Origin of the sequence: Acidovorax sp. SUPP2539, from assembly GCF_030158975.1 — a bacterium.
In the GTDB taxonomy this organism is placed as follows: Bacteria; Pseudomonadota; Gammaproteobacteria; order Burkholderiales; family Burkholderiaceae_C; genus Paracidovorax.
The window spans coordinates 171,114-227,292 of the sequence record NZ_BQXJ01000007.1; the positions used below are offsets into that span (position 1 = coordinate 171,114).

At 69.0% G+C, this 56,179-nt stretch carries 50 protein-coding genes and 1 other RNA gene (2 of these 51 only partly in view); 32 read left to right on the top strand and 19 right to left on the bottom strand.

Annotated elements, in window-relative coordinates; genetic code table 11:
* From rbsD to AVTE2539_RS22045, 7 genes are all read left to right on the top strand, one after another.
* A protein-coding gene (rbsD, locus tag AVTE2539_RS22015) for a D-ribose pyranase (protein ID WP_284404829.1) crosses the window boundary here: on the top strand, positions 1–294 show its 3' portion. The gene continues 96 nt to the left of window position 1, outside the view; 294 of the gene's 390 nt are visible here — the last part of the coding sequence; its start codon lies off the left edge, out of view; it ends in the stop codon at positions 292–294.
* A 35-nt stretch (positions 295–329) separates the two neighbouring features.
* Positions 330–1,271, top strand: a complete 942-nt coding sequence (locus AVTE2539_RS22020; RefSeq protein WP_284413897.1) for an MBL fold metallo-hydrolase — start codon at positions 330–332, stop codon at positions 1,269–1,271.
* A 212-nt stretch (positions 1,272–1,483) separates the two neighbouring features.
* Entirely contained in the window at positions 1,484–3,805 is a 2,322-nt protein-coding gene (locus tag AVTE2539_RS22025) for a TonB-dependent receptor (RefSeq protein WP_284413899.1), read from the top strand.
* 71 nt (positions 3,806–3,876) lie between these two features.
* Positions 3,877–5,037: an alpha-hydroxy acid oxidase gene (locus AVTE2539_RS22030; protein ID WP_284413901.1), complete on the top strand. Its 1,161-nt coding sequence runs from the start codon at positions 3,877–3,879 to the stop codon at positions 5,035–5,037.
* Positions 5,031–5,714, top strand: a complete 684-nt coding sequence (locus tag AVTE2539_RS22035) for a Fe2+-dependent dioxygenase (RefSeq protein WP_284413902.1) — start codon at positions 5,031–5,033, stop codon at positions 5,712–5,714. The genes AVTE2539_RS22030 and AVTE2539_RS22035 overlap by 7 nt, the downstream gene beginning before the upstream one ends.
* A 60-nt stretch (positions 5,715–5,774) precedes the next feature.
* Complete coding sequence (locus AVTE2539_RS22040; RefSeq protein WP_272565219.1) at positions 5,775–6,053, top strand: PepSY domain-containing protein; 279 nt, start codon at positions 5,775–5,777, stop codon at positions 6,051–6,053.
* Positions 6,040–6,597: a cytochrome b/b6 domain-containing protein gene (locus tag AVTE2539_RS22045; RefSeq protein WP_284413903.1), complete on the top strand. Its 558-nt coding sequence runs from the start codon at positions 6,040–6,042 to the stop codon at positions 6,595–6,597. The genes AVTE2539_RS22040 and AVTE2539_RS22045 overlap by 14 nt, the downstream gene beginning before the upstream one ends.
* A 34-nt stretch (positions 6,598–6,631) precedes the next feature.
* Here the strand turns inward: AVTE2539_RS22045 and AVTE2539_RS22050 are convergent, their stop codons facing one another.
* Positions 6,632–7,189, bottom strand: coding sequence for a DUF4124 domain-containing protein (locus AVTE2539_RS22050; protein WP_284413905.1), 558 nt, complete (start codon positions 7,187–7,189; stop codon positions 6,632–6,634).
* 82 nt (positions 7,190–7,271) lie between these two features.
* Positions 7,272–9,254: a lytic transglycosylase domain-containing protein gene (locus AVTE2539_RS22055; protein WP_284413907.1), complete on the bottom strand. Its 1,983-nt coding sequence runs from the start codon at positions 9,252–9,254 to the stop codon at positions 7,272–7,274.
* A gap of 15 nt (positions 9,255–9,269) precedes the next feature.
* Between AVTE2539_RS22055 and AVTE2539_RS22060 the strand changes: the two genes are divergently transcribed.
* The 4 genes from AVTE2539_RS22060 (at position 9,270) to AVTE2539_RS22075 (ending at position 12,636) form a co-directional block, all read left to right on the top strand.
* Entirely contained in the window at positions 9,270–9,842 is a 573-nt protein-coding gene (locus AVTE2539_RS22060) for a 5-formyltetrahydrofolate cyclo-ligase (RefSeq protein ID WP_272565224.1), read from the top strand.
* 120 nt (positions 9,843–9,962) lie between these two features.
* Positions 9,963–10,655, top strand: a complete 693-nt coding sequence (locus tag AVTE2539_RS22065; RefSeq protein WP_284413909.1) for a glutathione S-transferase family protein — start codon at positions 9,963–9,965, stop codon at positions 10,653–10,655.
* Between the two features lie 119 nt (positions 10,656–10,774).
* Entirely contained in the window at positions 10,775–11,134 is a 360-nt protein-coding gene (locus AVTE2539_RS22070; protein WP_284397961.1) for a hypothetical protein, read from the top strand.
* Between the two features lie 191 nt (positions 11,135–11,325).
* The gene (locus AVTE2539_RS22075) at positions 11,326–12,636 is read left to right on the top strand and encodes a multifunctional CCA addition/repair protein (protein WP_284413911.1); all 1,311 of its coding nucleotides are present in this window, start codon (positions 11,326–11,328) and stop codon (positions 12,634–12,636) included.
* Positions 12,637–12,657: 21 nt separating this feature from the next.
* Here the strand turns inward: AVTE2539_RS22075 and trxC are convergent, their stop codons facing one another.
* Entirely contained in the window at positions 12,658–13,101 is a 444-nt protein-coding gene (trxC, locus tag AVTE2539_RS22080) for a thioredoxin TrxC (protein WP_284404809.1), read from the bottom strand.
* A 160-nt stretch (positions 13,102–13,261) separates the two neighbouring features.
* Between trxC and otsB the strand changes: the two genes are divergently transcribed.
* Genes otsB through otsA form a run of 3 tightly spaced genes read left to right on the top strand, consistent with a single transcriptional unit; the run spans position 13,262 to position 17,235 of the window.
* Positions 13,262–13,999: a trehalose-phosphatase gene (gene otsB / locus AVTE2539_RS22085; RefSeq protein ID WP_284397952.1), complete on the top strand. Its 738-nt coding sequence runs from the start codon at positions 13,262–13,264 to the stop codon at positions 13,997–13,999.
* On the top strand, positions 13,996–15,807 hold the full coding sequence (locus AVTE2539_RS22090; RefSeq protein WP_272565230.1) for a glycoside hydrolase family 15 protein: 1,812 nt from the start codon (positions 13,996–13,998) through the stop codon (positions 15,805–15,807). Before otsB ends, AVTE2539_RS22090 begins: the two co-directional genes overlap by 4 nt.
* Positions 15,808–15,867: 60 nt before the next feature.
* On the top strand, positions 15,868–17,235 hold the full coding sequence (gene otsA / locus AVTE2539_RS22095) for an alpha,alpha-trehalose-phosphate synthase (UDP-forming) (RefSeq protein ID WP_272565231.1): 1,368 nt from the start codon (positions 15,868–15,870) through the stop codon (positions 17,233–17,235).
* A 68-nt stretch (positions 17,236–17,303) separates the two neighbouring features.
* Here otsA and AVTE2539_RS22100 read toward each other — a convergent pair whose 3' ends face one another.
* Entirely contained in the window at positions 17,304–18,194 is an 891-nt protein-coding gene (locus tag AVTE2539_RS22100) for a LysR substrate-binding domain-containing protein (RefSeq protein ID WP_284413913.1), read from the bottom strand.
* Between the two features lie 115 nt (positions 18,195–18,309).
* Between AVTE2539_RS22100 and AVTE2539_RS22105 the strand changes: the two genes are divergently transcribed.
* The gene (locus tag AVTE2539_RS22105; protein ID WP_284404802.1) at positions 18,310–19,512 is read left to right on the top strand and encodes an MFS transporter; all 1,203 of its coding nucleotides are present in this window, start codon (positions 18,310–18,312) and stop codon (positions 19,510–19,512) included.
* Between the two features lie 62 nt (positions 19,513–19,574).
* Positions 19,575–20,399, top strand: a complete 825-nt coding sequence (gene dkgB / locus AVTE2539_RS22110; protein WP_284413915.1) for a 2,5-didehydrogluconate reductase DkgB — start codon at positions 19,575–19,577, stop codon at positions 20,397–20,399.
* A gap of 24 nt (positions 20,400–20,423) precedes the next feature.
* On the opposite strand, the gene AVTE2539_RS22115 is transcribed toward dkgB, so the two are convergent.
* Both AVTE2539_RS22115 and AVTE2539_RS22120 read right to left on the bottom strand, forming a co-directional pair.
* A complete protein-coding gene (locus tag AVTE2539_RS22115) occupies positions 20,424–21,407 on the bottom strand; it encodes a Bug family tripartite tricarboxylate transporter substrate binding protein (protein ID WP_284404798.1) in 984 nt (327 codons plus the stop codon).
* Positions 21,408–21,504: 97 nt separating this feature from the next.
* Positions 21,505–22,068 carry a MarR family winged helix-turn-helix transcriptional regulator gene (locus tag AVTE2539_RS22120; protein WP_284413917.1) on the bottom strand — a complete coding sequence of 188 codons (564 nt, stop codon included), beginning with the start codon at positions 22,066–22,068 and terminating at the stop codon, positions 21,505–21,507.
* 59 nt (positions 22,069–22,127) lie between these two features.
* Here AVTE2539_RS22120 and AVTE2539_RS22125 point away from each other — a divergent pair, with 59 nt between their 5' ends.
* The 5 genes from AVTE2539_RS22125 (at position 22,128) to AVTE2539_RS22145 (ending at position 28,644) form a co-directional block, all read left to right on the top strand.
* Positions 22,128–23,402 carry a flavin-dependent oxidoreductase gene (locus tag AVTE2539_RS22125; protein ID WP_284413919.1) on the top strand — a complete coding sequence of 425 codons (1,275 nt, stop codon included), beginning with the start codon at positions 22,128–22,130 and terminating at the stop codon, positions 23,400–23,402.
* A gap of 104 nt (positions 23,403–23,506) precedes the next feature.
* Positions 23,507–25,201 (top strand): MBL fold metallo-hydrolase, encoded by a 1,695-nt coding sequence (locus AVTE2539_RS22130; RefSeq protein WP_284413921.1) that lies wholly within the window; start codon positions 23,507–23,509, stop codon positions 25,199–25,201.
* Complete coding sequence (locus AVTE2539_RS22135) at positions 25,194–26,015, top strand: RNA pseudouridine synthase (protein WP_284413923.1); 822 nt, start codon at positions 25,194–25,196, stop codon at positions 26,013–26,015. The genes AVTE2539_RS22130 and AVTE2539_RS22135 overlap by 8 nt, the downstream gene beginning before the upstream one ends.
* Positions 26,016–26,174: 159 nt before the next feature.
* The gene (locus tag AVTE2539_RS22140) at positions 26,175–27,407 is read left to right on the top strand and encodes a YjgN family protein (protein ID WP_502868966.1); all 1,233 of its coding nucleotides are present in this window, start codon (positions 26,175–26,177) and stop codon (positions 27,405–27,407) included.
* 28 nt (positions 27,408–27,435) lie between these two features.
* Complete coding sequence (locus tag AVTE2539_RS22145; protein WP_284413927.1) at positions 27,436–28,644, top strand: M48 family metallopeptidase; 1,209 nt, start codon at positions 27,436–27,438, stop codon at positions 28,642–28,644.
* A 9-nt stretch (positions 28,645–28,653) separates the two neighbouring features.
* Here AVTE2539_RS22145 and AVTE2539_RS22150 read toward each other — a convergent pair whose 3' ends face one another.
* The 10 genes from AVTE2539_RS22150 to rtcR form a co-directional block, all read right to left on the bottom strand.
* Positions 28,654–31,215 (bottom strand): hypothetical protein, encoded by a 2,562-nt coding sequence (locus AVTE2539_RS22150; RefSeq protein ID WP_284413929.1) that lies wholly within the window; start codon positions 31,213–31,215, stop codon positions 28,654–28,656.
* 4 nt (positions 31,216–31,219) lie between these two features.
* On the bottom strand, positions 31,220–33,097 hold the full coding sequence (locus tag AVTE2539_RS22155) for a hypothetical protein (RefSeq protein WP_284413931.1): 1,878 nt from the start codon (positions 33,095–33,097) through the stop codon (positions 31,220–31,222).
* 31 nt (positions 33,098–33,128) lie between these two features.
* Positions 33,129–34,151, bottom strand: a complete 1,023-nt coding sequence (locus AVTE2539_RS22160) for a polyprenyl synthetase family protein (protein WP_284413933.1) — start codon at positions 34,149–34,151, stop codon at positions 33,129–33,131.
* Complete coding sequence (locus AVTE2539_RS22165; RefSeq protein WP_284413935.1) at positions 34,148–35,509, bottom strand: hypothetical protein; 1,362 nt, start codon at positions 35,507–35,509, stop codon at positions 34,148–34,150. The genes AVTE2539_RS22160 and AVTE2539_RS22165 overlap by 4 nt, the downstream gene beginning before the upstream one ends.
* A 63-nt stretch (positions 35,510–35,572) precedes the next feature.
* Positions 35,573–35,971, bottom strand: coding sequence for a hypothetical protein (locus AVTE2539_RS22170; protein ID WP_284413937.1), 399 nt, complete (start codon positions 35,969–35,971; stop codon positions 35,573–35,575).
* 13 nt (positions 35,972–35,984) lie between these two features.
* Positions 35,985–36,908 (bottom strand): hypothetical protein, encoded by a 924-nt coding sequence (locus AVTE2539_RS22175; RefSeq protein ID WP_284413939.1) that lies wholly within the window; start codon positions 36,906–36,908, stop codon positions 35,985–35,987.
* Positions 36,901–37,530 carry a C39 family peptidase gene (locus AVTE2539_RS22180; RefSeq protein ID WP_284413941.1) on the bottom strand — a complete coding sequence of 210 codons (630 nt, stop codon included), beginning with the start codon at positions 37,528–37,530 and terminating at the stop codon, positions 36,901–36,903. Before AVTE2539_RS22180 ends, AVTE2539_RS22175 begins: the two co-directional genes overlap by 8 nt.
* Positions 37,527–38,165, bottom strand: a complete 639-nt coding sequence (locus AVTE2539_RS22185; protein ID WP_284413943.1) for a hypothetical protein — start codon at positions 38,163–38,165, stop codon at positions 37,527–37,529. Before AVTE2539_RS22185 ends, AVTE2539_RS22180 begins: the two co-directional genes overlap by 4 nt.
* Before the next feature lie 565 nt (positions 38,166–38,730).
* Positions 38,731–39,172: RNase P RNA component class A (rnpB, locus tag AVTE2539_RS22190), an RNA gene on the bottom strand.
* Positions 39,173–39,181: 9 nt separating this feature from the next.
* Positions 39,182–40,801, bottom strand: coding sequence for an RNA repair transcriptional activator RtcR (rtcR, locus tag AVTE2539_RS22195; protein ID WP_284413945.1), 1,620 nt, complete (start codon positions 40,799–40,801; stop codon positions 39,182–39,184).
* Positions 40,802–41,018: 217 nt separating this feature from the next.
* Between rtcR and AVTE2539_RS22200 the strand changes: the two genes are divergently transcribed.
* The 11 genes from AVTE2539_RS22200 to AVTE2539_RS22250 all read left to right on the top strand — a co-directional run bounded on the left by AVTE2539_RS22200 (position 41,019) and on the right by AVTE2539_RS22250 (position 53,473).
* Entirely contained in the window at positions 41,019–42,572 is a 1,554-nt protein-coding gene (locus AVTE2539_RS22200; RefSeq protein WP_284413947.1) for a vWA domain-containing protein, read from the top strand.
* Between the two features lie 567 nt (positions 42,573–43,139).
* Positions 43,140–43,421 (top strand): hypothetical protein, encoded by a 282-nt coding sequence (locus AVTE2539_RS22205; protein WP_284413949.1) that lies wholly within the window; start codon positions 43,140–43,142, stop codon positions 43,419–43,421.
* Positions 43,422–43,518: 97 nt separating this feature from the next.
* Positions 43,519–43,947: a hypothetical protein gene (locus AVTE2539_RS22210; protein WP_284413951.1), complete on the top strand. Its 429-nt coding sequence runs from the start codon at positions 43,519–43,521 to the stop codon at positions 43,945–43,947.
* 48 nt (positions 43,948–43,995) lie between these two features.
* Positions 43,996–45,213 (top strand): RtcB family protein, encoded by a 1,218-nt coding sequence (locus tag AVTE2539_RS22215; RefSeq protein ID WP_284397889.1) that lies wholly within the window; start codon positions 43,996–43,998, stop codon positions 45,211–45,213.
* A 67-nt stretch (positions 45,214–45,280) separates the two neighbouring features.
* The gene (locus AVTE2539_RS22220) at positions 45,281–46,144 is read left to right on the top strand and encodes a nucleotidyltransferase domain-containing protein (protein WP_284413953.1); all 864 of its coding nucleotides are present in this window, start codon (positions 45,281–45,283) and stop codon (positions 46,142–46,144) included.
* Positions 46,138–47,193, top strand: coding sequence for an RNA 3'-terminal phosphate cyclase (rtcA, locus tag AVTE2539_RS22225; RefSeq protein ID WP_284413955.1), 1,056 nt, complete (start codon positions 46,138–46,140; stop codon positions 47,191–47,193). Before AVTE2539_RS22220 ends, rtcA begins: the two co-directional genes overlap by 7 nt.
* Before the next feature lie 77 nt (positions 47,194–47,270).
* Entirely contained in the window at positions 47,271–48,188 is a 918-nt protein-coding gene (gene cysK / locus AVTE2539_RS22230; RefSeq protein ID WP_284413957.1) for a cysteine synthase A, read from the top strand.
* A gap of 291 nt (positions 48,189–48,479) precedes the next feature.
* The gene (locus AVTE2539_RS22235) at positions 48,480–49,244 is read left to right on the top strand and encodes an endonuclease/exonuclease/phosphatase family protein (RefSeq protein ID WP_272565266.1); all 765 of its coding nucleotides are present in this window, start codon (positions 48,480–48,482) and stop codon (positions 49,242–49,244) included.
* Positions 49,244–50,476, top strand: a complete 1,233-nt coding sequence (gene clsB, locus AVTE2539_RS22240) for a cardiolipin synthase ClsB (RefSeq protein ID WP_284413959.1) — start codon at positions 49,244–49,246, stop codon at positions 50,474–50,476. The genes AVTE2539_RS22235 and clsB overlap by 1 nt, the downstream gene beginning before the upstream one ends.
* Positions 50,477–50,479: 3 nt before the next feature.
* On the top strand, positions 50,480–51,613 hold the full coding sequence (locus tag AVTE2539_RS22245) for a lysylphosphatidylglycerol synthase transmembrane domain-containing protein (RefSeq protein ID WP_284413961.1): 1,134 nt from the start codon (positions 50,480–50,482) through the stop codon (positions 51,611–51,613).
* Positions 51,614–51,757: 144 nt separating this feature from the next.
* Positions 51,758–53,473, top strand: a complete 1,716-nt coding sequence (locus AVTE2539_RS22250) for an NAD(P)/FAD-dependent oxidoreductase (RefSeq protein ID WP_284413963.1) — start codon at positions 51,758–51,760, stop codon at positions 53,471–53,473.
* 54 nt (positions 53,474–53,527) lie between these two features.
* On the opposite strand, the gene AVTE2539_RS22255 is transcribed toward AVTE2539_RS22250, so the two are convergent.
* The 3 genes from AVTE2539_RS22255 to htpX form a co-directional block, all read right to left on the bottom strand.
* Positions 53,528–53,968 (bottom strand): hypothetical protein, encoded by a 441-nt coding sequence (locus AVTE2539_RS22255; protein WP_502868963.1) that lies wholly within the window; start codon positions 53,966–53,968, stop codon positions 53,528–53,530.
* A gap of 134 nt (positions 53,969–54,102) precedes the next feature.
* On the bottom strand, positions 54,103–55,677 hold the full coding sequence (locus AVTE2539_RS22260; protein ID WP_284413967.1) for a methyl-accepting chemotaxis protein: 1,575 nt from the start codon (positions 55,675–55,677) through the stop codon (positions 54,103–54,105).
* Between the two features lie 201 nt (positions 55,678–55,878).
* Positions 55,879–56,179 carry the end of a protease HtpX gene (gene htpX / locus AVTE2539_RS22265; protein ID WP_272565273.1) on the bottom strand. The gene runs 572 nt beyond the window's last position, so the window shows 301 of its 873 coding nt (coding positions 573–873); its start codon lies beyond the right edge, outside the window; it ends in the stop codon at positions 55,879–55,881.

Below are 56,179 nucleotides of genomic sequence, written 5' to 3' on the forward strand. Positions count from 1 at the left end.
ATTCCCCCCGGGCCGCGCCGTATCGACCTGGCCGTCACGGCCGGCATCCCCGCCGTGGACGAGGTGCTGTGCGCCGTCCTCTCCGAACTGCAGGTGGAACGCGCCATCGTCGCCACCGAAGCCGTGGAACGCGCCGAAGGCCAGTTGCCGGACTGGTGCCTGCTGCCCGTGGCGCCCGAGACCGTGCCGCACGAGGAATTCAAACGGCTGTGCCAGCAGGCGCGGGTGATGGTGCGCACCGGCGAATGCACGCCCTATGCGAATGTCATACTCATCGCCGGCGTGACGTTCTAGACGGCCCGGGGCGGCGCGCCATGAAAGCCACCGCCATGCCCCCCCTTTCGACGCCCTCCGGGCCCGCGCCCCTGCCCCCTGGCATGACCGTGCTGGAGCGCGGCTGGCTGTCGGCCAACAACATCGTGTTCATCGGCGCCGGGCACACGGCGGTGGTGGACACCGGCTACTGCACCCATGCCGCGCAGACCGTCGCGCTGCTGCAGGGCGCACTGCACGGCCGCGCGCTGGACCGCGTGCTCAACACCCACCTGCACAGCGACCACTGCGGCGGCAACGCCGCGCTGCAGGCGGCCTGGCCCGCCCTCGGCACCTTCATTCCCCCGGGCCAGGCGGCCCACGTGCGCCAGTGGGACGCCAACGCCCTGAGCTACACGCCCACGGGCCAGGACTGTCCGCCGTTTCGCATGGACGGCGTGCTGCAGCCGGGCACTGAAGTGATGCTCGGCGACCGGGCCTGGCAGGTGCATGCGGCCCCCGGGCACGACCCGCATTCGATCGTGCTGTTCGAGCCGGTGGACGCCGTGCTGATCTCGGCCGATGCGCTGTGGGAGAACGGCTTCGGCGTGGTCTTTCCCGAACTGGAGGGCGACAGCGCCTTCGCCGACGTGGCGGCCACGCTCGACCTGATCGAGTCGCTGGCGCCGCGCACCCTCGTTCCCGGGCACGGCCGCGTCTTCACTGGCCTCGCCCCGGCGCTGGACACCGCCCGCCGGCGGCTGGACGGCTTCGTGCAGGCGCCCGAAAAGCACGCGCGCTACGCCGCCAAGGTGCTCGTCAAGTACAAGCTGCTGGAGTGGCAGCAGGCCGAGGCGGAGCGGCTCTGGGCCTGGGCCGCCGCGACGCCGTACTTCGCGCTGCTGCACGCGCGCTACTTCGCCGACCAGCCGCTGCAGGCCTGGATGGAAGGCACGGTGCAGGACCTCGTGCGCTCGGGCGCGGCCGCCCTCCAGGGCACGCAGATCCACAACCGGTAGGGCAGAAGGCGCGCCCCCCGGCCTTGCTGGCGCGACACGCCCGTGCCGGGGCCGCTTGCACCTCCCACCCCTCGCCCGGTGCACCTCCCGTGCGCAATTTGTGGCGGAAATCTTACAAATTGTCAGATTCCACGCCGCGCCTCTGTCAGACAACACCTTAACGAGAGTGATTCGTATCAATAATCGCGGCTGTTTTTGGTTCTGACAACAAAATGAAACACTCCAACCCCGTCAAGAAACCCCGCAGCCTCCGTCTGGCCGAGGGCGTTGCCGCCAGCCTCTCCACCGCCGTGCTGCTGCCTTGGGCCGCCATGGCCCAGACCGCACCGCCGCAGGACGCCACCGTCCTGCCGACCGTGACGGTGCAGGACCAGGCCATCGATCCCAACCCCAACGCCGAAGTGGGCGCGCCCTACAAGGCCAAGACCTCGGCCGACGTGCGCCACACGCGGCCCCTGGCGGAAACGCCCCAGACCATCTCGGTGGTGACCAAGGCCGCGATCGACGACTCCGGCTTCACCGACCTCAAGCAGATCCTCGCGGCCCAGCCCGGCATCACCCTGGGCACGGGCGAGAACGGCAACGCCTTCGGCGACCGCTACATCATCCGCGGCCAGGAAGCCCGCAGCGACGTTTTCGTGGACGGCCTGCGCGACCCCGGCATGACGACCCGCGAGAGCTTCGCCATCGAGCAACTCGAAATCACCAAGGGCCCAAACTCGACCTTTGCCGGCCGCGGCTCGGCCGGTGGCGCGATCAACGCCATCACCAAGCAGGCCACGCTGGACTACGACTTCTCGCGCGTCTCCGTGGGCGCGGGCAGCGACGGCTACCGCCGCGCCACGCTTGATGCCAACAAGGGCTTCTCGGACCAGTTCGCGCTGCGCGCCAACGCGCTCTACAGCACCGAAGGCGTGCCGGACCGCGACCCGTCCAAGCGCCGCCGCGAGGGCCTGGCGCTGTCGGGCCTGTGGGAAGCCAATGCCAACCTGTCGGTCACGCTGGACTACTACGGCCTGCGCGCCAGGGACAAGTACCCCGACCTGGGCAGCTACCTGCTCGGCACGGTGCCCAACCGCGTGCCCGCCACCGGCGTGCCCTTGTACGCGCAGAACCAGGACTTCCTGAACTCCGACGTGGACGCCCTGACGGCACGCGTCAAGTGGCGCATCGCGCCGGACAAGACCCTCACCAGCCTGACGCGCTACGGCACGTCCGACAACGGCTACGTGGTCACCGGCGCCTCGGGCGGCACGCGCTACAGCAACGGCACGCCGTTCACCAGCGCCTCGCTGAGCACGCACAACGGCTGGCAGGAAGTGAAGTACTTCGCCCACCAGACCAACCTGCGCTGGGACACCGAGATCGCCGGCAAGAAGAACGAACTCATCTTCGGCCTCGAATACACGGACCACCAGGTGACACGCGGCAACTACGCCGTCACCAACACCGGCGCATTCAACTGCCGCACGCAGGCGGGCACGGGCGCCAACACGGCCTATTGCCTCTCGGGCCCCACGGGCGCCGTCACGCCGGGCCTGAACTCCATCATGGGCCGGCAGATCGCCCAGACGCCCTGGGCCAACGACTGGCAGGTCAAGAGCTTCGCGCTCAGCGCCATGGACACGGTGGACCTGACCGACAAGTGGACGGTGTTCGGCGGCGTGCGCGCCGACTACACCGACTTCAGCCTTGTCACGCGCAACGCCGCCACGGCCGCGCAGACGGGCAACTACGCCTATACCGATACCCTGCTCAACGGCCACCTGGGCGTGTCGTACAAGATCAACCCCATGGGCATTGTGTACGCCAGCTACGGCTCGGCCCAGGACATCAACGGCGGCGAATCCGACACCGGCACCAGCAGCGGCTACGGCGGCCTGGTGGTCTACAACGGCAGCGCCGCCGGCGCCAAGCCCGAGACCTCGCGCAACCTGGAAATCGGCACCAAGTGGAACCTGCTGGACAACAAGCTGCTGTTCACGGCCGCGGCGTTCCAGACCACCAAGTCCGACGTGATGGAGGGCGCCAACTACGACTCGCTGGGCACCTTCAACACCGGCAAGAACCGCGTGCGCGGCGTCGAATTCGGCCTGGTGGGCAACGTGACCTCCCAGTTCACGGTGCAGGCCGGCGTGGCGTTCATGAAGTCCAAGGTGCTCAAGTCGGCCACGGCGGCCAACGTGGGCCTGCCGCTGTCGAACTTCGCCGACCGCTCGTTCTCGGTGCAGGGCAAGTACCAGCTGACCCCCGCGCTGTCCGTGGGCGCCACGGCACGGCACGAAAGCGACCGCTGCGGCGGCCAGCCCGACACCGGCGCGAGCTACACCAACGGCACCTGCGCGCAGCCCGTGCCCTCGTTCACCGTGTACGACCTGTTCGCTTCGTACCGCCTGAACAAGCACGCCGACATCCGCATCAACGTGCTCAATGCCGGCGACAAGGACTACTACACGGCGGTGTACCGCTCGGGTTCGTTCCTGTACAAGGGCGACGGGCGGGCGGTGCGCGTCACGCTCGACTACGAGTTCTGATCCACGCGCTGGCAACGGCGCCCCGGGTCTGATCCAATGCCGGGCTCTGCCCGGCATTGCCGCTTTCAACGATGACTCCAGCCCTTCCCTCCACCGCACCGCCTCCGCCGCCGGACCGCATTCCGCCCGGCGTGCACGGCGCGCTCGACTACGCACTGCTCGCACCGAAGCACATGGACGCCGCGCACCATGCCTACATCGCGGGCGGCAGCGGCCTGGGCACGTCGGCACAGGCCAACCGGCGCGCCTTCGACGGCTGGGCCGTGCTGCCGCGGCTGCTGCGCGACGTGCGCCACGGCCATGTGCGGGCGGTGGTGGGCGGCGAGGCCTGGGAGCACCCGCTGGCCCTGGCGCCGGTGGCGTTCCAGGCCCTGGCGCACCCGCACGGCGAGATCGCCACCGCGCGCGCCGCCGAGGCCACCGGCACCTGCCTGGTCGCCAGCACCCTGTCGTCCCGCACGCTCGAATCGATCGCGCAGGCCAGCGGCCCGGCGCGCTGGTTCCAGCTGTACTTCCAGCCGCGGCGGGAGGACACGCTGCAGCTGGTTCGCCGCGCCGAGGCGGCCGGCTACCGCGCGATCGTCGTCACGCTGGACGCGGCCCTGCAGACCGCCGGCCGCCAGGCACTGGCGGCGGGCTTTCGTATGCCGCTGACCTGCGTGGCCGAGAACCTGCGCGACCAGCCCCCGATGGAGCCGCCCGCCCCGCAGCCGGGCCAGGGCCGGGTCTTCCATGCCATGCACTTCGCGCCCACCTGGGCCGACCTGGATTGGCTGATGGCGCAGACGCACCTGCCCGTCTGGGTCAAGGGCGTGCTGCACCCCGACGACGCCACCGCCTTGCAGGCCCGGGGCGTGGCGGGCATCGTCGTCTCCAACCACGGTGGGCGCGGCCTGGACGGTGCCCCCGCCAGCCTGCAGATGCTGCCCGCCGTGCGGGCGGCGGTGGGCACCGGCTGGCCCGTGCTGTTCGATGGCGGCATCCGGAGCGGCACCGACGTGTTCAAGGCGCTGGCGCTCGGCGCCGATGCCGTGCTGATCGGCCGGCTGCAGGTCTATGCGCTGGCCGTGGCCGGCGCGCTGGGCGTGGCCCACCTGCTGCGCCTGCTGATCGAAGAACTGCAGGCCTGCATGGCGCTGGCCGGCTGCGCCACGCTGGCCGACATCGGCCCGGGCGCGCTCGTGGCCCAGCCGCCGGCCTTTCCCTCCTTGTCCGAAGAAACGCCATGCTGATCACCCTCGAACACGTTCTGGACCCGGACGAAGTCCGTCACTTCCGACAGCGCCTGGATGGCGCCGACTGGCGCAGCGGCAGCGCCACCGCGGGCACGCTGGCGCGGTCGGTCAAGCGCAACGAACAGCTCGACGACGCCAGCGAGGTGGCGGTGGAACTGGGCCAGCACCTGCTGCGGGTGCTGGGCCGCCACCCGACCTTCATCGCGGCCGCCCTGCCGCGCAGGATCCACCCGCCGAAGTTCAACCGCTACGCCGACGGCGGCACCTATGGCGCGCACGTGGACAGCGCCGTCATGCAGTGGCCCGGCACGCAGCAGTCGATGCGCACCGACGTGTCGGCCACGCTATTCCTCTCCGATCCGCACGAATACGACGGCGGGGAGCTGGAGATCGAAGGCCCGTTCGGTGTGCAGGGCGTCAAGCTCGAAGCCGGCGACCTGGTGCTCTACCCTTCCAGCAGCCTGCACCGCGTGACGCCGGTCACGCGCGGTGCGCGCATCGCCTCGTTCTTCTGGATCGAAAGCCTGGTGCAGGACGAGGGCGATCGCACGCTGCTCTTCGACCTGGACCAGACCATCCAGCGCCTGACCCCCTCGCTGGACGCCGCCGACCCGCGGCTGCTGCAGCTCACGGGCGTGTACCACAATCTACTGCGCCGCTGGGCGCAGACCTGACACGCTGCGCCGGCCGAAACCGTTCCGTCCTCCCATTCCCTTTCTTTGCAGGAGCCCCCCATGAATTCCACCCCCTTTCGCCGCGCCGCCATCGCCCTGGCCCTGACCGTGGCCGCCGGCGGCGCCTGGGCGCACGGCGACGTGCAATGCCCCGCCCATCCCGCTTCGGAATGGCGCCCCCACACCGAGCTGCAGGAAAAGCTGGTCAAGGAAGGCTGGACCGTGCGCCGCATGGAAAAGACCCCCACCTGCTACGAGGTGTACGGCAAGGACCCGCAGGGCAAGCGCGTGGAGGCGTTCTTCGACCCCAAGACGCTGGAACGCGTTGAAGAAAAGTAATCCGCCCCACCCGCCCGTCCCCGTGTGGGACGCGGCGGTGCGGCTCCTGCACTGGTCGCTGGTGGCCTCGGTCGCCGCGGCCTGGATCACCCGCTACCGGCTGGGGCCCCTGCACGAGAACCTGGGCTACGCCGCCCTGGCCATCGCCTGCGCACGCGTGGCCTGGGGCTTCGCGGGCCGGCACCACGCGCGCTTCGCGCAGTTCGTGCGCGGGCCGGCCGCCACCTGGGCCTACGCACGGGCCGTGGGCGCGGGGCGCGCGCCGCGCCACCTGGGCCACAACCCGCTGGGCGGCTGGATGGTGGTGGCGCTGCTGGGATGCATCGGGCTGCTGGGGTTCACCGGCTGGCTCTACACCACCGACTTGTTCTGGGGCTACGGCTGGCTCGCCAACCTGCACGAGGGCCTGGGCTGGGCCCTGCTGGGCCTGGTCGCCCTGCACGTGGGCGGCGTGCTGTTCACCGGGTACAAGCACCGCGAGAACCTCCTGCGAGCCATGGTCACCGGGCGCAAGGCCCCGCCCACAGGCGACGACGTGCCCTGAGCGCCGGCAGGCCGGTGGATCGGCCGGCGGGGCTTCAGAAGCGGTGCTGCTGCGCGCACCCCATCACGTGGTTGCGGTCGTTGGAAATGCACTGGTAGAAGTCGCGCTTGACGCCCGTGGCCGATTCGCAGTCGCCGACCGTGATGTGGCTGCGCGTGGCGCGGATCTTGCCCGCGGTGGCTTCGTATTGCTCGCGCGACAGGTAGCCGTCGCGCGCGTTCTTGTCGCCGGTCTCCAGCATGGTGTCCAGGCCCGAGGTCGCGTTGCTCACCGCCCTGCCGCAGGACAGCGGCACCTTGCCCGGCTGCGTCTTGGTCAAGCCCTGCGCCAGGCCGTTCACTTGGTCCTGCACGTCCCGGGGCAGCTTGCGCGGCGCGGTGCCGGAACCGGTCCCGCCGCTGCTGCCGAACGGCACCGTGTTGTGCAACTGCGGCTGCTCGGCCGTGGACAGGTCCGGCGGCTGCTGGCCATACTGCGTGCGGCCCTGCGCATCCACCCACTTGTAGACCGGCTGCGCCGAAACGGCCCCGCACAGCAACCCGGCTGCCACGGCGATGGCCGCAGCGGCCCCGATTCTCTTCTTCTTGGACATGGCTTTTTTATGAAACGGCCGCCCTCCGTGGCCGGGTGAAACCGCGGTGCCGGGCGCCCTCGCACCCGGCACCGCGCAGGAATCAGGGCAGGTCCTTGTTCGGCTCCGGCACCGCGGCATCGCGCGGCCCCACGCTGCCCAGCCGCCCCTTGAGCGACTGCGGCTGACCGCTCAGGATCGCGGCGTACAGCGTCGTGTTGGCCAGCACCTTCTTCACGTAGTCGCGCGTTTCGCTGAAAGGCACGTTCTCCGCCCAGATGGCCGCCTCCAGCAGCGGGCCGTTGCGCCAGTTGCGCGGGCGGCCCGGGCCGGCGTTGTAGGCCGCCGCGGCCAGGGGCATGGAGCCGTCGAAATCGTCCAGCGCGAGCTTGAGGTAGGCGGTGCCGATGGTGATGTTGGTCTCGCGGTCGTTGATCTGGTCGGGCGTGAAATTCGCCATCCCGATCTTGCGGGCCGTCCAGCGGGCCGTGGCCGGCATCACCTGCATGAGGCCGGAGGCCCCCACCCCCGAGCGCGCGTCCATGACGAAGCGGCTTTCCTGGCGGATGAGCCCGTACACGTAGGCCGGATCGAGCCCGATGGCCTGCGACCGCGCCACCACCGTGCTGCGAAACGGCATGGGAAAGCGCTGCGATGCGTCGAACGCCGCCTTGGTGCGCTCGCTGGTGTTGATGCAGCGGTCCCACACCTCGCGCTGGCATGCGAATTCGGCGGCGGCCAGCAGCTCGCGGTCGGCCATGCCGCCCGGGCTGTGCAGGTTGGTGGCGTAGTTCCATTCGCGCACGCCTTCGCCGCGAAGCCCCAGCAAGATGGCGTACAGCCCGCGGTTGAGCGACGGGTTGGCGCGCACGGCGGCCTTTTCCTCGGGCGTCGGCGGCAGGGGCGCGGCCGGCAGCACCACGCGCTGTCCCAGCTCTTCCAGGGCCAGCATTTCATAGAAGCCGTTGGTGCCCGCGATGCGTTCGAGCAGCTCGCGGGCGCGGGCCTTGTCTTCGTCGCCCGGGCGGTTGGACAGCCAGGCGCGGGCACGCCAGTAGGTCCACGTGCTGTCCTGGCGGGCGGTGGGCGACATGGCGTCGATGGCGCGCGCCACCTGCTTCCACTGCCCGGCCCGCAGGGCGGCGCGCACCTTCCAGCCCAGGGTGTCGTCGGAGAGGTCGGCGTCCTTGGACACGTTGCCGAAGTAGCCCATGGCGTCCGGCGACAGCGCGATCGCCGTCTGCTTGCCGATCACGCCCCAGACCCAGTTGCGCTCCTCGGACGACAGCTGCACGCCCCACTTGGCATCCAGCAGCCGCGCCGCGGCGCCAGGGTCGGCCATGGCCATCTTGATGAGCCCGAGCACGACCAGTTCCTGGCGCACGCGCCCGGCGGCCGTGGCGCGGCCGGCCAGGAACTTCACGGGCGAATCGAACACCTCGCGCAGCTGCGGCAGCGCCTCGGGCGCCACGATCTCGACTGCGTTGCGCGTGGCGCGGGCGCGGTTGGCCTCGGCCGACAGGCGCGCCTTGCGCCAGATGTCCATGGCCGTGACCTTCTTGTCGGCATAGAACTCGGCCACCGCGTGCGTGCAGCCGTCGTCGGCCTCGCGCTGGCCGTACCAGTTGCGCAGCACCTCGTCGATGGCGCCGGCCGGCGCCGTGCCCTTGATCTGCTCGATCAGCAGCGCGTAGCAGCGCACCTCGCGGTCGTCTCCCATGCGGAACTGCGGGTGCAGCTCGGAAAACTGCACCCAGTCGCGGCGCTGGCCCACCAGCAGCAGCCAGTCGTTGCGCAGGCGGTCCTCCTGGTAGGTGCCGGCGTAGCGCAGCAGGAAGGCGCCCACCTCCTGCGGCAGGGCCTCGCCGAGGCGGGCCCGCAACTCCCAGTAGGCGGCCCAGGGCTCGAGCACGTGGCCACGGGCACTCGGCAGCAGCTGGGTGAGCCGTTGCCGGTCGCCCTTGCGGAAGGCCTGCTGCATCTCGAGCAGGGTATCGTCACCCCGGTTTTGCGCGACCGCAAGGGTCGCGCCACCGGCGAGCAAGGCGCCCGCGACGAGCGGTGTCAGAATCTTGAGCAATTGCATTGGGGGAATTATGTGATGGACAAAGCAGCCCTGCGCCGCGCACTGGTAGAAGAACGCCTGAACCTCCCCGACCGCCTACAGCGGGCGGACCTGCTTCAGCGCGTCATGCGAATCTGGCTGGTGGACCGGCCCGACACCGTCATCGGGGCCTACTGGCCCATTAAGGGCGAGTTCGACCCGCTCCCGGCGCTGCACCGCTGGAAGGAAGACGGCGAACTGCTCGACGAGCCCCAGCGGCGACGCATCGGGCTGCCGGTGGTGGACAAGGTGCATAAAACCCTCACCTTCCATGCCTGGTACCCCGGTTGCCCGATGGAGGAGGACGCCTACGGCATCCCCAAGCCCAAGGACACGGAGGTGATCGTGCCCTCCCTGCTGTTCGTGCCGTGCGTGGGCTACGGCCCCGGCGGCTACCGGCTGGGCTACGGCGGCGGGTTCTACGACCGCACGCTGGCCACGCTGCAGCCGGTGCCCACCACGGTGGGCCTGGGCTTCACGCACGGCTACATCGACGACTTCGAGCCCGAGGCCCACGACCTGCCGCTGAATGCCATCCTGAACGACAACGGCGTGGTCTGGCCGATCTGACCGGCCAGGGTCGCCAGGCACCGCTGATGCGCGGCGCGCATCAGTCGCCGGGCGAAAAGGCATCGAAGGGCCGTGCGGCGGCGTCGTAGGATGCACCTCCCGTTTTCCGAGGTGAATCCCATGTTCCAGCTCTACATCGGCAACAAGAACTACTCCTCCTGGTCCATGCGCCCCTGGGTGCTGCTGCGCCAGGCCGGCATCGCGTTCGAGGAAGTGCCGCTGCGTTTCGACAGCTTCGACGAAGGCTCGCAGTTCAAGCAGAAGATCCAGGCGGTCACCCCCACTGGCAAGGTGCCCGTACTGGTCGACGGCGACCTGGCGGTGTGGGACACCCTCGCCATCGCCGAATACGTGGCGGAAAAGCACCCGGACAAGGCGCTGTGGCCTGCCGACCCGGCCGCCCGCGCGCGGGCCCGCAGCGTCTGCGCCGAGATGCACAGCGGCTTCTCCGCGCTGCGCGGCGCCTGCCCCATGAACATCGAGGCCCGCCTGCCCGACACCGGCGCCCTGCTGTGGCGCGACCGCCCCGCCGTGCGCGCCGACGTGGCGCGGCTGATCGAGATGTGGACGGCGCTGCTGCAGGCGCACGGCGGCCCGCTGCTGTTCGGCGGGTTCACCATCGCCGATGCCTTCTTCGCCCCCGTGTGTTCGCGCCTGACCACCTACGCCCTGCCGCTGCCCGCGCACATCGCGGCCTATGTGGAGCGCGTGCTGGCGCTGCCCGGCGTGCAGGACTGGGTGCGCGGGGCCGAGGCCGAAGCGGACTTCCTCGACTTCGAAGAGCCCTACCGGCTCGGCCGCACGGCGCGCTGATCGGCGAAGCGCCCGCGAAGGGGCGCTTCGCAAAATGGAACATCGCTTCCGGCCTGCGGCAGGAGCATGGCGGGAGCGGCGGCACGCTGTGAACGCAGCCACTCCAGGACCAGAGTTCCATGCGTTCCACCTACTTCAGCACTCCGCCCGATCCGTCCCTGATGGGCGTGGACCGGCCCGGCCGGCCGCCCACGCGGTTCGCCATTCCGCCCCCGCCGTTCACGCCGGGCCACGGCACCCTGCCGGACAGCGATTTCGGTCCGAGGGCAGACGGCAGCCTCTCGTTCGACCGGGCCGTGGCCGCGCGCCACCACCCCGAACTGCTGGCCTGCCTCGACCGGCTGCAGGGCGATTTCGAGGCGCGCGCCATCTCGGGACCGCACGGCATCAAGACCCTGCGCTACAGCCATTCCTACGAGGCCCAGCGCATCGAGGTGATCCGCGGCGCGCTCGCGCGGCTGACGGCCGACAAGCGCTGAGCGGCGCGAGGTCGGCGACGCCCTGCAGCCCCCCGAGCGCCAGCCAGCGTCCACTGTCCTTTGCTATATTTTTAATAGCAAAACAGGCATGAAATCCGCCGGCATGGCACCGGTTTGGCCTTGAACCGATCGGTCTGGCCGCTGGGCGGATGCCTGCCGGGCCCGCAACGCCGCGCCGTACACTGCCGCCCATGCAAATCTACATGGTGGGCGGTGCGGTGCGCGACAGGCTGCTGGGCCGCCCGGTCAACGACAGGGACTGGGTCGTCGTCGGCGCCACGCCCGACGAAATGGCGGCGCAGGGCTACCTGCCCGTGGGGCGCGACTTCCCGGTGTTCCTGCATCCCCAGACGCACGAGGAATACGCCTTGGCGCGCACCGAGCGCAAGAGCGGGCGCGGCTACCGCGGCTTTGCGGTACAGGCCTCGCCCGAAGTCACGCTGGAGGAAGACCTCTCGCGCCGCGACCTCACGATCAACGCCATCGCGCAGCCGGCCGATGCGGCCGGTGCCTCCGCCTCCGCCCCCTCGGCAACGCACGGCCTGTGCGACCCCTACGGCGGCGTTCGCGACCTGCAGGCACGCGTGCTACGCCACGTGACCGACGCCTTCCGCGAAGACCCCGTTCGCATCCTGCGCGTGGCCCGCTTCGCCGCGCGCTTCACCGAATTCACCGTGGCCCCCGAGACCCTGGCGCTCATGCGGGAGATGGTCGAGGCCGGCGAGGTGGACCACCTGGTGGCCGAGCGCGTCTGGCAGGAACTGGCCCGCGGCCTGATGGAGCCCGCGCCCTCGCGCATGTTCGAGGTGCTGCGCGCTTGCGGGGCGCTGGCCGTGCTGCTGCCAGAGCTCGACCGCCTGTGGGGCGTGCCCCAGCGCGCGGAGTACCACCCCGAGGTCGACACCGGCGTGCACGTGATGATGGTGCTGGACATGGCCGCGCGGCTGCAGGCGCCCCTGGCCGTGCGCTTCGCCTGCCTGGTGCACGACCTGGGCAAGGGCACCACCGCGGCCGACGTGCTGCCGCGCCACATCGGCCACGAAACCCGCAGCGCCGAACTGCTGCGCGACGTGTGCGAGCGCCTGCGCGTGCCGGTGGACTGCCGCGAAACCGCCGACGTGGTGGCACGCGAGCACGGCCACATCCACCGCAGCGCGGACCTCAACGCCGCTGCCCTGGTGCGGCTCCTGGAGCGTTGCGACGCCCTGCGCAAGCCGGCGCGCTTTGCCGAGGTGCTGCTGGCCTGCGAATGCGACGCGCGGGGCCGGCTCGGCTTCGAAGAGACGCCCTACCCCCAGCGCCCCCGGCTGGCAGCCATCCTCGCGGCAGCGCAATCGGTGGTGACGGCGGAGATCGCCGCCCGCGCCGCAGCGGCCGGCGCCGCGGGCCCGCAGGTGGGCGAATGGATCCGCAAGGCGCGGGTGAGCGCGGTGGCCGACTGGCTGGCCGCACAGGGCGGATGCCCTTCCTCTGCCCCGGGGCGCCCGCAAGCGGACCGTTGAAAGCGATCGCCCGCTGAACAGTCAGCGGGTTGCGGTGCGCACCCAGCGCACGATGTCCGCCGCGCCCAGCGCGCCGGAAATGCGGGCGGACTCGCGGCCGTTCTGGAACAGGATCATCGTCGGGATGCTGCGGATCTGATGGCGCGTCGCCAGCGTCGGGTGGGCCTCGGTGTCCAGCTTGGCCAGGCGCACCTGCGGCTCCAGCTCGCGCGCGGCCTGCGCGAACGCCGGGGCCATCGCACGGCAGGGGCCGCACCAGGGCGCCCAGAAATCCACCAGCACCGGAATGTGGCTGCGCTGCACGTGGCGCTCGAAACCATCGGCATCCAGCGCCAGAGGGGCGCCGGTGAAGAGCGGCTGATGGCACTGCCCGCAGTCGGGCGCGCTCGCCAGTTGGTCTGCCCGCACGCGATTGGTGGTGTGGCAATGGGGGCAGACGATGTGCAGGTGCGAGGTGTCGTTCATGGAAGGCCGCAATGAGGAAGGGTGGTGGCCCAGGCAGACACGTGGCAACGGGGCGGGCCCATCGCACATGGGCGCTGCGGCGGGGGTTTTCAACCCGCCTACAGCCGCCCTGCCTTGGCGCCTACAGCCCGCGCGAAGGCTTCTGGTAAGGTGGCTGGCAATGCAAAATCTACCGCTACTGACTGCGAGATACGCACTTTTCCTCGATTTTGACGGCACGCTCGCCGATATTGCGTCCCACCCCGATGCGGTGCAGGTGCCCCCGGGCATCGTGCCGGCGCTGCAGGCGTTGCACGAACGGCTGGGCGGTGCACTGGCCATCGCGACGGGCCGCACGCAAGCCGACATCGACCGCTTCCTGTCCCCCCTTCAGCTGCCGCTGGCCTGCGAGCATGGCGCCCAGTACCGCCTGAACAGCGGGCTCGTGGGGGCCGTGCCGGCCATGGATTTGACGGCGGTCATCCGCACCATCGAGGCACTGCGCGACCGCTATCCCGCCCTGGTCCTGGAACGCAAGAGCGCCGGCGTCGCGCTGCACTACCGCCAGGCGCAGGAACTCGAAGCACTGTGCCGATCGACGCTGGAGCATGCGCTCAAGCACGCGCCCGGGCTCGAACTGATGCAGGGCAAGTGCGTGCTGGAGATCAAGCCCTCGGGCCCCAGCAAGGGACGGGCGATCACCGACTTCATGCAGCACCCGCCGTTCCAGGGCCGCATCCCCGTTTTCGCGGGCGACGACGTGACGGACGAGAACGGCTTCGTCGCCACCCAGGCCCTGGGCGGCATCGGCATCAAGGTGGGCACGGGCGAGACGCAGGCGACGGTGCGCTGCGACGACACCACCGTCCTGCGCGAATGGCTCTACCAGATGGCGGCGCCGGAAAGGCCCGCCGCATGAAGACCGGTTCCCATTTCGGCCCGCCCGCCGAGCCTTCACTGGCGCTGGGCCTGATCGGCAACTGCGCCATCAGCGCCCTGGTGGATGCGCAGGCGCACATCGTGTGGTGCTGCCTGCCCCGCTTCGACGGCGATCCGGTGTTCAACGCCCTGCTGCAGCCGGGCGACGAAGGCAGCCGCTTCGCCATCGAAATCGAAGACCTCGCCACCACCGAGCAGTGGTACGAGCCCAATACCGCGGTGCTGCGCACGCGGCTCACCGACCGTTCGGGCAACAGCATCGAGATCACGGATTTCGCCCCGCGCTTCTACGCCCGCTCGCGCTACTTCCGGCCCATGATGCTGGTGCGCCGCGTGCGCCGGCTGGAGGGTGCCCCGCGCATCCGCGTGACGGTGGACGTGCGCTACGGCTGGGGCAAGGACGCGCCCGAGATCACGCAGGGCAGCAACCACATCCGCTACGTGGGTGAAGACCTGACGCTGCGGCTGAACACCGATGTGCCCATCTCCCACGTGCTGTCGGGCCAGCCCTTCGTGATGGCGCGCGAGCACAACTTCCTTCTGGGTGCCGACGAATCGCTGCCCACCGGCATCGCCGACACGGCGCGCCACTACGAGCAGGAAACCGTGTGGTACTGGCGCCATTGGACGCAGCGCCTGGCCGTGCCGCTCGAATGGCAGGACGCGGTGATCCGCGCGGCCATCACGCTCAAGCTGTCGCTGTTCGAGGACACCGGCGCCATCGTGGCGGCGATGACCACGAGCATCCCCGAATCGGCCGACAGCGGCCGCAACTGGGACTACCGCTACTGCTGGCTGCGCGATGCGTTCTTCGTCGTGCGGGCGCTCAACAGCCTGTCCGAGACGGCGACGATGGAGGACTACCTGCGCTGGCTCAGCAACGTGGTGGCCGAGGCCAGCGACGGCCACATCCAGCCGCTGTACGGCATCGGCCTGGAGCACGACCTCCCCGAGGCCTTCGTGCCGCACCTGGCCGGATACCGGGGCATGGGCCCCGTGCGGGTGGGCAACCAGGCGGCCGAGCATTTCCAGCACGACGTGTACGGCAACATCATCCTGGGCGCGGCCCAGGCCTTCCACGACCAGCGGCTGCTGCACCCGGCGGGCGCGACCGAGTTCTCGCGCATGGAGCAGATCGGCGAGCTGGCCGTGCGCGTGTACGGCCAGCCCGACGCCGGCATGTGGGAGCTGCGCACCCGCGCCCGCGTGCACACCTCGTCGGCGCTGATGAGCTGGGCCGCCTGCGACCGCCTGGCCAAGATCGCCCACTCGCTGCAGCTGCCGGAACGCGCCGACTACTGGAGCGCGCACGCCCGGTCGATGCGCGACGAGATCCTGGAAAAGTCCTGGAGCGAGGAGCGCCAGGCCTTTGCCGAGAGTTTCGGCGGCAACGAGCTGGACGCCAGCGTGCTGCTGATGGCCGAGGTGGGCCTGATCGACCCGATGGACCCGCGCTTCGTCTCGACGGTGGACGCCATGGAGGCGTCGCTCTGCGACGGCCCCTATATGCGCCGCTACGAGGCCGCCGACGACTTCGGCAAGCCCGACACCGCCTTCAACATCTGCGCGTTCTGGCGCATCGACGCGCTGGCCCGCATCGGCCGCAAGGCGCAGGCGCGCGAGATCTTCGAGGCCCTGCTGGCCACGCGCAACCCGCTCGGGCTGCTGTCCGAGGACACGCACGCGCAGACCGGGGAGATGTGGGGCAACTTCCCGCAGACCTATTCCATGGTCGGCATCATCAATGCCGCCGTCCGGCTGTCCGACCCCTGGGACAGCGTGATCTGAAAGGCGCCGCATCCGCTACGCCCACCCCGACTGCCCGTTCGCACCGCAAGGAAATTTCCCATGAGCCGCCTCGTCGTCATCTCCAACCGCATCGCCGATCCCCGCAAGCCCGCCGCCGGAGGCCTGGCGGTCGCGCTGGGCGAGACGCTGAGCCGCACCGGAGGCCTGTGGTTCGGCTGGAGCGGCAATATCTCCGAAGACGGCCTGCCCGGTGAAGGCAAGCTGCAGACGCGCCAGGCGGGCACCGTCACCCTGGCCACCGTAGACCTGTGCCAGGAAGACCACGACAGCTACTACAGCGGCTACAGCAACAGCGTGCTGTGGCCCGTGTTCCATTACCGGCTGGACCTGGCGGATTTCAACGCCAGCTACATCGCCGGCTACCGCCGCGTGAACCAGATGTTCGCCCGCAAGCTGCTGCCGCTGCTCAAGGAAGACGACACCATCTGGGTGCACGACTATCACCTGATCCCGCTCGCCGCCGAGCTGCGGGCGCTGGGCTGCCGCCAGCGCATCGGGTTCTTCCTGCACATCCCGGTGCCCCCGCCGCTCATCATGGCCGCCATCCCGCAGCACGAATGGCTCATGCGCTCCCTGTTCGCCTACGACCTCGTGGGCCTGCAGAGCGAGGCCGACGTGTCGCACTTCACGCGCTACCTGAGCAACGAAGCCAATGCGGAAACCGTGGGCCCGCAGCACCTGCGCGCGTTCGGCGCCACGGTGCAGGTGGGGGCCTTCCCCATCGGCATCGACGTGGACGAATTCACCCGCCTGGCCGCCGCGCCCGAGGCCGTGCAGACCTTCACCGCCATGCGCGACGAGTATTCGCGCCGGCGCCTGCTGCTGGGCATCGACCGGCTGGACTACTCCAAGGGCATCCCGCAGCGCGTGCGCGCCTTCCGCGAGCTGCTGGCGCGCTACCCCGAGAACCACCACAGCGCCACGCTGGTGATGATCGCCTCGCCCACCCGCGACAGCGTGGACGCCTATGCCGACCTGCGCCAGGAGCTGGAAGGCCTGTGCGGCGCCATCAACGGCGACTACGGCGAACTCGACTGGATGCCGCTGCGCTACATCCACCGCACCGTGGCCCGCAAGCGCGTGCCGGGCCTGTGCCGCGCCGCCGCCGTGGGCCTGGTGACGCCGCTGCGCGACGGCATGAACCTCGTCGCCAAGGAATACATCGCCGCCCAGGACCCGGACGACCCCGGCGTGCTGGTGCTGTCGCGCTTCGCCGGCGCGGCCGAGCAGATGAAGGAAGCGCTGCTGGTCAACCCCTACGACACGCAGGGCATGGCCGACACCATCCAGACCGCGCTGCAGATGCCGCTCAAGGAACGCCAGCGGCGCCACCAGGCGCTGATGGAGCGCATCCGGGAGCACGACATCCACTGGTGGCGCAAGACGTTCCTGGAGACGCTGGGCTGAGGGGCTGCAACCGGAAGGGCCGGCTCGGAAATGCCGGTAAGCCCGCCTGGGCCGCCCGCTACCACCCCTCAGAACGTCTTCAGCCGCTCCTGCAGAAAATCCAGAAAGCACGCGATGCGTGCGGCCAGCTGCGTGTTGCGGTAGTACACCGCGCTGATCGGCTGGCGCACGTCGGCCGTGTCCTTCGCCAGGATCTGCACCAGATCGCCCCGCTCGCGGTCGGCGGCGGTCATGAAGTCGGACAGGCACACGATGCCCGCACCCCGCAATGCCAGCTGGCGCAGCGTTTCGCCGCTGGAGGCGGTGATGTGCGGCGTGATGAGCCATTCGTCGCCATGCACGCCGCGCAGCGGCCAGCGGTTGAGCGACTCGACCTGTGAAAAACCCAGCAGCGTGTGGCGCCCGAGGGCCGCCGCGGTCCTGGGCCGGCCGTGTTCGGCCAGATAGGCCGGACTCGCCAGCACCCGGATGCGGCTCGTGGCCAGCGGCCGGGCGTGCAGCGTGGAGTCGCGCAGCGGGCCGATGCGGATCGCCACGTCGATGCGGCGCGCCAGCAGGTCGATGTTCAGCTCGTCGGTGTCCAGCTCCAGCGTGATCTGCGGGTAGGCGCGGCGGAACTCGGGCACCAGCGGAACGACGGCGTGCAGCATGAACGGCGTGGCGGCGTTCACGCGCAGTCGGCCGGCGGGCTGGAGCCGGCGCGCAGCCATGTGCTCCTCGGCATCGTCCAGGGCGGCGAGGATCGCGCGGGTGCGGGCCAGGAAGGCCTGGCCTTCTTCGGTGAGTTCGATGCGGCGCGTGGTGCGGCGCAGCAGGGTGGTCTCGAGCTTCTTCTCCAGCCGCGCCAGCGCCCGGCTGATGCCGGAGACGGTCTGGCCCAGGTGCTCGGCGGCGGCCGTGATGGAGCCGCCGTCCACCACGGCGGCAAAGGCCTGGAGTTCTTCAAGCGTGGTCTTCATGGTGCGCGGTCCAGCCGTTTCATTGTTGATTCCAGGGCAAGTATCTATGGATTGAAACCGGGTTTTTCTGCAAAGGATAAACCCGCAGACTCGGCGCATCTTCAGGAGTGCTTCCATGCCCATTGCCTTGTTCGCGCTGACGCTCAGCGCTTTCGCCATCGGAACGACCGAGTTCGTGATCGTCGGCCTGCTGCCCACCGTGGCGGCGGATCTTTCCATCGGCCTGCCCTCGGCCGGCCTGCTGGTGAGCCTGTACGCGCTGGGCGTGGCCGTCGGCGCGCCGGTGCTCACCGCCCTCACCGGCAAGGTGCCGCGCAAGGCGCTGCTGCTCTCGCTGATGGCCTTGTTCACGGCCGGCAACCTGCTGGCGTGGCAGGCGCCGGGCTATGGACCGCTGGTGGCGGCGCGCATTCTCACCGGACTGGCGCACGGGGTGTTCTTCTCGATCGGCTCCACCATCGCCACGGGCCTCGTACCGCGCGAGAAAGCCGCGAGCGCCATCGCGGTGATGTTCACGGGCCTCACGGTGGCACTGGTGACCGGCGTGCCGCTGGGCACGTTCATCGGCCAGCACTTCGGCTGGCGCGAGACCTTCCTGGCCGTGTCGGCGCTGGGCGTGGTGGCCTTCATCGGCAGCGCGCTGTTCGTGCCGCGCGACATCGCCCACACCCCGCCCGCCTCTCTGGCGCAGCAGGCGCGCGTGCTGGCCGAGCCGCGGCTGTTGCTGGTATATGCCAAGACGGCCATCGGCTACGGCGGCTCGTTCATTCCGTTCACGTTCCTCGCGCCGATCCTCACCGAGGTGTCGGGGTTCAGCGCCGGGGCGGTGGGCTGGGTGATGCTGGTCTATGGCGTGTCGGTGGCTGCAGGCAACCTCTGGGGCGGCCGGCTGGCCGACCGCAAGGGGCCGATTGCCGCGCTGCGCATCGTGTTCGCGCTGCTGGCCGCCGTGTTGCTGCTGCTGCAGTTCACGGCGCCCCACCCCTGGCTGGCGCTGGGCACCGTGCTGCTGTGGGGCGCGGTGGCGTTCGGCAATGTGCCGGGGCTGCAGGTGTATGTGGTGCAGCAGGCCGAGCGCTTCACGCCGCAGGCGGTGGACGTGGCCTCGGGCCTCAACATCGCCGCGTTCAACCTGGGCATCGCCGGCGCGGCCTGGGCCGGCGGCCTGATCGTGACGCACCTGGGCCTCATGCACACGCCGTGGATCGGCGCACTGGTGGTGCTGGTGTCGCTGGCCCTCACGCACTACAGCGGCGTGCTGGACCGCCGCAGCGGCTTCGCGGTGCGCACGGGCAGCCCGGCTGCCGCGGCCCATTGATCCGGCCGCTTTCCATGGCCAACCTTTTTCCGTTCACCCCTTCATTGCCGCCGGAGATTTTCATGACCACCCCCGTTGCCTCCCCCACCGTGCCCGCCTTCGGCCTGGGCACCTTCCGCCTGAAGGACCAGGTCGTCATCGACTCGGTGAAAACTGCGCTGGCGCTGGGCTACCGCCACATCGACACCGCGCAGATCTACGGCAACGAGTCCGAGGTCGGCCAGGCCATCGCCGAGAGCGGCGTGCCGCGCGACGAACTGTTCATCACCACCAAGGTCTGGACCGACCACCTGGCAGCCGACCGTCTCGTTCCCAGCCTGCAGGAAAGCCTCGCCAAACTGCGCACCGACCGGGTGGACCTCGCGCTGATCCACTGGCCGTCGCCCGGTGGCGCGGTGCCGGTGGGAGAGTCGCTGGGCGCACTGGCCGACGCCCAGGCGCAGGGCATGACGCGGGCCTTCGGCGTATCGAACTTCAACAGCGCCCTGCTGCGCGAAGCCATCGCCGCCGTGGGTGCGGACCGCATCGCCACGCACCAGATCGAGCTGCACCCCTACCTGCAGAACCGCGCGGTGGTGGACTTCGCGCGCAGCCAGGGCATCCACACCACGTCGTACATGACGCTGGCCTACGGCCAGGTGCTGCAGGACTCGGTGATCCAGGCCATCGCCGCGGAGCTGGCGGCCACGCCGGCGCAGGTGGCCCTGGCCTGGGCCATGCAACTGGGCCATGCGGTGATTCCCTCGTCCACGCAGCATGCCCACCTGCAAAGCAATCTGAAAGCACCGCAGTTGCGCCTGACGGACGGGCAGATGCAGCGCATCGCCGCGCTGGAGCGCGGCGGCCGGCTGGTCGATCCGCAAGGCCTGGCACCGGCCTGGGACTGACCCGGCCCGCCCCGTGCCCGGCGGCTATTCCTCGGACGAAAAGCCCGATGCGGCCACCACGGGCGCCCAGCGCTCGCGCTCCTGCGCCAGTTGCCGTGCGAACTCTTCGGGCGTGCTGCTGACGGGCTCGAAGCCCAGCTTGGCCAGCGACTCCACCACGGCCGGATCGCGGATCGCCTGCTGCGCCAGCGCCAGCAGCCGGTCGACCTGCGCGGCGGGCGTCTTGGCGGGCAGGTACAGCCCATAGCTTTCCACGCCGTGGATGCCTGCGAAGCCCTGCTCTTCGAAGGTGGCGACATCGGGCAGGAAGCGCGAGCGCCGCGTATCGGTCACGCCCAAGACGCGCACCCGGCCGGTGGGCAGGTGCGGCAGGCAGTCGCCCACGCTGAAGCAGCCGGAGGCGACCTGCCCGCCCATCAGGTCCTGCAGGCCCGGGGCCGCGCCGCGGTAAGGCACGTGCGTGAGCTGGATGCCGGCCGCGCGGGCGAACTGGTTGCCCAGAAAGTGCGGCATGGCGCCGGCCGCGGGCGAGGCGTAGCCCTCGGGCTCGGTCCGCGCCTTCGTCCAGTCGGCGAACTGGCGCAGGGTCTTGACCGACTCGGGCACCTTCGGCCCGACCATGAAGCCGCAGGTGGACAGGGCCACCGGCGTCACGGCGATGAAGTCCGTGGCCGGCCGGTACTGCAGGCGCTTGTACACGTGCGGGTAGATGGTCAGCATGGACGAGGGGCTGAGCACCAGGGTGAGCCCATCGGGCGGCGCATCCTTGAGCGTGGCCAGGGCAATGCGCCCGCCCGCGCCCACCTTCTGCTCGACCACAGTGGTGGTGCCGGTGCGGCCGCGCCACTGCTCGGCCAGGCGGCGGGCCACCACGTCGATCGATCCCCCGGCGGGAAACCCCACCAGGATTCGGGGCACGCCCTGCTGCGCCCGTGCGGGCGCTCCCAGGCCAGCGGCGGCCAGCCCTGCCAGCGCCAGGCCGGCCTGGCGTCGGTTCATCTTCGTCATGCGTTGTCTCCTTGTTTGGGTTCTGTTGGGGCAAGGCCGGAAAGCATGCCAGACGACCGTGCCGGCCGGAACCACGGGGCCATCAGGGGGGCGGGGATCAAGGGAGGGGCGCGGACGACGCCGCTGCCGCCGTTGCCAGGCGCTCCAGCAGCGGATGCAGTTGCCCGCCGCCCTCGCCCACCGCCTGCACCAGCGCCGCATCGTGCGCCAGCACCGCCTCGCTCAGCCGCTGCAGCGCGGCGCGGCCCGCGGGCGTGGGGTGCAGGGTCCAGCCCCGGCCATCCATCGGATCGGGGGCGCGCCGCACCCAGCCCTGGGCGTGCAGCCAGTCCACCAGGCGCATGCCGCCGCTGCGGTGCAGCCCCATCGCATCGGCCAGCACGCCCTGGCGCAGGCCCGGGTTGCCAGCCACCAGCACGAGCGCGGCGAAGCGCTGCGGGCTCACGTCGGCCTGCGCGGCGACGGCCCGCTGAAAGTGCAGGTACAGCGCGTTCTGCGCGCGCCGCAGCGCATAGCCCATGAGTTGGTCGAGCACGCCGTAGTCCAGGCCCGGCAAGGGGCGAAGTTCGCCCTCGGGCGCATCCGGGGCGCGCGCCGGCGCCGCAGGCTTGGCCGGCGCATGGGAGGGCAGGGTTTTCGCGCGTTCCGATTTTTGTTGCATGGCGCAACAATAGGCGGCGCCATCGCACGGCGTCAAGCAGGACAACCCGGAGACACACCATGCCCTCTGCACCGCTCCACATCGTCGTCGCCGGCGGCGGCATCGGCGGCCTCACGGCCGCGCTGGCCCTGGCGGCGCAAGGCCACCGCATCACCGTGTGCGAGGCCTCCGCGCACCTGAAGCCGCTCGGCGTCGGCATCAACCTGCTGCCGCACGCCGTGGCGGTGCTCGATGGCCTGGGGCTGCTGCCCGCGCTGCGCACGATGGGGGTGGAGACCGCGGCGCTGGTCTTCGCCAACCGCCACGGCCAGCCGATCTACGAAGACCGGCGCGGCGTGGCCGCGGGCTACAGCCATCCGCAACTGAGCGTGCACCGCGGGCAGTTGCAGATGTTCCTGTGGGACGAGGCGACGCGGCGCCTCGGCGCGGCACAGCTGCGCAGCGGCGCGCGCATCACCGGCAGCACGCAGGACGACGCCGGCGCCACCGCCCACATCGCCCATGCCGATGGCCGCACCGAGGCGCTGCCCTGCGACCTGCTGATCGGCGCGGACGGCATCCATTCGGCGCTGCGGCGCCAGTTTTATCCCGATGAAGGCGCGCCGTGCTGGAACGGCATGATGATGTGGCGCGGCACCACCGTGGCGCGGCCGTTCCTGGACGGGCGCACCATGGTGCAGGCCGGCCACCGCCGGGCGAAGTTCGTGGTCTACCCGATCGCACCGCCCGCGGCGGACGGCACGCAGCTCATCAACTGGGTGGCCGACCGCCGCCTGCGCGAGGACGGCTTCGGCGGTGGGCTCCGGGCGCCCGACCGCGCCGACTGGAGCCGGCCCGGCGCGGTGGACGACCTGCTGCCCACCTTCGGCGCGTGGCGCTTCGACTGGCTGGACGTGCCCGGCGTGATCCGTGCGGCCACGCAGATCCTGGAGTGGCCCATGGTGGACCGCGACCCCCTGCCCCGCTGGCGCCACGGCCGCGTCACCTTGCTGGGCGATGCCGCGCACCCCATGTACCCCATCGGCTCCAACGGCGCCACGCAGGCCATCCTGGACGCCCGCGCGCTGGCCGATGCGCTGCACGCGCAGCCCGACCCCGTCGCCGCGCTGGAACACTACGAGGCCGCGCGCCGCCCCGCCACCGCCCGCATCGTGGCCCTGAACCGGCAGGAGGGCCTGGACGCCATCCTCGACATGGTGGAAGAACGCGCCACCGAGGGCTTCGCGCGCATCGAGGACGTGATGGACCCGGCCGTGCTGGCGCGCTGGGTGCAGGAATACAAGGCCGCGGCCGGCCACCGGCAGGTCGAAGCAAAATCGGCCTCCAGCACATGATTGACTAGGGCATAATGCTATTATTTTTATAGCAATCGGCCGTCTAGCTCCCCGACGGGGCGCGGGCGGGCGGCGCCCCGGCGCCCACTGCCGATAATCGCCCGATGCCCCGCACCTCCCAACAACTCCATCCCCACCGCGAACCGGTGGCCACGCGCGCCGCGGCCACCGTGCTGCTGCTGCGCGACGCGCCGGCAGCCGGCGGCGGCACCGGGCTCGAAGTGCTGATGACGCGCCGCTCGCCCAACGCCAGCTTCGCGCCCGACGCCTACGTGTTCCCGGGCGGCGGCATCGACGCGCTGGACGCCGCGCCCGCCTCGCACGCCGCCGCGGACCGGCGCGCCACGCAGAACGACCTGCGCGTGACCCAGGCCATCGCCGCCATCCGCGAGAGCTTCGAGGAACTGGGTGTGCTGCTGGCGCGCCGTGCCGACGGCCGCTTCGCCGGTGCCGCTGACATCGCCGCGCTCGACCGCCACGCGCCGTTCGTGGCGCAGTGCCAGGCGCGCAGGCTGCGGCTGGCGGCCGATGCCGTGTTCCTGCTCGCCCACTGGACGGCCGACCGCGACCTTCCGCGCCGCTTCGACGTGCCCTTTCTCGTGGCGCGCATGCCCGAGGGCCAGGAACCCGTGGCCGACGAGGCCGAGCAGTTCGAGCCGGTGTGGGTGCGCCCGGCCGACGCGCTGGAGCGCCATGCCGCAGGGCGCTTCTTCATGATCTACCCCACCATCCGCACGCTGGAGCGCTTGGCGCGGTTCGACGGTGTGGACGCCGTGCTGGCCGCCGTGGCGCACGAGGCGCCGCTGTGGACCAGCTGCCCGCGCGCCGGCCTGCTGGCGGGCCGCGAGTCGCGCCACATGGAGCACGAGCCGCCCTTCGGCGAACTGGCGCTGGTGTGCCCCGACGGCCAGATCGTGCACCCGCTCGACTGGCAGAGCGACCACCCGGTGCCGCTGCTGCGCAACGTGCAGCGCCTGACCGCGCCCAATCCCGGCGTGATGACCGGCCCGGGCACCAACAGCTACCTGGTGGGCGATCCGGCCACGGGGTTCATCGCCATCGATCCCGGCCCGCAGGATGCCGAGCACCTGGAACGCCTGTGGCGCGCGGCCGGCGGCGACATCCGCATGATCGTGTGCACGCATTCGCACCCCGACCATTCCCCCGGCGCGCTGCCGCTGCAGGCCCGGGTGGCCGCCCATGGCCGCGCGGCGCCGCCCATCCTGGGCCTGCCGTCGGCGCCCACCGCGCGCGCGGCCAGCCACTTCGTGCCCGAGCGCGCACTGGCGCAGGGCGAGCGGCTCGTGCTGGCCGGCCCGTCGCCCGAGGGCGAAGTCACGCACACGCTGGAGGTGGTGCACACCCCCGGCCACGCGGCCAACCACCTGTGCCTGCTGCTGGTCGAAGACGGCCTGCTTTTCAGCGGCGACCACATCCTGAACGGCAGCACCACGGTGGTGGACCCGCCGGACGGCAACATGGCCGACTACCTCGACTCGCTCGACCGGCTCGATGCGCTGTGCGAGCGGCACGGCGTGCAGTTCATCCTGCCCGCGCACGGCTACGTGCTGGGCGATGCGCGCGGCGCCATCGCCGGCCTCAAGGCCCACCGCCTGGCGCGCGAGGCCAAGGTGCTGGCCGCGATGCGGGCCTTTCCCGATGGCAGCCCGGACGACTGGGTGCGCCACGCCTACGGCGATGTGCCCGAGCGCATGTGGCCGGTGGCCCGGCGCTCGCTGCTGGCCCATGTCGAGCGCATCCGCGCACTGAACCTTTCCCTGGAGCCCGGCCATGTCTGATCCCAACCGCGAACACATCCGCCTCGCCAAGCGCGTGGCCGAACAACTGGGCTGCTCGCGCAGCACGGCCGAGCAATACATCGAGGGCGGCTGGGTCCGCGTGGACGGCCGCGTGGTCGAGGCGCCCGGCGCACGCGTCTCGCCGCACCAGGCGGTGGCCATGGACCAGGACGCCAACCTGATGGAGCTGACCCCGGTGACCCTGCTGCTGCACAAGCCCGTGGGCTACGAAGCGGGACTGGGCGGCCCGGGCACACCGCAGGGCCCGGTCGGCGCGGCGCCGGCAGGCCCAGGCCGCCATGGAAGCCACGGCAGCCGCAGCCAGGGCGAGCCCTCGGCGCTCACCCTGCTCGGCGCGGCCTCGCACGCGGCCGACGACGCCAGCGGCACGCGCGTGCTGCAGCGGCACTTCCGGGCGCTCGAATGCTTCACCCCGCTGCCCACGCCCGCAAGCGGCCTGGTCGTCTACACGCAGGATGCGCGCATCGCCCGCAAGCTGGCCGAGGACATCGAATCGCTGGAGCAGGAATGCATCGTCGAGGTGCAGGGCACGCTGTCCGACAGCGGCCTGAAAAAGCTCTGCCACGGCCTGAGCTTCAACGGCCGACCGCTGCCGCCCATCAAGGTGAGCTGGCAGAACGAGACGCGCCTGCGCTTTGCGCTCAAGGGCATCCGCCCCGGGCAGATCCCGGCCATGTGCGAGGCCGTGGGCCTGTCGGTCGTGGCCATCAAGCGCATCCGCCTGGGCCGCGTGCCGCTGGCCAAGGTGCCCGAGGGCCAGTGGCGCTACCTGCAGCCGTGGGAAAAGTTCTGACGCCGGCGGGCGCCCCGCCGCGCGCAGCGCCACCGCAAACGCTACAAAATCAGTAGCTGCCACCGCAAGTTGGTATTGCGCTACAGGCCGATGGACAGGCCACCGATGCCCCAGGGGCTGCGCTACACTCCGCGGCACCGAGGAGAGCAGCCCATGGACATGACCCCACCACCCGCAGACAGGGTGTCTTCCACCTTCACATCGCACGGCATCGAACCGCATGCCCTGGTCTTCACCGGCAGCGGCGGCGAATACTTCCGGGTGTGGATCGTGAACGTGCTGCTGGGCATCCTCACGCTCGGCCTGTACACGCCCTGGGCCCGCCGGCGCACCGCGCAGTACTTCTACGGCCACACCCTGGTGGCCGGCAGCCCCCTCGAATTCACCGCGCAGCAGCGCCGCATGGTCTTCGGATTCGTCGTGCTGCTGGGCCTCACCGTCGCCTACCAGATCGCCGTGCGCACGGGGCAGGACGCCACCGTGGGCCTGTTCCTGATCGGCGGCGCCCTCCTCGCCCCGCTGATCTGGGGCAGCGCCATGCGCTTTCGCCTGGCCAACACGCGCTGGAAGGGGCTGCGCCTGCAGTTCAACGCCAACTGGCGCGAGGTCTACCAGGCCAGCTGGCCGGTGTTCGCCATCGCCCTGGTGGGCATGGCGGTGTTCTTCGGCCTGCAGGCCCTGGCGCCCGAGGCGCAGTTGCCGGCCGGCGGGCGCAAGCTGCCGAAGGTGACGGGGCCCATGTGGGGGCTGCTGGCCGTGGGCCTGGTGCTCATCGTGCTGTGCTTCATCCGCCTCGAATACAACTACCGCAGCCTGCTCGTGCTGCGCTCGCAGATCGGAGCCGAGCCCGGCCGCTGGAAGCCGGAGTACGTGGATTTCGTCAAGGTCTGGGTCGCCACCGTGCTGGTGTTCCTCCTGTCGTCGGCCGTGCTGGGTGCCGTCATCGCCGCGGCGCTGAAGGGCTCGTGGGCGCTGCTGGCCAACTCCACGCAGCGCATGGGGCTGTGGCTGTTCGTGTTCATCGTGCTGGGCTTCATCCTGTTCTTCGTGGTGTTCCTGCTCGCATCGGCCCCCGCGCGCGCCTTCCGCGAGGCCCGCATGTTCCAGCTCATGTGGAACAACATCGGGGTGAGCCACATGGCCCGCTTCAAGTGCGACCTGCGCGCGGGCCGCTACGTGGGGCTGCGGCTCAAGAACATACTGCTCACCGTGGTCACGCTCGGGTTCTACCGCCCGTTCGCCCGCGTGAGCGAATACCGCATGAAGCTCGAATCGGTCACCCTGCACATCAAGGGCGGCGTGGACCAGGTGGCCGGGCAGCTTGTGCGCCAGCAGCAGGGCGGCGTGGGCGATGCGCTGGCCGACGCGGCCGGCCTCGACCTGATCGGCTGACGCTTCGCCGTTGCCGCACCGCGACCGCATGGCCGACCCTTCCACGCCCCCGGCCGATTCGTCCCCCCACCCGGGAGCGCCGGCCCTGGTGCCCGCGCGCTGGTACGACGGGCGGAGCAGCAAGGCGCAGCCGGCGCTCGTGGGCCTGTCGGCCGGCGCGCGCGGGCCCACGCTTACGCTGCACCCCCTCGCCCCCGGCGCCCCGCCCCGCGTGTTCGGCTTTCGCGAGGTCGATTGGCCCGAGGCCTGGAGCGCGAACCGCCCCCCACCGCGCATCGTGGTGGACCTGCGCGACCACGGCAGCCTGGAGATCGAGGCGGTCAGTGCCTGGCAGGCCGCCATGCACGCGGCCGGCCACCGCCCCGGCATCGCGCAGCGCATGCAGACCCGATGGACCGTTCTGGCCGCCACCGTGCTGGCCTCGGTGCTCGCGCTGGTGCTGTTCTACCGCTACGGCACGCCCTGGGCCGCCACGCAGCTCACGCGCCACGTGCCGATCGCCTGGGAGGCCGCATTGGCGGACCGCGCCATGCAGCAGATGGACCACGGCACGCTCAAAGCCAGCACCCTGCCCGCAGCGCGCCAGACCCAGTTGCGCGAGCGCTTCGATGCGCTGGCGGCGCAGGCGCGCACCCTGCCGCCGCGCTACGGCGGCTACACGCCGCGCCTGCAGCTGGAGTTCCGCCAGGGCATGGGCGCCAACGCCTTCGCTTTGCCCGGCGGGCGTGTGGTGATGACCGACGGGCTGGCCCAGGCGGCTGCGAAGAACGGCCTGAGCGACGACGCGCTGGTCGGCGTGCTCGCGCACGAAATCGGCCATGTCGTGCACCGCCACACCACGCGCACCGTGGTCGAGCAAGGCGTGCTCAACATCGGCCTGGGGCTGGCGCTGGGGGATGTGTCGGGCCTGCTGTCCACCGGCGGCGCGCTGCTCACGGGCCTGGCCTACAGCCGCGACCACGAACGCGAAGCCGACTGCTACGCCATCGCGCTCATGGGCCAGGCCCGCCTGCCCACCGCGCCCATGGCCGACCTGCTGCTGGCCATTGCGCACGACGAGGACAAGAAACACCCCGGCAAGCCATCAGAGGACAAGGGCCAGAGTGATCCGCCGAAACGCTCGCCAAGCATTGAGCCCGGCGGCGAGGGCCTGCTGTCGCTGCTGAACAGCCACCCGGGCACCGTGCAGCGGGCGACCGAACTTCGCGAAGGCCGGGCGCCGCACTGTGCGCGTTGAGCTGTTCAGTTAGCTGGGCAACGCACTCGACGCTTTGTTGATCGGGCAGCCGAACAGATCGCCGAGCCAGTCCACGACCTTCTCCAGTTCATAGCCCAGGGCGACCATGGCCTGCTGCACTTCGGCCGCGAGCGCGCCCAGGCTCTGCAGCAGCGTGGCGAGGTCCTTGCCCAGTTGCTTGAACTGGTCCTGCAGGATCTGGCCGACCAGTTGCAGGCCGTTGACGAAATTGCGCCACTGGTCCTTGACCCAGCCCACGAAGCGGTCCAGGCCGGACAGCACCGCCTGGATCAGGGCCGAAGCCTCCTGCTTCAGCGCGGTGAGCAGATGGCCCGCCACATCCTTGAGCTGGGCGATGACGCCGGCCACGTTCACATTCAGCAGCGTGTAGGGGCTGGCCTGATCGCCCAGGTGGAGGTCGAGCCCGAACAGGCTGAAATCGAAATAGCCAGTCACCACCAGGGCCTCCATCGAGGCGGAAAAGCCCAGGCCCGCCGCCACGCTGAAATTCGGTAACTGGATTTTTGGCACCAGCGTCACGCCCCACAGGGTGATGCCGTCCCACTCGATGTCATGCCAGCCGAAGTTGAAGCCGAACGAAGCGCTGAGTTGCTTGTCCTGCGGATTGAGCATGAACGTGATGCGGTCGCCCGCCCACGCGCCGCAGCCGCCCGTCGGCTGGCCGTTCTGCACCGCATAGTCCAGCTGGAATTGGTTGTCGGTGGTGGCGAGCGCATAGAGGTGGTCTTCCACCACGTCCAGGAACTTCAGGTACAGCGACGAATAAAAGCGCACCGGGTTGCCGCCGTTGATCTGCGGCACCACGATGCCATCCGGCGTGGCGGCGATCGCCAGCATCGGACCCTGGCCGTTCGGCTTGCTGGTCGTGGGGTCCCAGCCGGACAGCGCGAAGACACTGCCCCAGGCAATCGCCTTTTGCACCAGGATGTAGCCGGAAAAGCCGGCCTTGGCATCGGCCGATTCGGCCAGCGTGGCGGTCACCTGCACATCGTCCTGGTCCAGCAGACTGAACTCGGCCTGCAGCCCGAAGCCGGCCGGGAACGGACCGCGGTCGCCGATCTTCTGCAACTGAGCGCCTTCCACGAACCAGAAGGTGAACTGCTTGATGCTGATGATCTCGTCGAGAAAGCGCACCACGTCGGCGATCTCGGGCTGGTGGTCGTTGTCCAGCGTCTGCGGGGAGAAGTCGAGCGCGAAGGCGGCGTTGAACACATTGGACAGCTGCATCGGCTGCTGGTCGGCCTGCGTCCAGACCGCGATGCCGTTGGGCACCTCGAAGTCCACCACCTCCACTTCGAAACCCACGTCGAACTCGTACTGCGGCGCGTTGGGGTTCTGCAGCTTGAGGTCGCCGCCCGCGCTCAGCGTCACGCCAGCGGCCTCGGCACCCACCGTCACCGTGCCCTGCAGCTCGACGATGTTCACGGTCTGCAAACCGAAAGGCTGGTTCCAGTTCTGCAAAGACAGGGTGACGCTCAGGTCGCCTTGCGAGGGAACGATGCTGCCCGTGAGATCGAGCGTGATCTCGGTGCCGGCGTCGGGCCGAAAGAGGCCGGAGGCCGTGGCGTTCACGCTGCTGCTGCCCTGGCCCGGGTCTTCCCAGTCGAGCGTGAAGCCGTCGAACTCGAACACGCCGTTGCCCTTGGCGCTGAACGTGTTCTTGAGGACCGCCTTGAGCGTCTTGTCCCCACTGTCCTTGGCATAGGTGGCGAACAAGGCCAACTGCGAAACGTCGCCCATGAAGTTGGCGATCGCCTGCAGGGAGTCGGTGAGTTGCAGCGACGAAAACAGAACGAAGCCGGGCGCGATGTCGAAATCGGACGCGATCGCAGGCACCGCGTCCGCACTCAGCAGGCCCAGCGACGCTAGGCTGCCGGACTGGCCCGCGATGGTGGAGACGACCACCCCGCTGTCGTTGAAGGTCAGCGCCGACAGGGGCTGCCACAGCGACCCCGGCGACCACTGCTGGACCACCGCGCCGAACATGACGCCTGCGCCCTGGTCCGTGCGCTGCACGCTGAGCGCGGCGTTCAAGAAGGGTTGGTTGGAGTAAAGCAGCCCGCCTTGCCCGTTGAACTGGATGGACGGGCCCGACGCGTAGCTCAGCTTCAACTGGCCCTCGGAGAACGCGATCTGGTTGGCCGGAGTCCAGGCGAGTTCCGCAGGCCACAGGTTCTGCAGCGGCCACTGCAGGCTGGCGCCCATGGTGGCGTCCAGCGTCATCTGCACGCCGCTGTCGAGTCGGCTGAACGTCAGCACCACCTGCGCATCGGTGTATTGCTGGCTGGTGAGCGTCAGCGTCGCGCCGCTCGGGGTGGCCTGCAGATCGAGGTCGGCGCCGTCAAGCTGCGCCTGTAGCTGCAGTTGCTTCGTGGACGGATCGACCGACAGGCTGGCGGATGGGCCGAGCTGCAGCGTGATGCCGTTCAGGTAGTAGCCCAGCGCCGTCTGGATGGGCCCGGGAAACTGGCTTTGGGCCAGTTGCAGCACCTTCTTGCCCGCATCGGTCTGCAGTGCCCCCTGGAGGGTGGTGTAGATGTCGTTGCTCATGGCTTCACTGCCCCAGGTTCTTCAAGGCGGAGCGGGCGAATTGGGTCGCCGCATCGCTGATCTGCTGCAGGTTGTCCGCGATGTACCCGTTCAGGGCGGACACCACCTGCTCGATCAATTGGGACTGGCTCAGGAACGCATTGATGAACATCGCGTAGGCCGCTTCGTCGTCCGGCAGCGTGACGGTCAGCACCACGTCCTTGTCGCCGGCCACCAGCAGGATCTGGCTGTAGGTCAGCTCCAGGTCGTCCGGCGTGTCGCCCGATGCGTTCAGCGTGGTCTGGATGCCCAGCGTGTTGCTGTTGTTCTGCAGGCTGAGGTTCAATGTGCCGCCCAGCGGGATCGGCGCGTTCTGGTTCACCTGCACGTTCAGGGTGAAGGGGGTGCTGGCGGTGGCCGGTGGCGAGGGCACCTTGCGGGGGCTGCCCTTCACGTTCACGGTCGGCCCGGGGTTCATGGTGCCCAGCAGCAGCGTGGCGCTGGCTTGCTGGTTGGTGCCGAAGACGATGTTGTCGGGCGGCGCGACCAGATTCGACAGGCCCGTGATGGCCAGGCTCTGGAGCACGATGCCCGACAGCGCGATGTTCACCCCCATCACCTGCGTCTTGAACGGACCGGGAATGCTCAGGTTGATGGCGGTGTAGGGCTCCAGCACCGGCGATGTCGAACCCAGCACCAGGGTCGGCAGATAGACGTAGCTGCCAGAGTCGTTCAGCGCACCGCGTGCCCGGTCGAACAGGTATTTGTCCACCGCGTTCGCATCGGTGTCCACGGTGCTGCCCGCCACCTGGGTACTGCCGAAAATTTCGTCGAAGGCATTCTTCAATTGATGGTTGAGCAGCTGCGCGACCTGGCCGCGGTTGCCCTGGTCCATCAGCGCGCCATTGACCTGGCCGCTCAGCAACTGGGCCGCGTCGCCCGTGGACAGCACCTGCTTGAAGAACTGGCTCCAGGGCGCATAGAAGACGCTAGTGTTGATATAGGCGGGAAAGGGCACGGGCGAGATGCTCTGGTACTGCAGGTTCTGCAGCGTGAATGTGGGCGTGGCGCCCTGCATCGCGACGAGCTGGATCTTGTCCAGTGCGATCTGCAGCGCCGCAATGGGGCTTGCAACGCTCACGGTCGTGCTCGCCACCACCTTGGCGTTGGACAACTTCAGCAGCGCGATGCCCGTGGCCAGGCAGTCGAAGCCGTTCGCGTGTCCGGGCGATGGCGTGAGCCCCAGCGTCGGCGGCGGGGGGACGATGTTGCCTTTCTGGTCCACGAAGCACAGGCATTGCTTGAGCGTGAACGCCAGCCCTTTGAAAGGCGTCGGTGGACTGGTGGTGGCGTCCGTTCCCTGTGCAGGCCCTGCCAGCGCCAGCGGCTGGTTCCAAGCCAGCCCCGTGGAGGCATAGGCATTGAGATTCAGCGTGATGTCCGCGGTATAGCCGGCGTTGCTGGTGGTGACCACCGGCGGCTCGCCGCTGACCTGGATGTTCGCCAGGCCCTGGATCTCGATGCGGCTCACCTCCAGGTCCGGCCCGAGGCCGGAATAAGGCACCACGTTCAAGCGCTGCGAGGTGATGTAGGTCACGGCGGCCTTGGCGTCATCGACCATCTGCTGGGTGACGGGTGGCGTGGGATTCGCCTGCTGGCTCAGCTTGATGAGCAGCGGAAACAGGGCCTGGAACCAGGACGTGGCCATGTCGGCCGAGATGTCCTGCGCGCCGCCGATGTTGTCCAGGTTCCAGTCGGTGCCCTCCAGCGGCAGATACAACTGGCCGTCCGAACCCTTCATGCCGGACAGCGCGACCGGCAGGAACAGACTGTTGCCAGGCGTGTTGTCGTTGGCCTTCTGCATCAGCGTGTCGTACACGAAATGGAATAGCTGCAAGCCCATGGCGTCATCCTCTCGAAAAATTGGCGGTCAATCAGTAAGGTCGGTTCACGACATGCAGGGTGATGTCGTGCAATGCCCGCAGATGCGGGCCGGCGGGCAGGTTCTGCAGGTACTGCACCGCCTGCAGTGCGGTGTCCCGCGCCTGGGCATAGGCCAGCGCGAAGGCGTCGGATCGGCGAATCTCATCGACCCAGGCGTTGATCTGCTCCGGCGGCGGGGTCTGCGTGTCGCGCAGATAGAGCACCATAGGGTGCGCGTCGCCGAACAGCTTCATCGCATGGATGATGGGCAGGGTGATGCGCCGCTGATGCAGGTCGATGCCCCGGCACTTGCCGGCTTGCGCATCGGAATGCGCGAGGTCGAAGATGTCGTCCATCATCTGGAACGCGCGGCCCATGTAGCGCCCGAAGGAGCCGAGGCGACGCAGCTCCGAGGTGCGTGCCCGCATGAGCGCGGCGCCGGATTCGCAGGCCAGGCCGAACAGCACGGCGGTCTTGCGGTCGACCGTGGTGAGGTAGCGGCTCATCAGCGAGTCCGGATGCCAGTAAGGCTGCGTGGTCATCTCGTCGATCTCGCCGCGGCAGATGTCGAACGCCGAGTCCAGCACCCATTTCACGAGCTGCATGTCGTTCTCGTCCTCGATCGCATCGACGAAACAGCGCACGGCCTGCAGGAACTGCATGTCGCCGATCATGATCGCCATCTCGGTGCCGCGGGCGGCATTGACGCTGGCATGGCCCCGCCGCAGCGAGGCGTGATCGATGATGTCGTCGTGGATCAGGCTCGCCACATGCAGCATCTCCAGCGATGCGGAGGCGCGCAGCACCTTGTTCGGCAACTCGCCCTCGGGCCGGAATAGGCGCGCGGTCAGTAGCAGCATCAGCGGGCGCAGTTTCTTGCCCCCGCGGTAGAGCGACATTTCCGCGTCGGTCAGATAGCCCTGCTGCGGTTGCAGCGCATTGGCCAGCTCCCGCTCGAAACCCTGCATCTCCGCCGCCATCAGCCCCTGCAGGATGTCTTCGACCGGGTCCGGCGATGCGGCGGCAATCCTCACGGCTGCGAATCCAGCAGCGCCTGGGCCAGCGGCTGGACCAGCGCGCGCTCCAGCGCATCGGCGATGCGGTCGTGCAGCAGGCTCTTGATGAAACGCGCCTCGGACAGGGCATCGCGCGCGATCTGCGCCGGGCCGTCGCCCAGCGCGGCATTCCATGCGGCGTCTTCGAAGTGCAGGTCGAACCCGTCCAGCTCGACACGTCCGTCGATCAGCGCGGGCGCACCTTCAGCGCCTTGCGCGCCGAACTGCAGGTACACATGGCAGGCCAAGCTTGCATGCAGCGCCCCCTTCACCAGGGCCACCGGCTTTCTTGCGGCCAGCCGTGCGGCGTGCTCCGCGATGTCCGCCTGCAGCTTGCGCACGAAGACGCGCTCGTCCTCGCTCAGCGACCGGGTCCAGGTGTTGCCCTGCGCGTCGCGGCCGCCGATCGGGCTGCCGTTGAGGAAGTTGTGCACGTCGTCCACCGAATGCGGCGCTGCCGGCGAGCCGCCCTGCACCAGGTCATAGACGCAGTCCTTGGTCTGCGGAGGCACATCGGTGATCTGGGTCACGGCTGTGTTCTGCGTGATGCTCGTACCGAAGGTCAGCGTGGCGGCGGCGGCCTGGTTGTAGGGGTTGGTGGCATCGGTCGGATGGTTGGAATCGGCGTTCGTGGCCATGGCCGTCAGCGTGGTCAGCAAGGCCAGCTGCTGGGTCTGGGCATTGCCGTTGTAGGTTGTTCCACCGTATTGCTTGGTGGGATCGTTGACCAGGCCGCCCTGGGTCAGCGCCTTGTTGGTGTCGTCGGCCATGCCCGAGATGGCCGGCGTGCCCCAACCCATCTGGAAGGCATACGCCAGCGGGTCGGTGAACACGTCGTTGAAGGCCGCGCGGTGATTGGAATAGGTGGTCAGCAGGGTTGGCCCGTTGCTGCCAGGCAGGCTCTGCAGCTGCCCGCGCTGGTCGTTGGCAGTCTTGACCCAGGTGGGGTGCACGTTGTCGTCTCCGCTCCCCCCGCGCCGGCGGGCGCCCATCGGCAATGCCGTGCCGGCGCCGTCTAGGTCGGTCTCCCAGATCTGCGTGCCGTTCAGGGTGTGCAGGCCTTGCAGTGCGACGTCCTGCAGCCGCACCGCCAGCACGCAGCGGCCTTGGGCATCGCTGCTGTACTCGACCGAGAACGGCCCCTCGCCGGCCAGCGCCAGCTGCATGCCCGACAGGTCGATGCCCAGCGAGCCGCGCGCAAAGCCGGCCTGCGCGGGCATGTCGAGCGAGCGTGCCAGCGGCAACGTCGGGATGTCGCCGAGCCCGATCCTGCGGGGCAAGGCAGCGTTCAGGGTGGCGGCGGGCTGATTCTTCCAGCCGTCTTGAAAAGCTTGCATTCCAGCGCTCATGAAAATTCTCCTCGTACGATGTGACCGGGTCCGATGGGCAGGGACGGCGGGTCAGGAAACATTGACGGTGGCCGTGACCAGCACGTGGTCCGCATCCGCGGCGGAAATATTCAGGTTCGAAGCGGTCAGGCTCAGGCTGATGCCGTCGAACGTGATGGGGATGGGCGGCACCGGAAACGAGGCTTTTTCGTTCAGATAGGCCTGCCCCTTGCTCTGGATGGTGCTGGTGATGAAGGGTGTGGCGACGCCGATGATGGTGGTCGCCACATGCTTGAGCAGTCCCGCATTGAACTTCTCCCACCCGCTGCCATCCGCGGTGTAGGTGATCGTGAATTGGGGCAGCGGCTGCAGTTGCAGCTGAACGGTGTTCGAGCCGGACACCACGGGGGCGACGGTGAACGTCAGGGGCGTGGGGTCGGTGGCGAAATCGGCTTTGGCAAAGTCAACCATGGTGTGGCTCCAGTCAGGGCAGCAGGTTCGAGGCGGCTTCCAGGGCGCAGGCGGCTGGCACCAGCCACCATGAAACGCCCACCGAGGCGGTGGCGGCGAAGGTGGCGGTGATGTTGATGTTGGGCAGCGTGGATGCCACCGCGATGGAGGCGTTTCTGATCCCGCCGTCGAGCGAGTAGCTCCCCGTCCAGTTGCTGTCGCTGGCGTTGACCTGCGCGGCGTCCATCTTCTGCACGATGGCGCTGCTGTACTCGGCCACCATCGCGGACAGCAGGTTGCGGCCGACGAGCACGCCCAGCGCCTGCTGCGGCCACTGCACGCCGCTGATGTCCGGCGTGCCGTTGGCCACCAGGTTGCTCGCCAGCACCAGGTGCGAGCCCGTGACGGTCATGACCGGCGGGGTGAAGCTCTGCCCTTCCACCGGGATGCTGGGCGGAATCTTGTAGCCCTGCAGCAGGGCCTGCACCTTGGTGTAGATGATTCCGCAGATCACCTGGAGCATGAACTCCGTGGCGCCGCTCGGATTGATCGGCAGCACCGCCACCGATCCCAGCTGGATCTGGTTGTCGGACACGGTCACCTGCGCAAACAGGGTGAACGAGAACTTCAGCGGAGAAGGCGGCCCGCTCTGCATGTTGAACGTGGTGGACACGGACGCCAGCTGCACCTGGAACATCTGGTCGGTCGGTGCCGGCGGCTTCGTCTCGCCCGACGGCACGAAGGTGTTCGGATCGTTCCACTGCGTGGTGGTGGGGGGCGCCAGCACGAACTGGGGTGCGGCATCAATGCTCCAGCTGACGGTGGTGATGCCCATCTGTCCCACATCCTGAACGCCCTGAAACAGCTTCTGCTTGGCCTGGGCATTGGCATACAACTGGGTCATGCCCTGGTTGAGGGTGCCGGCATCCAGCACCAGCGCGACGTCGTAGCTACTCATATTCCACCTCTCCTTTGCGTGTCGGGTTGGCCGAGCGGGGGTTGTGTGTCCAGTAGGTTTCCATCCACTCGCCGCCATGGCGGTAGTGCAACGGAAAATCATCGAAATCGACCGTGGCGCGGCCGCACTGGGGATCGGCGACCGAGATCGTGCGCTGCGTGCGGCAGTAGCCGTCCACCAGCACGTAGTGCTGTGGCCCCGCATGCCAGCGGATCGCCACCGCGACCGGCCGGCCATCGTCCAATTCGCGCATCAGGCGGCGAAACGGCGGCCGCCCACTGCTCCAGCCGGCCAGGCAGTTCACGTAGCGCAGGGTGCGCTCCATCGCGGCCTGCTGGTCGTAGCGTGGCTCCGAGAGCAGTCCCGCTGGCGGCGGGCTATTGGGAAGCACGTCGTCCGCCGCGAGAATGCGCCAGGCCAGCGTGTCCTGCCGCCACGAGGTGTCGCCGTAATGGGCGGCAATCGCGCAGGTCACCGCAGCCCAGCACCAATTGGTGCGCTGCTGCGGCTCCAGCGGCAAGTTCAGCGCCTGCCCTGCACTCCCCAGGACCTCCTCGAAAGCGGGAAAAAGAGGACCGATGCGCTGCGTCGTGCGGGCCAGCGGCTCGATCCTCACCCTCATGGAAAGGGCACGCACTGGGGCAGCGCCTGGTTCAGCTCCCGGCTGACGATGCTGTTGATCTGCGACGAGATGAGCCCGCTGATGGCGCCCTTGGCCGCATCCAGAATCAGGTTCTCCACGGGCTGCAGCAGGTAGTTGAGCGGCCCCAGGCCATCGATCCAGACTGAAGCGTTGCCGTAGTTGAAGTTCGCGTTCATGCCCGACAGCTGGTTCAGGCAGAGCTTGCCACCGGCCGTGCCGGCCTGGAACTGCGCCGTGCCGGAGATGCTGGGGCTGTCGATCCGGACGCTGCCGGAGATGCCCGGATCGAAGAACAGCACCTTCAAGCTGCCACCGGCCTGCGCACTCAGGGAGCTGTTCAGGACCGCATGGAAATTCACGGTGCCGGAAATATTGGCACCGGACGAAGTGACGTTGCCAACCACCATGTCCTGGATCTGCAGGGACGAAATGCCCGTCAGATTGGAGACGGAATAAGAAGCCGTGCCCACCCCGATGCTGGCGGACCCCGAGGCGACATTGGGATACGGGTCATAGCCGGCGCCCCGGATGGCCCCACCGATTTCGCCATTCAACTGCGTGACGAGTCCCTGCAGGATTTCGTTGAGTATCTGGGTGAATGGATCACTGCTCATGTCTATGTCCTTTGAGAAAAGAAAAATCACCCTCGGGCCAATCGAGGAATGGCAATCCACTCCATGACTCAGAGCCGCCTCCAGCGGAAGAGCCCTCGCCAGCGCTGTGCCTCGGTTTAGTGCGAGGTACGGCCATGGCGCCAATGGCACGGCCATGGCGGCTGAAAAACCGCCGCGCCGAGGCGCATCCGACTCGGCCGCTGCTGGAAATGTCTGGCCCGTGGCTGTGAATATTCTGGTGGGATTGGAGGGAGCGCGGCATGAAAGCCGGGTCAATCCTGCTGAAGACTTCTGAAGCGTTCTGAAGGCCGCAGCGCGACATGTGCCGAGCCGATCGACGACGCGTCGCTGCCGCCACGCGGGGCAGGACTGCGGATTTCTTGAAAGAAGAAAACCCGCCTTCCGGGAGGTCGGTCGAAGGAGTGGGATGGGAGGCCGAAAGCCCGGCCGATCAGGCGGCTTGTGAAGCGGAACGCCTGCATGCCGGCCTGCTGCCGCAGGGCGGTCGCACCGCCGGCTCCACCGCAACCGGCGCCTGGGCCGACCATCGGCACGGCAAGAAAAAGTGTGAAGCGCGCCGATAAGCCGGATTCTGTGCACCGCAGTTGCCTGCGGCGTGACCGCCATTACTCTGGGCCGGGTGTCGCCACCACGGCTCGATGCTACCTACCCGCCAGCTCTGCGGAACCACATCAACGCTGGCCTACTTGGTATTGCTGCGCGTAGAGATTGCCCGTTTCACCCGAAGCGGGCGCCGCCCGCTTCGGGTGGCTATCGTCTTTGCGGCTTTCGCCGCAAACCGTCTGGCTTGCGCCAGCCGTACCCACTTGCGCGGGTGACCGATAGAACACCTTCGGTGGCTTGCCGCCTGCTTGCGACTCGTCTCTGTTGCTCTGATCCTCACCTCACGGTGGGCAGCCGTTAGCTGCTACGCCGTCCTGTGCAGTCCGGACGTTCCTCCAGTGCCTGGTTTCCCAGATTGCACCAGCGGCGGTCTGGCGCGCTTCACGGGGCGATTATCGTCCACCGCTGCGGGCCTGCTCCCAGTCCAGGCCGAATCGCGACAGGTATTTGCGCAGCCGGTCCGCATCGTTGACCACCGCGCGCTGCGCGCGCGAGGCCTGGAACAACTGCCGTCCCGCGTCCGACAGCGTGCGCGCCCCGCGGCACACCTGCAACACGGCCGCCAACTGCAACCGGTCGAAGAGGTCCATGGCCTGCACCTGTGGCTCGCCCAGCAGTGCGGCCAGATCCACCGCATCGCCATCCTGGCTGCGGTCTGACGAACCGAGGGATTGCCACAGCCACTGCAGGCGCGCGATCTCCGCCTCCACCAGCGGCAGGCCGATGCGCCCGCCCTCGGCCAGCGTGGCCAGGCGGGTGGCGCTGGCCGACAGGTCGCGGAAGTTGCCGCTCCACAGCGCCGCGGGGGACTGCGCATAGCGCAGGTACACCGACCGCGCCTCGGCCGACAGGCGCACCGTGCGGCCCAGCTCCACGCCGCATCGCGCCAGCAGGTGGTCCACATTGGGCTCGATGTCCTCGGGCCGCTGGGCCAGGCCCGGCAACTGATAACTCCACAGGTTGATGCGCGCGTACAGGTCTTCGCGAAAGCGCCCGGCCGCCACCTCAGCCCGCAGGTCGCGGTTGGTGCCGGCGATCAGTTCGAAATCGCTGGCCACCTCGCGATCGCTGCCCATGGGATAAAACCGTTTTTCCTCCACGGCCTTGAGCAGCATGGCCTGCTCGTCCAGGCCCAACTCACCGATCTCGTCGAGAAACAGCACGCCTTTGTGCGCCGTGCGCAGCAGGCCCGCACGGTCGGCCGCCGCACCGGTGAAGGCGCCTTTCTTGTGCCCGAACAGCGTGGACGCGGCGCCGTCGCCCTGCAGCGTGGCGCAGTTCACCTCCACGAATTCGCCCTCCACCTGGTGGCGGGCTTTCTTCAACTCGAACATGCGCCGCGCCAGATGCGACTTGCCCGCACCGGTCGGCCCGGTAAAGAGGATGGGCGCGCGCGATCGCACCGCCACCCGCTCCACCTCTTCGATCAGCGCGTTGAAACGGGCATTGCGCGTGGCAATGCCGCTCTTGAGGAAATCCACCGCATCGCGCTGCTCGGCGCCGAAGCGCTGGGCGATCACGTCGTAGCGCGACAGGTCCAGATCGATCAGCGCGTAGCTGCCGGGATCGCCCGCCTGCTGGCGCTTTGGGGGCGACGTCTGCGCGAGCACGCCCGGAATGCGTCGCGACTCCACCAGCAGGAAAAGGCAGATCTGCGCCACGTGCGTGCCCGTGGTGATGTGCGTCCAGTACTCCTCGCGCTCGGTGTCGAAAGCATAGCCCTGCGTCCAGTCGAAGAGCTTGGCATAGACCTCGCCGAAGTCCCAGGGGTCGGTAATGTCGAGCGGCACCAGCGCCACCGTGGTTTCGGGCGAGGCCGCCTGGATATCGGTGCGCACCCGCTCGGCCAGTTCACGGTGGGACGGTGTGTAAAACAACTCCATCCGCGCGATGACCACGTCGTCGTGCTGCACCAGCGAAAGCGTCGGGCGCCACTTCTCCCAACGCCCTGCCCCCTTACCCGAGTCGAGCTGGGTGCCCAAAAAGCCGATCACCACGTTTTGCTTCTTCATCTTTTGGATAAAAAACTAGCTAATTTTATAAAAATCAAAGCATTCTAATCTCCAGCCAGTGCGGCAAAAATGACAAGCGGATTAAAAAATATCGAATCAAATCATTGACTTAATAGGTTCTCCATCCATTCAAACCACAGTTGGCACACCGGTTGCAATGGAAGAGGCAAGTCAAAAAGACAAACCCACCAAGAACCAACGAACGGAGCAAAAGCACATGGCCAACCACCAACTCTTCCAGACGCTGCGCGGCACGCTGCTCCCCGCTGCCACCGTGCGCAACCAAGCCGGTGGTGTCGCTTATGCCCTGTCGCCCAAGCACCAACTGGCGCAGTTGGCCGCCACCGGCTGCCTCCACAGCACCTTCTATGCCCAGGCGCAGGACAAGCTCGACGCCGTCCAGGCCCTGGCCCGTGAAGTCGATCCGGTGTTCTTGGCGAAGACGGCCCTGTATGCGCGCCGTGCCGGCTCCATGAAAGACATGCCGGCCCTGCTGGCGGCCACGCTGGCGGTTCGCGATGTGCCCCTGCTGGCGCAGGTGTTCGGCCGCGTGATCGACAACGGCAAGATGCTGCGCAATTTCGTGCAGATGCTGCGCTCCGGCGCAGTAGGCCGCAAATCGCTCGGCACGCGTCCGAAAAAGCTGGTGCAGCAATGGCTGCTCGACGCCACCGAGGCGCAACTGCTGAACGCCGCCGTGGGCAACACGCCTTCGCTGGCCGACGTGGTGAAGATGGTGCACCCGAAGCCTACGGAAGCCTGGCGTGCAGCATGGTTCGCCTGGCTGATCGGTCGCCCTTATGACCAGGAGGCGCTGCCTCCACTGACGCAGGCCTTCGAACGCTTCAAACAAGACCGCACGCAGCCCGTGCCCGACGTGCCTTTCCAGATGCTGACCGCGCTGGAGCTGGACGCATCGGCCTGGGCCACGATTGCACAGCGAGGCTCGTGGCAGATGGTGCGCCAGAACCTGAACACCTTTACCCGGCATGGCGTGTTCGCGCTGCCAGGCCTGGCCGATGCCGTGGCCGCCAAGCTGCGTGACCCGCAGGCCGTGGCCAAGGCCCGCGTGCTGCCGTACCAGTTGATGGCGGCGTACAGCGCCTGCGGCGCCGACGTGCCGACGGTGGTGAAGGAAGCGCTGCAGAATGCGATGGAACTCGCGCTGGCCAATGTGCCGCAGTTCGAAGGCCGCGTGGTGGTGTGCCCCGACGTGTCGGGCTCGATGGGCTCGCCGGTGACGGGCCACCGGGGCTCAGCGACTTCCGCGGTGCGGTGCATCGACGTGGCCGCCCTGGTGGCCGCTGCCGTGCTGCGCCGCAATGCAGATGCGCGTGTGCTGCCCTTCGAAACGAAGGTGGTGCCGCTGCCACTGAATCCCCGCGATTCGGTCATGACCAATGCGGCCAAGCTGGCCGCGGTGGGCGGCGGCGGAACGTCGTGCAGCGCACCGCTGGCCCTGCTGAACCGCGAGAAGGCGCAGGCCGAGCTGGTGGTGCTGGTGTCCGACAACGAATCGTGGGCCGACCGTGCACGGGGCCGGGGCACCGCGACCATGCAGGAGTGGGCGGCGTTCAAGCAGCGCAACCCGACGGCCCGACTGGTGTGCATCGACATCCAGCCTTGCGCAACGACGCAGGCGCAGGAGCAGCCCGATGTGCTGAACATCGGCGGCTTCAGCGACGAAGTGTTCAAGCTGCTGGCGGTGTATGCCGCAGGGGGCATGGGCGCGGCGCATTGGGTCGGCGTGATCGAGGACACCCCGATCTGACGATCGGCGAGAAGGTGCCATGAATGCCAATTCATGGCACCGGATTGTGGGAATGATGGCTGTCGTTCGGCGAATGCAGGTGTGACTACATCCCGGTCGCACCGCCTGTTTGTCGCCGAACGGGAAGGCCATCGATGAATGAATGTGCGAATGCAGGCAGGACTACATCTGGAGGGACCGGGGTTCGAATCCCAGCGCCGCACCGCGGCGTGGTCCATGTCTTGCCACCCTTGTCGCACTGTTTTTTGCAGCGAATGCTGACGGAACTACAGACTTCTACTCTCGTGGTCGCGGGTTCGAATCCCGCCGGTCGAAAGGCCGTAGCTCAGTGGTAGAGCACGACGTTTCGTCGATCCTTGTCGCTGCTTTTTTTGTGTGTTTGCGAGGTGAATGCAGACGGGTTTACAGGTAGAGCGTCGGGGCCCTGGGGCTCTGAAGGTTCCGGGTTCAATCCCCGGTCTGCTTCGGCAGGTAGCTCAATGGCGCAACCCGACACCCCTTGTCACCTCTTTTTTTGAATGCGCCGGAAGGGCTGAGCCCCATGGCGAACCAACAGGAATGAAACCGATGAAAACGAACGCCCCCGCTGCGCAGGCCGCCATGCTGCCGCCCGCCCTGCGCGAGGCGGTGGATGCCATCTATGCCGCCTTCCAGCGCCATGGCGCTCCGACACAGATGCTGGATGTGTGCACGGCCTGCTGCATGGACGAGGCCATGGAACGCGAGATGCGGCGCCTGCCGCTGCGCCGCATAACGACCCGCCACTTCTACGAATACAACAGCTCCGCCAAGGGCAGCGAGCAGCCGGCCGAGGAGCTGCTCTACTTCCTGCCCGCATGCTGGAACTGATGGCCCTGGGCGAGGAGCTGACCACTCGACCGAGCTGTACCTGGACCGCCTGGGCCACTGCCCGGCCGATGCCCTGTCGCCCCAGGAGCGAGCCGCCGTGGACGCTTACGCACTGGCCTTCTTCCACGAAGGCCTGGGGCACGCCGGGCGCGAGCCCAGCCCGTTCAATGGCGCGAACGCCTTCGACATCCTGTTGATGTTCCACAAGGGCGGCGTGAACGTGCAATCGCTGTTGGCGCACTGGCTGAACGACGAGCGCCAAAGCGCCGTGCTGCGGTACGCCGAGGCGGGCTACTGGGACTTCTGGGGAAAGAACGAAATCCAGAACGCCTTTGCCGAAGACCAACCGGAATTCTGCGAGGCGATGAAAGCCTGGATGCTCGAGCCCGGCAACCGCCAGCGCTTTGCACAGAAGATCCTGGCGCTGGACACCAGCGCCATGGCACAACCCGCGCACTGCACCTGTGGCAACTGCACGGGCCCGCGACAGATCGTGGAAGCGGTGTTCGACTGGGTCAGTGAATGAGCACCCGAAAATAAGACAGACAGACAAACGACAAGAAAGAAGAACGCAATGAACTACCTGCAACGCAATGTGGAAAACGGTGTCCCCATCAAGATGTGGACGCAGGGCGTGCCCGTGGAGGACGAGGCCCAGAAGCAACTGGAGAACGCGGCGCGCCTGCCCATCGTGTTCAAGCACGTGGCCGCCATGCCCGATGTGCACTACGGCATCGGGGCCACGGTGGGATCGGTGATCCCCACCTTCAAGGCCATCATCCCGGCGGCCGTGGGCGTGGACATCGGCTGCGGAATGATGGCGTGCAAGACCACGCTGCACGCCAACGACCTGCCGGACAACCTGGGCCCGCTGCGCTCCGCGATCGAAAAGGCCGTGCCACACGGCAGCAACCCGCGCCGCATGGGCCGCGACAAGGGCTCTTGGGAAACGCCGCCCGATGAGAGCGATGCGGCCTGGGCCTCGCTGAAGGGCGAGTTCGACGCGATCTGCGAGGACTATCCGCGCTTTGCCAGCACCAACCACCACAAGCACCTGGGAACGCTGGGTACCGGCAACCACTTCATCGAGGTGTGCCTGGACGAACACGGTGGCGTGTGGTTCATGCTGCATTCGGGCTCGCGCGGAGTGGGCAACGCCATCGGCACCCACTTCATCGAGCTGGCCAAGAAGGATGCCGAGCTGCACCAGCGCAACCTGCCCGACCAGGACCTGGCGTATTTCGAGGAAGGCGCCCGGTATTTCGGCGACTACGTGCGTGCCGTGGGCTGGGCGCAGAAGTTCGCGCGCGCCAACCGCGAGGTGATGATGCAGCGCGTGATCGCGGCCGCCCGCAAGGTGATCGCCAAGCCCTTCGAGGCCCATGTGGAAGCGGTGAACTGCCACCACAACTATGTGAGCCGCGAGACGCACTTCGGCGAAGACGTGTTCGTCACCCGCAAGGGCGCCGTGAGCGCCAAGGCCGGCGAGCTGGGCATCATTCCCGGCAGCATGGGCGCCAAGAGCTTCATCGTGCGCGGCAAGGGCAACCCGGAGAGCTTCATGAGCTGCAGCCACGGCGCGGGCCGCAAGATGAGCCGCACCAAGGCCAAGAAGCTCTACACCGTTGCCGACCAAATTGCCGCCACCGAAGGGGTGGAATGCCGCAAGGACGCCGATGTGATCGACGAGATCCCGATGGCCTACAAGGACATCGACGCCGTGATGGCGGCGCAGGAAGACCTGGTGGAAGTGGTGTACACGCTCAAGCAAGTGGTGTGCGTGAAGGGATAGCGAGCGCACCACGGCCCATCATCGGATCAAGACCAACGCACGAGGAGCGTGCGCTGAAAGCATGGACATGCAAAAGACAGAACCCCGAGAACTGCTTCATTCCGCCCATCCGATCGAGCCCGCCATGCGCGGGCAGATCATGGATGCGCTGCGTGACATCGAGGCGCAGCACGCCGTCACCATCCTGTTCGCCTGCGAATCGGGCAGCCGCGGCTGGGGCTTCGCCTCGCCCGACAGCGACTACGACGTGCGCTTTCTCTACGTGCACCGCCTGCCCTGGTACCTCACGGTCTCGCCCGGACGCGACGTCATCGAGGTGCCGATCAGCGGGGACCTGGACATCAATGGCTGGGACCTGCGCAAGGCGCTCGGGCTGATGCGCGAATCGAACCCCACGCTGCTGGAGTGGCTGCGCTCGCCCGTCGTCTACCGCGAGGCGGCGGACACGATGGCCCAGGTGCGCGCCCTGGCGGTGCAAGTGTTCTCCAACGCCAAGGCCTGGCACCACTACGCCTCCATGGCCAAGAAGAACTTCCGCGAGCACCTGCAGGCCGACGTGGTGCGCTACAAGAAATACCTGTACGTGCTGCGCCCGCTGCTGGCGGCGCGATGGATCCGCACGCGCCCCGGGGTACCGCCCATGCGCTTCGCCGAACTGGCCCAGCACACGCTGGATGCGCAACGCGATGCGGCGCTCATCGAAGAGATCAACGCCCTGCTGGCGGTGAAGATGCGTGCGAACGAGTCGGCCACCAGCCCACGCTGGCCCGGCATACACGCATTCATCGAGGCCGAGTTGGCCGCCAATGCGGCGCAGCCGGTGCAGCCCCTGCCCATTGCCGGGCATGCCGGGCTGGACGCCCTGCTGCACGACACGGTACTGCGCTTCGATCCTGCCCATGGCGGCGCCGAAGGGCCCGCGCCATGCTGACCCTCGACGGTTCCCACGGCGAGGGCGGTGGGCAGATCCTGCGCACCGGCCTGGCGCTGTCCATGGTGACCGGCCAGCCGCTGCGCATCGACCGCATCCGCGCGGGCCGGCCCAAGCCAGGACTGATGCGCCAGCACCTGGCCTGCGTGCAGGCCGCAGTGCAAGTCTGCGGCGGGCAGGCGGAAGGGGCGGAGCTGGGATCGCAGGCGCTGCAGTTCACGCCCGGCCCGGTGCAGGCGGGCGACTACGCCTTTGCGATCGCCGGGGCCGGCAGTTGCCTGCTGGTGCTGCAGACCGTGCTGCCCGCGCTGATGCTGGCTGGCGCGCCCAGCCGGGTGCAGCTTTCGGGCGGCACACACAACCCCATGGCGCCCCCGTTCGACTTCCTGCAGCGGGCCTTTGCGCCGCTGGTGCGGCGCCTTGGCGTGGGGCTGGAGCTCACGCTGCGACGCCGGGGCTTTTATCCCGCAGGCGGCGGCGAGGTGCATGCGGCCATCGCGCCCGCGGCTGGCCCGCTGGCCCCGTTCGATCTGCTGGACCGCGGCGCGCGCAGCAGCGCCTGGGCCGAGGCCCTGGTGCCGGGGCTGGCACGCGGCATCGCGGTGCGCGAGCTGGCGGCGCTGCGCCAGCAACTGGACTGGAGCGAAGGCGACGACCCGTGGCGCATCCCGCCCGCACGGCAGAACGAAGGCCCGGGCAACGCCCTGCTGGCGGTGCTGGAGCATGCCGAGGTGACCGAGGTTTTCTGCGCGCTGGGTGAGCGCGGCATGCCGGCCGAACAGGTGGCGCGCCAGCTGGCCGGCCAGGTGCGCTCGTTCGAGCGCAGCCGGGGCGCCGTCGGTCCGCACTTGGCGGACCAGTGGATGCTGCCGCTGGCCCTCGCCGTCTGGCGCAGCGGCCAGCAGGCCAGCTATACGGCCGAGGCGATCACCCCGCATGCCAGCACGAATGCGCAGGTCATCGCGCAGTGCCTGCCGGTGCGCATCGCCATGGCGCCCTGCGCGGGTGCCACGCGCATCGACATCGAGAAAGCCGCATCGCCGGCATAACCATATGCGCGGAGTGTCGTAGGCATGGGCCAAAATGTTTTTTTGCCTGTCCCGTACCTGTCCAACCTGGAGACGCCATGAAAGTCGAGAACATCCTGCAAACCATCGGCAACACGCCCCATGTGCGCATCAACCGCCTGTTCGGCGCGGGTGCCAACGTGTGGGTGAAGTCCGAGCGCAGCAACCCCGGCGGTTCGATCAAGGACCGCATCGCCCTGTCGATGGTGGAGGATGCGGAACGCACCGGCGCGCTGCAGCCCGGCGGCACGATCATCGAGCCCACCTCGGGCAACACGGGCATCGGACTGGCCCTGGTGGCGGCGGTGAAGGGTTACCGGCTCATCCTGGTGATGCCCGACAGCATGAGCGTCGAGCGCCGCCGCCTCATGCTGGCCTACGGTGCGCAGTTCGACCTCACCCCGCGCGAAAAAGGAATGAAGGGCGCCATCGCCCGCGCCGAGGAGCTGCGCGCGCAGACCCCGGGCGCCTGGGTGCCGCAGCAGTTCGAGAACCCCGCCAACATCGACGTGCACGTGCGCACCACGGCGCAGGAAGTGCTCGCGGACTTTCCCGATGGCCTGGACGCGCTGATCACCGGCGTGGGCACGGGCGGCCACCTGACGGGTGTGGGCCGCGTGCTGAAGGCGAAGTTTCCGGCCCTCAAGATCTTCGCGGTGGAGCCCGTGGCCTCGCCCGTGATCTCCGGCGGCCAGCCGGCGCCGCACCCGATCCAGGGCATCGGCGCGGGCTTCGTGCCCAAGAACCTCGACACCAGCCTGCTCGACGGCGTGATCCAGGTCGATGCCGAGCCCGCGCGCGAATACGCCCGCCGCGCCGCGCGCGAGGAAGGCCTGCTGGTGGGCATTTCCTCCGGCGCCACGCTGGCCGCCATCGCACAGAAGCTGCCCGAGCTGCCCGCGGGCGCCAAGGTGCTGGGCTTCAACTACGACACGGGCGAGCGCTACCTGTCGGTCGAAGGCTTCCTGCCCTCCTGAGGCGCTTTCTGAAACCGCGCGCTGCCCCGGGCCAGGGCAGCGTGCGAAGTGCGCCCACCCGCAGCCCATGGGTGGGGCCTTTTCCGGGCTGGGGCGGCACCCGTCCCGGCCGCGGGAGACGGGCTGCAAGCGGCCCTCAGGCCCGGCCGCCATCGGGTCACAAGCGTTCGGCCAGCCGTCCTACAGCCCAGCCGGACCGCCATCGAAACAATCAAAGCCCATGCGGGGCCCGCTTGAAACCGGGCTTTTCGGCCCGGTTCCCGCCCCTCCCCCGCGCTCACTGATTGCCCCATGGAACCATCCACCGCCTCTCCCGTTGCCTTCAAGGTGCTGACCGTGAACGTGCACAAGGGCTTCACCACCTTCAACCGCCGCTTCATGCTGCACGAGCTGCGCGAAGCCGTGCGCGGCGTATCGGCCGACCTGGTCTTCCTGCAGGAAGTGCTGGGCACGCACCAGCGGCACGCCGGGCGCGTGGCCAATTTTCCGCAGGAGCCGCACTACGAATTCCTGGCCGACACCATCTGGGGCCAATACGCCTATGGCCGCAATGCGGTCTACGACAACGGCCACCACGGCAACGCGCTGCTGTCCAAGTTCCCCATCGTCCACTACGAAAACCACGACATCTCCGTGAGCGGGCCCGAGCGGCGCGGCATGCTGCACTGCGTGCTGCAGCCCCCGGGCCACGCCCGGCAGGTGCATGCCATCTGCGTGCACCTGGGCCTGCAGGAGGCGCACCGCCAGCGCCAGCTCAAGCGCGTGTGCGAGCTGGTGGCCACGTTTCCGCCCGAAGACCCGGTGGTCGTGGCGGGCGACTTCAACGACTGGCGCGGCCGTGCGCACGACGTGCTGCGTGCTGGCGCCGGCCTGCACGAGGTGTTCATGCATGCGCGGGGCAAGGCCGTGCGCACCTTTCCGGCCTCCATGCCACTGCTGGCGCTGGACCGCATCTACGTGCGCAATGCCTCGGTGCACGCGCCGGTGGTGCTGCCGCGCAAGCCCTGGCACAAGCTGTCGGACCACGCGCCCCTGGCCGCGGAGATTTCGCTGTGATGCGCCGCCCCCGCCCCTCCCGCTGGGTGCCCGGCAACCACTTCACGCTGCTGGAGAACGGCGAGGCGTTCTTCCCCCGCGTGTTCGAGGCCATCGCGCAGGCGCGGCGCGAGGTGATCCTGGAAACCTTCATCCTCTTCGACGACAAGATCGGCCGGGGGCTGCACGCGGCGCTGCTGCAGGCCGCGCGCAACGGCGCAGAGGTGCACGTGCTGGTGGACGGCTTCGGCTCGCCCGACCTGCCGGAAGACTTCATCGGCGAACTGGTGAACGCCGGCGTGCGCTTTCGCATTTTCGACCCGGGCCGCCGGCTGTTCGGCCAGCGGCTGAACGTGCTGCGGCGCATGCACCGCAAGATCGTGGTGGTGGACGGCGAGATCGGCTTCATCGGCGGCATCAACTACTCGGCCGACCACGTGGCCGACTACGGCCCCGAGGCCAAGCAAGACTACTCGGTCGAGGTGCGCGGCCCCATCGTCGCCCACATGCTGGGCTTCGCGCGCGATGCCGTCATGCCGCCCCGGACACGCCGCCGCCGCCAGGGGGCGATCGCCGTGCCGCCGCTGCCCCATGCGGGCACGGCGGACGCGATCTTCGTCACGCGCGACAACCACAACCACACCAACGACATCGAGCGCCACTACCGCGTGGCCCTGCGCGCCGCGCGCGAGCGCGTGGTGATCGCCAATGCCTACTTCTTTCCCGGCTACCGCTTCATCCGCGAAATGCGCCGCGCGGCGCGGCGCGGGGTGGACGTGCGGCTCATCCTGCAGGGCCAGCCCGACATGCCCATCGTGCGCACGGCGGCCAGCATGCTCTACGACCATCTGCTGCGCGCCGGCGTGCGCATCTACGAATACTGCGACCGGCCGCTGCACGGCAAGGTCGCGCTGGTGGACGGCGAATGGTCCACCGTGGGCTCCAGCAACCTCGACCCCTTGAGCCTCTCGCTCAACCTCGAGGCGAACGTGGTGACCCGCGACAAGGATTTCAACGCGACGCTGCACGAACGGCTGGACCACCTGATGCAGCACAGCTGCCGCCAGGTCGAGGCCACGCCACCCTCGCGCTGGGATGGCCTTCGCCTGCTGCGCAGCTATTTCCTGTTCCACGTCATGCGCTGGTTCCCCTCGTGGGCGGGCTGGCTGCCGCGCCACGAGCCCGAGATCTCACTGGTTGGCGCCCAGGACGGTCCGGCCCCCGACCCCACCCATCGGCCTTCGGCCACCTGATCCATGGCGGCAGCGGCGCCCTCCCCGGCCCTGTCCTCCCTGGACCCGGCCGCGCCCGGGCAGGACCCCGCCCGGCCCCAGGCCGAGGCCCCCAGGGACCGTGCTGCGCCGCCGGCACGCCCCGCCAGCCGCTGGAAGCGCCTGACCGCCCACCGCTGGTGGCCCTGGGCCGTGACCCTCGCCAGCGGCGCCTTCGTCCTTTTCGTCGTCTCGCTGCTGGTGCGCCAGGCGCGCACGGTGGACTGGCCCGCGGTCTGGGCGTCGTTTTTGGCCTTGCCGGTGCCGGTGCTGCTGCTGGGCGGCGCGCTGGCGCTGGCCAGCCACCTGCTGTACAGCACCTTCGACCTGTTCGGGCGCCATTACACGCGACACGGGCTGGCGGTCGGGCGCACGGTGAGCATCACGCTCATCGCCTATCCGTTCACGCTGAACCTGGGATCGATCATCGGCGGGGTGACGGTGCGCTACCGCCTTTACTCGCAGCAGGGCGTGTCGGTGGCGGCCATCGGGCAGGTGATCGGGATGAGCATCCTGACCAACTGGCTGGGCTATTTCTTCCTGGCGGGCGCGGTGTTCTGGCTGTGGTCGCCGCAGCTGCCCGAAAACTGGCACGTCGGCCCTCAGCACCTGCGCTGGATGGGTGCCGCCCTGACGGCGGCGAGCCTGCTCTACGTCGCTGCCTGCGCCCTGCGCCATGGCCGGCCCGTGCACCTGCGCGGGCATCGCATCGCCATGCCGCGCTGGCCCGTGGGCATGCTGCAGGTGGCGCTGTCGGCCGCCAACTGGATGGTGATGGGCGCGGCGCTGTGGGTGCTGACCGGGCAGCGCGCACCCTACGCGGCCGCACTGGCGACGGTGCTGCTGGGCGCGGTGGCCGGGCTCATCTCGCGCATTCCCGCCGGGCTGGGCGTGCTGGAGGCCGTGGGCGTGGCAGTGCTGTCCGCCTACCTGCCCGCGCCGCAGGCACTGGCCTCGGTGCTGGCCTACCGCACGCTGTACTTCTTCCTGCCCCTGGGGCTGGCTGCGCTCGCGTTCGGCGGGGTGGAGTTGCTGGGCCGCCGCCGGCCCCAGGCGGAATCGCCAGGCGCTGCGGCAGAGACTTCGCATCAAAACGGCCTCCAGCATAATAAACACTAGGGCATATTGCTATTAATTAAATAGCATCCATCCGACACATCGGACGGGCTTGCCATACCCGGTCTGCCCGGCACCGCGGGCCTCCTTTATCATGCCGGTCCCCACGACATTGCCCTTCGCCCGATCGACACGGGCCCGCAAGCCATGATCCGCCTGTCCGAAATCAAGCTGCCGCTCAGCGCAGCCGAATCCCCCGAGCCCGCCCTGCGCGCCGCCGCCTGCCGCATCCTGGCGCTGCCGCCCGAAGGCATCGCCCACCTCCACGTCTTCAAGCGCAGTTTCGACGCGCGCAAGGCCGAGCTGCTGGCGGTGTACATCATCGACATCACCCTGGCCGATCCGTCGCAGGAGGCCGCGCTACTGGCGGGCCACGCCGGGCAGCCCCACATCCAGCCCACGCCCGACATGGTCTGGCGGCCGGTGGGCCGGGCGCCGGCCAGGCTGGCGCACCGGCCCGTGGTGGTGGGCTTCGGGCCCTGCGGCATCTTCGCGGCGCTGGTGCTGGCGCAAATGGGGTTCCGGCCCATCGTGCTGGAACGCGGCCGCGCGGTGCGCGAGCGCACGCAGGACACCTGGGGCCTGTGGCGGCGGCGCGAGCTGCAGGCGGAGTCGAACGTGCAGTTCGGCGAGGGCGGTGCCGGCACGTTCAGCGATGGCAAGCTCTACAGCCAGATCAAGGACCCGCGCCACCTGGGCCGCAAGGTCATGGAGGAGTTCGTGCAGGCGGGCGCGCCGCCCGAGATCCTCTCGGTGGCGCACCCGCACATCGGCACGTTCAAGCTCGTCAAGGTGGTGGAGACGCTGCGCGAGCAGATCATCGCGCTGGGCGGCGAGGTACGGTTCCAGCAGCGCGTGACCGACGTGATGATCGAGCAGGACTCTGCCGGCCAGCGCCACCTGCGCGGCCTGCAGGTGCTCGACCAGGCCACGGGACAGACCCATGCGCTGCGCGCCGACCACGTGGTGATGGCGCTGGGCCACAGCTCGCGCGACACCTTCGCCATGCTGTACGAACGCGGCGTGCACATGGAAGCCAAGCCCTTCTCGGTGGGCTTTCGCATCGAGCACCCGCAAGGGCTCATCGACCGCGCGCGCTGGGGCCGGCACGCCGGGCACCCGCTGCTGGGCGCGGCCGACTACAAGCTGGTGCACCACGCGGGCAACGGCCGCGCGGTGTACAGCTTCTGCATGTGCCCGGGCGGCACGGTGGTGGCCGCCACCAGCGAGCCGCACCGCGTGGTCACCAACGGCATGAGCCAGTACTCGCGCAACGAGCGCAATGCCAACGCCGGCATGGTGGTCGCCATCGACCCCAACGACTATCCGCACGACCCCGTGGCGTTCGAGGCGGCGCTGGGCGGCACCCATGGTGTGCAGGCGCTGGCGGCCGGTGCCACGCCGCACCCGCTGGCGGGCATCGTGCTGCAGCGCCAGCTGGAGTCGAACGCCTACGTGCTGGGCGGCAGCAACTACAACGCGCCCGCGCAGCTGGTGGGCGATTTCCTAGCGCGTCGAGCGTCGACGGCGCTGGGCTCCGTGGATCCCTCGTACAAGCCCGGCGTCACGCTGACCGACCTCGATGCCGCCCTGCCCGGCTACGCCACCGAGGCCCTGCGCGAGGCGCTGCCGGCCTTCGGCAAGAAGATCAAGGGCTTCGACATGCACGACGCGGTGCTGACCGGGGTGGAAACGCGCACCTCGTCACCCCTCAAGATCGGGCGCAACGAGGCCTTCCAGAGCCTGAACACCGCCGGCCTGTACCCGGCCGGCGAAGGCGCGAGCTACGCGGGCGGGATTCTTTCGGCAGGAGTGGACGGCATCAAGGTGGGCGAGGCCGTGGCGCGCGCGCTGCTCGCCTGACGCGCACCCTCGGCCCGCCGCCCAGCGCCGTCAGAGCGCAGGCACCTGGCGGCCTCAGCGGGGCGCCCAGTGCCCGGGCCGCATGTGCCAGCCGCCTGGGCCCGGCTCCCAGTGGTGGGGCACCCACACCGCGCCGGGGCGCGGCGGCGTGCTCCAGTGGCCCGGCCGCCAGACGTAGCGGCCGCCGCCCCACTCCCAGAATCCCCCGACCCACACATGCACGGGCGAAGGCGCCACGGTGATCGTCTCGACATAGGGTGCGGGCGGTGCGGTGGGCGCGACGACCACCACGGGGGCGGGCTCGACCATCACGGGGGCGGGCTCGACCATCACGGCACGGGCGGGCGGCGGCTCCACCACCACGGTGCGTGGACGGGGCGGCGGGGCGACGACGCAGCCCGAGAGAACCGTGGCGGCCACCAGGGCCGCCGCCAGGCCGGCGAATGCGGGCCTGGAGGAAGAAGTGACAGCAGGGGAAGAAAGCATCATGGGCACCGGTCCGGGAAAGTGACTGATGCGTGCTCAACGCCTGCGCCCGCGGGCCCTGTTGACGCGCTGGCGTAAATCCCCGGTAAAGCGCAGGCCTGCCGCCGAGGCCGCCCCCGCCCGGCGCACCGCGGCTCGGGCGGTCAGCGCACCGCGAGCGCCGAACCCGCTGGCAGCCGGAAGGCCTCTACCAGTTGGGCCAATTGCTCGGCCTGCACGCGCAGCCCCTGGGCGGCGGCGGAGGATTCCTCCACCAGCGCGGCGTTTTGCTGCGTCATCTGGTCGAGCTGGTTCACCGCCTCGCCCACCTGCCCCAGGCCCGTGCTCTGCTCGCGCGTGGCGGTGCCGATCTCGCCGATGATGGTCGCCACCTGCTGCACCGAGTCGACGATCTCGCCCATGGTCCCGCCGGCCGCATGCACCAGTTGCGAACCTTCCGCCACCTGGCGCACGCTGTCGCCGATGAGCCCGCCGATCTCCTTGGCGGCCGTGGCCGAGCGCTGCGCGAGGCTGCGCACTTCGCTGGCCACCACGGCGAAACCACGGCCCTGCTCGCCGGCGCGGGCCGCTTCCACGGCGGCGTTGAGCGCCAGGATGTTGGTCTGGAAGGCGATGCCGTCGATCACGCTGGTGATGTCGGCGATGCGGCGCGAGGACTGGGCGATGCCGTCCATGGTGCCCACCACCCGCTCCACCGCGTCGCGCCCGCGCCGTGCCACGTCGCTGGCCGACACCGCCAGGTGGGTGGCCTGCTGGGCCGCATCCGCGCTGTGGCGCACGGTGGACAGCAACTCTTCCATGCTGGCCGCGATTTCCTCCAGGTTGGAGGCCGTCTGCTCGGTGCGCGCCGACAGGTCCGAATTGCCGGCCGCGATCTCGGCGCTGGCGCCGGCCACCGACGTGCTGGCCTGCCGCATGCCGATCACCAGGCCGGTCAGGCGCGCCTGCATGCCGTCCAGGCGCGCCAGCATGGCCCGCACCTCGTCGCGGTTGCCGGCGCCGATGGCCGGCACGGTGGAGGTCAGGTCGCCTTCGGCAATGCGGTCCGCCACCGTGGACGCATGCGACAGCGGCCGCAGGATGGAGCGCGACAGCACCACGGCGCACACCAGCGCCAGCAGCAGCCCCAGCACCGAGCCGCCCATCAGCAGCGCGATGCCCTGGCGTTCGCTGGCGGCGGCGGCGGCCCGGTCTTCCTCGACCTGCTTGCGCTGGTAATCGGCCATGTCGTTCACCGCCGCGGCATAGCGGTCGGCCGCGGGGCGCAGCAGTTTGCCCACCGCATCGGGCGGCAGGGTTTCGCCGGCCTTGCGCCGCTTGACCAGATCGTCGCGCGCTCCCCGGAAAGCGTTGCCCGCGGTGTCGATGGCCTCGAAGATGCGCTTGGACTCGCTGTCCGTTGCCAGCTCTTCGAGCCGCTTGCGCACCTCGGTCGAACGGGCGGAGGTCGCCTTGCGGTCCGTGTCGATGCGCGCAGCATAGGCGGGGTTGTCGATTTCCAACAGGGTTTCGGCGCGCGAGGAACTCAGCACCACGATCGCGTGCAGTTCGCGCGCCAGCAAGGCCCGCTCCGCCGCCGGTCCGCCCAGGCCATCGGCGATGTCCTGCAGTTCCATGAGCCGCCAGATGCCCACGGCAGCGGCGAGGGACATGACCAAGCAGATGACCCCGAAAGCCAGGGCAAGGCGCAGGGAAAGGCGGGCGTTGTGCAGGGTCATGTCAGATACCGGTGAGAAGGGCCGCAGGCGGAACAGAGCGGCCGATGGTGCGCCAGGCGCATGCGGTGGGGTCCATGGTAAGTATCGGCACCGGTTCTGACAACTTGATACAAGCGCAAAAAAAGAGCGGCCGGATCGCTCCGGCCGCTCTTTCACGGGGCAGGCGGCGTGGAAGGCCGCCCACCCCATTCATAGGCCCCCTCAGGCGTTCGTCTGCAGCGCGGCGATGCGCTCTTCGATCGGCGGGTGGGTACTGAACAGCTTGCCGATGCCACCGGCGATGCCCAGGGCGGCCATGTTCTTGGGCAGTTCGGCCGGGTGGGCGCCGCCCAGGCGGGCCAGCGCGTTGATCATGGGCTGCTTGCGACCCATCAGCTGCGCCGCGCCGGCGTCGGCACGGAATTCGCGCTGGCGGCTGAACCAGGCCACGATCATCGAAGCCAGGAAGCCCAGCAGGATGTCGAGCACGATGGTCGTGGCGTAGTAGCCGATGCCGGGGCCG

What these genes read in the sequence shown, in the direction of transcription:
- AVTE2539_RS22020 (WP_284413897.1), top strand. Translation starts at nt 330, where the DNA reads ATGCCCCCCCTTTCGACGCCCTCCGGGCCCGCGCCCCTGCCCCCTGGC.
- AVTE2539_RS22025 (WP_284413899.1), top strand. Translation starts at nt 1,484, where the DNA reads ATGAAACACTCCAACCCCGTCAAGAAACCCCGCAGCCTCCGTCTGGCC.
- AVTE2539_RS22030 (WP_284413901.1), top strand. Translation starts at nt 3,877, where the DNA reads ATGACTCCAGCCCTTCCCTCCACCGCACCGCCTCCGCCGCCGGACCGC.
- AVTE2539_RS22035 (WP_284413902.1), top strand. Translation starts at nt 5,031, where the DNA reads ATGCTGATCACCCTCGAACACGTTCTGGACCCGGACGAAGTCCGTCAC.
- AVTE2539_RS22040 (WP_272565219.1), top strand. Translation starts at nt 5,775, where the DNA reads ATGAATTCCACCCCCTTTCGCCGCGCCGCCATCGCCCTGGCCCTGACC.
- AVTE2539_RS22050 (WP_284413905.1), bottom strand. Translation starts at nt 7,189, where the DNA reads ATGTCCAAGAAGAAGAGAATCGGGGCCGCTGCGGCCATCGCCGTGGCA.
- AVTE2539_RS22055 (WP_284413907.1), bottom strand. Translation starts at nt 9,254, where the DNA reads ATGCAATTGCTCAAGATTCTGACACCGCTCGTCGCGGGCGCCTTGCTC.
- AVTE2539_RS22060 (WP_272565224.1), top strand. Translation starts at nt 9,270, where the DNA reads ATGGACAAAGCAGCCCTGCGCCGCGCACTGGTAGAAGAACGCCTGAAC.
- AVTE2539_RS22065 (WP_284413909.1), top strand. Translation starts at nt 9,963, where the DNA reads ATGTTCCAGCTCTACATCGGCAACAAGAACTACTCCTCCTGGTCCATG.
- AVTE2539_RS22070 (WP_284397961.1), top strand. Translation starts at nt 10,775, where the DNA reads ATGCGTTCCACCTACTTCAGCACTCCGCCCGATCCGTCCCTGATGGGC.
- AVTE2539_RS22075 (WP_284413911.1), top strand. Translation starts at nt 11,326, where the DNA reads ATGCAAATCTACATGGTGGGCGGTGCGGTGCGCGACAGGCTGCTGGGC.
- trxC (WP_284404809.1), bottom strand. Translation starts at nt 13,101, where the DNA reads ATGAACGACACCTCGCACCTGCACATCGTCTGCCCCCATTGCCACACC.
- otsB (WP_284397952.1), top strand. Translation starts at nt 13,262, where the DNA reads ATGCAAAATCTACCGCTACTGACTGCGAGATACGCACTTTTCCTCGAT.
- AVTE2539_RS22090 (WP_272565230.1), top strand. Translation starts at nt 13,996, where the DNA reads ATGAAGACCGGTTCCCATTTCGGCCCGCCCGCCGAGCCTTCACTGGCG.
- otsA (WP_272565231.1), top strand. Translation starts at nt 15,868, where the DNA reads ATGAGCCGCCTCGTCGTCATCTCCAACCGCATCGCCGATCCCCGCAAG.
- AVTE2539_RS22100 (WP_284413913.1), bottom strand. Translation starts at nt 18,194, where the DNA reads ATGAAGACCACGCTTGAAGAACTCCAGGCCTTTGCCGCCGTGGTGGAC.
- AVTE2539_RS22105 (WP_284404802.1), top strand. Translation starts at nt 18,310, where the DNA reads ATGCCCATTGCCTTGTTCGCGCTGACGCTCAGCGCTTTCGCCATCGGA.
- dkgB (WP_284413915.1), top strand. Translation starts at nt 19,575, where the DNA reads ATGACCACCCCCGTTGCCTCCCCCACCGTGCCCGCCTTCGGCCTGGGC.
- AVTE2539_RS22115 (WP_284404798.1), bottom strand. Translation starts at nt 21,407, where the DNA reads ATGACGAAGATGAACCGACGCCAGGCCGGCCTGGCGCTGGCAGGGCTG.
- AVTE2539_RS22120 (WP_284413917.1), bottom strand. Translation starts at nt 22,068, where the DNA reads ATGCAACAAAAATCGGAACGCGCGAAAACCCTGCCCTCCCATGCGCCG.
- AVTE2539_RS22125 (WP_284413919.1), top strand. Translation starts at nt 22,128, where the DNA reads ATGCCCTCTGCACCGCTCCACATCGTCGTCGCCGGCGGCGGCATCGGC.
- AVTE2539_RS22130 (WP_284413921.1), top strand. Translation starts at nt 23,507, where the DNA reads ATGCCCCGCACCTCCCAACAACTCCATCCCCACCGCGAACCGGTGGCC.
- AVTE2539_RS22135 (WP_284413923.1), top strand. Translation starts at nt 25,194, where the DNA reads ATGTCTGATCCCAACCGCGAACACATCCGCCTCGCCAAGCGCGTGGCC.
- AVTE2539_RS22140 (WP_502868966.1), top strand. Translation starts at nt 26,175, where the DNA reads ATGACCCCACCACCCGCAGACAGGGTGTCTTCCACCTTCACATCGCAC.
- AVTE2539_RS22145 (WP_284413927.1), top strand. Translation starts at nt 27,436, where the DNA reads ATGGCCGACCCTTCCACGCCCCCGGCCGATTCGTCCCCCCACCCGGGA.
- AVTE2539_RS22150 (WP_284413929.1), bottom strand. Translation starts at nt 31,215, where the DNA reads ATGAGCAACGACATCTACACCACCCTCCAGGGGGCACTGCAGACCGAT.
- AVTE2539_RS22155 (WP_284413931.1), bottom strand. Translation starts at nt 33,097, where the DNA reads ATGGGCTTGCAGCTATTCCATTTCGTGTACGACACGCTGATGCAGAAG.
- AVTE2539_RS22165 (WP_284413935.1), bottom strand. Translation starts at nt 35,509, where the DNA reads ATGCAAGCTTTTCAAGACGGCTGGAAGAATCAGCCCGCCGCCACCCTG.
- AVTE2539_RS22170 (WP_284413937.1), bottom strand. Translation starts at nt 35,971, where the DNA reads ATGGTTGACTTTGCCAAAGCCGATTTCGCCACCGACCCCACGCCCCTG.
- AVTE2539_RS22175 (WP_284413939.1), bottom strand. Translation starts at nt 36,908, where the DNA reads ATGAGTAGCTACGACGTCGCGCTGGTGCTGGATGCCGGCACCCTCAAC.
- AVTE2539_RS22180 (WP_284413941.1), bottom strand. Translation starts at nt 37,530, where the DNA reads ATGAGGGTGAGGATCGAGCCGCTGGCCCGCACGACGCAGCGCATCGGT.
- AVTE2539_RS22185 (WP_284413943.1), bottom strand. Translation starts at nt 38,165, where the DNA reads ATGAGCAGTGATCCATTCACCCAGATACTCAACGAAATCCTGCAGGGA.
- rtcR (WP_284413945.1), bottom strand. Translation starts at nt 40,801, where the DNA reads ATGAAGAAGCAAAACGTGGTGATCGGCTTTTTGGGCACCCAGCTCGAC.
- AVTE2539_RS22200 (WP_284413947.1), top strand. Translation starts at nt 41,019, where the DNA reads ATGGCCAACCACCAACTCTTCCAGACGCTGCGCGGCACGCTGCTCCCC.
- AVTE2539_RS22205 (WP_284413949.1), top strand. Translation starts at nt 43,140, where the DNA reads ATGAAAACGAACGCCCCCGCTGCGCAGGCCGCCATGCTGCCGCCCGCC.
- AVTE2539_RS22215 (WP_284397889.1), top strand. Translation starts at nt 43,996, where the DNA reads ATGAACTACCTGCAACGCAATGTGGAAAACGGTGTCCCCATCAAGATG.
- AVTE2539_RS22220 (WP_284413953.1), top strand. Translation starts at nt 45,281, where the DNA reads ATGCAAAAGACAGAACCCCGAGAACTGCTTCATTCCGCCCATCCGATC.
- rtcA (WP_284413955.1), top strand. Translation starts at nt 46,138, where the DNA reads ATGCTGACCCTCGACGGTTCCCACGGCGAGGGCGGTGGGCAGATCCTG.
- cysK (WP_284413957.1), top strand. Translation starts at nt 47,271, where the DNA reads ATGAAAGTCGAGAACATCCTGCAAACCATCGGCAACACGCCCCATGTG.
- AVTE2539_RS22235 (WP_272565266.1), top strand. Translation starts at nt 48,480, where the DNA reads ATGGAACCATCCACCGCCTCTCCCGTTGCCTTCAAGGTGCTGACCGTG.
- clsB (WP_284413959.1), top strand. Translation starts at nt 49,244, where the DNA reads ATGCGCCGCCCCCGCCCCTCCCGCTGGGTGCCCGGCAACCACTTCACG.
- AVTE2539_RS22245 (WP_284413961.1), top strand. Translation starts at nt 50,480, where the DNA reads ATGGCGGCAGCGGCGCCCTCCCCGGCCCTGTCCTCCCTGGACCCGGCC.
- AVTE2539_RS22250 (WP_284413963.1), top strand. Translation starts at nt 51,758, where the DNA reads ATGATCCGCCTGTCCGAAATCAAGCTGCCGCTCAGCGCAGCCGAATCC.
- AVTE2539_RS22260 (WP_284413967.1), bottom strand. Translation starts at nt 55,677, where the DNA reads ATGACCCTGCACAACGCCCGCCTTTCCCTGCGCCTTGCCCTGGCTTTC.